Annotated in this window: 50 protein-coding genes and 3 tRNA genes (1 of these 53 running past the window's edge); 10 read left to right on the top strand and 43 right to left on the bottom strand. The window is 57.4% G+C overall.

The window, feature by feature from the left end; genetic code table 11:
• On the top strand, window positions 1-232 hold the final stretch of the coding sequence (gene lplT / locus KHU33_RS09385) for a lysophospholipid transporter LplT (RefSeq protein WP_211462576.1). 1,031 nt of this gene lie to the left of the window's left edge; the window shows 232 of its 1,263 coding nt (coding positions 1,032-1,263); its start codon lies off the left edge, out of view; it ends in the stop codon at window positions 230-232.
• Window positions 233-258: 26 nt separating this feature from the next.
• On the opposite strand, the gene KHU33_RS09380 is transcribed toward lplT, so the two are convergent.
• The 4 genes from KHU33_RS09380 to tsaB are packed head-to-tail and all read right to left on the bottom strand — an operon-like array spanning window position 259 to window position 3,323.
• Window positions 259-1,251, bottom strand: a complete 993-nt coding sequence (locus tag KHU33_RS09380; RefSeq protein WP_211462575.1) for a DUF1853 family protein — start codon at window positions 1,249-1,251, stop codon at window positions 259-261.
• Entirely contained in the window at window positions 1,232-2,134 is a 903-nt protein-coding gene (locus tag KHU33_RS09375; RefSeq protein WP_211462574.1) for a uracil-DNA glycosylase, read from the bottom strand. The genes KHU33_RS09380 and KHU33_RS09375 overlap by 20 nt, the downstream gene beginning before the upstream one ends.
• Window positions 2,131-2,616, bottom strand: a complete 486-nt coding sequence (gene rimI / locus KHU33_RS09370; RefSeq protein ID WP_211462573.1) for a ribosomal protein S18-alanine N-acetyltransferase — start codon at window positions 2,614-2,616, stop codon at window positions 2,131-2,133. The genes KHU33_RS09375 and rimI overlap by 4 nt, the downstream gene beginning before the upstream one ends.
• A complete protein-coding gene (tsaB, locus tag KHU33_RS09365; protein ID WP_211462583.1) occupies window positions 2,613-3,323 on the bottom strand; it encodes a tRNA (adenosine(37)-N6)-threonylcarbamoyltransferase complex dimerization subunit type 1 TsaB in 711 nt (236 codons plus the stop codon). Before tsaB ends, rimI begins: the two co-directional genes overlap by 4 nt.
• 143 nt (window positions 3,324-3,466) lie before the next feature.
• Between tsaB and KHU33_RS09360 the strand changes: the two genes are divergently transcribed.
• Entirely contained in the window at window positions 3,467-3,889 is a 423-nt protein-coding gene (locus KHU33_RS09360) for a thioredoxin family protein (protein WP_211462572.1), read from the top strand.
• A 112-nt stretch (window positions 3,890-4,001) separates the two neighbouring features.
• On the opposite strand, the gene KHU33_RS09355 is transcribed toward KHU33_RS09360, so the two are convergent.
• Genes KHU33_RS09355 through KHU33_RS09345 form a run of 3 tightly spaced genes read right to left on the bottom strand, consistent with a single transcriptional unit; the run spans window position 4,002 to window position 6,100 of the window.
• Window positions 4,002-4,916 carry a LysR family transcriptional regulator gene (locus KHU33_RS09355; protein ID WP_211462571.1) on the bottom strand — a complete coding sequence of 305 codons (915 nt, stop codon included), beginning with the start codon at window positions 4,914-4,916 and terminating at the stop codon, window positions 4,002-4,004.
• A gap of 46 nt (window positions 4,917-4,962) precedes the next feature.
• A complete protein-coding gene (locus KHU33_RS09350) occupies window positions 4,963-5,301 on the bottom strand; it encodes a hypothetical protein (RefSeq protein ID WP_211462570.1) in 339 nt (112 codons plus the stop codon).
• Window positions 5,302-5,350: 49 nt separating this feature from the next.
• On the bottom strand, window positions 5,351-6,100 hold the full coding sequence (locus tag KHU33_RS09345) for an ABC transporter ATP-binding protein (RefSeq protein ID WP_211462569.1): 750 nt from the start codon (window positions 6,098-6,100) through the stop codon (window positions 5,351-5,353).
• Between KHU33_RS09345 and KHU33_RS09340 the strand changes: the two genes are divergently transcribed.
• Window positions 6,099-6,815 (top strand): arylesterase, encoded by a 717-nt coding sequence (locus KHU33_RS09340; protein WP_211462568.1) that lies wholly within the window; start codon window positions 6,099-6,101, stop codon window positions 6,813-6,815. The two genes, KHU33_RS09345 and KHU33_RS09340, sit on opposite strands and share 2 nt — an antisense overlap.
• Window positions 6,816-7,008: 193 nt before the next feature.
• Here the strand turns inward: KHU33_RS09340 and KHU33_RS09335 are convergent, their stop codons facing one another.
• The 4 genes from KHU33_RS09335 to KHU33_RS09320 all read right to left on the bottom strand — a co-directional run bounded on the left by KHU33_RS09335 (window position 7,009) and on the right by KHU33_RS09320 (window position 9,920).
• Entirely contained in the window at window positions 7,009-8,940 is a 1,932-nt protein-coding gene (locus tag KHU33_RS09335; protein ID WP_211462567.1) for a SurA N-terminal domain-containing protein, read from the bottom strand.
• Between the two features lie 388 nt (window positions 8,941-9,328).
• A tRNA-Asp gene (locus tag KHU33_RS09330) sits at window positions 9,329-9,405 on the bottom strand.
• A 66-nt stretch (window positions 9,406-9,471) separates the two neighbouring features.
• A tRNA-Val gene (locus tag KHU33_RS09325) sits at window positions 9,472-9,547 on the bottom strand.
• Window positions 9,548-9,647: 100 nt separating this feature from the next.
• On the bottom strand, window positions 9,648-9,920 hold the full coding sequence (locus KHU33_RS09320) for an HU family DNA-binding protein (RefSeq protein WP_211462566.1): 273 nt from the start codon (window positions 9,918-9,920) through the stop codon (window positions 9,648-9,650).
• 31 nt (window positions 9,921-9,951) lie between these two features.
• Between KHU33_RS09320 and KHU33_RS09315 the strand changes: the two genes are divergently transcribed.
• Window positions 9,952-10,098 (top strand): hypothetical protein, encoded by a 147-nt coding sequence (locus KHU33_RS09315; RefSeq protein ID WP_211462565.1) that lies wholly within the window; start codon window positions 9,952-9,954, stop codon window positions 10,096-10,098.
• Window positions 10,099-10,212: 114 nt separating this feature from the next.
• On the opposite strand, the gene lon is transcribed toward KHU33_RS09315, so the two are convergent.
• The 8 genes from lon to KHU33_RS09275 form a co-directional block, all read right to left on the bottom strand.
• A complete protein-coding gene (lon, locus tag KHU33_RS09310; RefSeq protein ID WP_211462564.1) occupies window positions 10,213-12,624 on the bottom strand; it encodes an endopeptidase La in 2,412 nt (803 codons plus the stop codon).
• A 310-nt stretch (window positions 12,625-12,934) separates the two neighbouring features.
• The gene (clpX, locus tag KHU33_RS09305; RefSeq protein WP_211462563.1) at window positions 12,935-14,203 is read right to left on the bottom strand and encodes an ATP-dependent Clp protease ATP-binding subunit ClpX; all 1,269 of its coding nucleotides are present in this window, start codon (window positions 14,201-14,203) and stop codon (window positions 12,935-12,937) included.
• Window positions 14,204-14,352: 149 nt separating this feature from the next.
• Window positions 14,353-14,979: an ATP-dependent Clp endopeptidase proteolytic subunit ClpP gene (clpP, locus tag KHU33_RS09300; protein ID WP_329956037.1), complete on the bottom strand. Its 627-nt coding sequence runs from the start codon at window positions 14,977-14,979 to the stop codon at window positions 14,353-14,355.
• 95 nt (window positions 14,980-15,074) lie between these two features.
• Window positions 15,075-16,427 (bottom strand): trigger factor, encoded by a 1,353-nt coding sequence (gene tig / locus KHU33_RS09295; protein ID WP_211462562.1) that lies wholly within the window; start codon window positions 16,425-16,427, stop codon window positions 15,075-15,077.
• Window positions 16,428-16,619: 192 nt separating this feature from the next.
• Window positions 16,620-17,111, bottom strand: a complete 492-nt coding sequence (locus KHU33_RS09290) for a CreA family protein (protein WP_211462561.1) — start codon at window positions 17,109-17,111, stop codon at window positions 16,620-16,622.
• A gap of 154 nt (window positions 17,112-17,265) precedes the next feature.
• Window positions 17,266-17,352 (bottom strand) — tRNA-Leu (locus KHU33_RS09285).
• Between the two features lie 137 nt (window positions 17,353-17,489).
• Window positions 17,490-20,600 carry an efflux RND transporter permease subunit gene (locus KHU33_RS09280; protein ID WP_211462560.1) on the bottom strand — a complete coding sequence of 1,037 codons (3,111 nt, stop codon included), beginning with the start codon at window positions 20,598-20,600 and terminating at the stop codon, window positions 17,490-17,492.
• Window positions 20,597-21,793 (bottom strand): efflux RND transporter periplasmic adaptor subunit, encoded by a 1,197-nt coding sequence (locus KHU33_RS09275; protein WP_211462559.1) that lies wholly within the window; start codon window positions 21,791-21,793, stop codon window positions 20,597-20,599. Before KHU33_RS09275 ends, KHU33_RS09280 begins: the two co-directional genes overlap by 4 nt.
• Before the next feature lie 233 nt (window positions 21,794-22,026).
• Between KHU33_RS09275 and hpnC the strand changes: the two genes are divergently transcribed.
• The 4 genes from hpnC (at window position 22,027) to KHU33_RS09255 (ending at window position 26,459) form a co-directional block, all read left to right on the top strand.
• Window positions 22,027-22,839 carry a squalene synthase HpnC gene (hpnC, locus tag KHU33_RS09270; RefSeq protein WP_211462558.1) on the top strand — a complete coding sequence of 271 codons (813 nt, stop codon included), beginning with the start codon at window positions 22,027-22,029 and terminating at the stop codon, window positions 22,837-22,839.
• Between the two features lie 139 nt (window positions 22,840-22,978).
• Window positions 22,979-23,812 carry a presqualene diphosphate synthase HpnD gene (hpnD, locus tag KHU33_RS09265; RefSeq protein ID WP_211462557.1) on the top strand — a complete coding sequence of 278 codons (834 nt, stop codon included), beginning with the start codon at window positions 22,979-22,981 and terminating at the stop codon, window positions 23,810-23,812.
• Window positions 23,813-23,859: 47 nt separating this feature from the next.
• Window positions 23,860-25,206 carry a hydroxysqualene dehydroxylase HpnE gene (hpnE, locus tag KHU33_RS09260; RefSeq protein WP_230414152.1) on the top strand — a complete coding sequence of 449 codons (1,347 nt, stop codon included), beginning with the start codon at window positions 23,860-23,862 and terminating at the stop codon, window positions 25,204-25,206.
• Between the two features lie 122 nt (window positions 25,207-25,328).
• Entirely contained in the window at window positions 25,329-26,459 is a 1,131-nt protein-coding gene (locus KHU33_RS09255) for an alpha-hydroxy acid oxidase (RefSeq protein WP_211462555.1), read from the top strand.
• Window positions 26,460-26,589: 130 nt separating this feature from the next.
• Here the strand turns inward: KHU33_RS09255 and KHU33_RS09250 are convergent, their stop codons facing one another.
• The 5 genes from KHU33_RS09250 to KHU33_RS09230 all read right to left on the bottom strand — a co-directional run bounded on the left by KHU33_RS09250 (window position 26,590) and on the right by KHU33_RS09230 (window position 30,945).
• The gene (locus tag KHU33_RS09250; RefSeq protein ID WP_211462554.1) at window positions 26,590-27,276 is read right to left on the bottom strand and encodes an ankyrin repeat domain-containing protein; all 687 of its coding nucleotides are present in this window, start codon (window positions 27,274-27,276) and stop codon (window positions 26,590-26,592) included.
• Window positions 27,269-28,063 (bottom strand): TatD family hydrolase, encoded by a 795-nt coding sequence (locus KHU33_RS09245; protein ID WP_211462553.1) that lies wholly within the window; start codon window positions 28,061-28,063, stop codon window positions 27,269-27,271. The genes KHU33_RS09250 and KHU33_RS09245 overlap by 8 nt, the downstream gene beginning before the upstream one ends.
• 92 nt (window positions 28,064-28,155) lie before the next feature.
• Window positions 28,156-28,890, bottom strand: a complete 735-nt coding sequence (rph, locus tag KHU33_RS09240; protein ID WP_230414151.1) for a ribonuclease PH — start codon at window positions 28,888-28,890, stop codon at window positions 28,156-28,158.
• A 9-nt stretch (window positions 28,891-28,899) separates the two neighbouring features.
• Complete coding sequence (locus KHU33_RS09235) at window positions 28,900-29,814, bottom strand: PP2C family protein-serine/threonine phosphatase (RefSeq protein WP_211462552.1); 915 nt, start codon at window positions 29,812-29,814, stop codon at window positions 28,900-28,902.
• Between the two features lie 114 nt (window positions 29,815-29,928).
• Window positions 29,929-30,945 (bottom strand): serine/threonine protein kinase, encoded by a 1,017-nt coding sequence (locus KHU33_RS09230; protein ID WP_211441590.1) that lies wholly within the window; start codon window positions 30,943-30,945, stop codon window positions 29,929-29,931.
• Window positions 30,946-31,056: 111 nt separating this feature from the next.
• Between KHU33_RS09230 and KHU33_RS09225 the strand changes: the two genes are divergently transcribed.
• Window positions 31,057-31,956 carry a YicC/YloC family endoribonuclease gene (locus tag KHU33_RS09225; protein ID WP_211462580.1) on the top strand — a complete coding sequence of 300 codons (900 nt, stop codon included), beginning with the start codon at window positions 31,057-31,059 and terminating at the stop codon, window positions 31,954-31,956.
• Between the two features lie 103 nt (window positions 31,957-32,059).
• Here the strand turns inward: KHU33_RS09225 and KHU33_RS09220 are convergent, their stop codons facing one another.
• The 9 genes from KHU33_RS09220 to KHU33_RS09180 all read right to left on the bottom strand — a co-directional run bounded on the left by KHU33_RS09220 (window position 32,060) and on the right by KHU33_RS09180 (window position 43,050).
• Window positions 32,060-34,153: a 3-hydroxyacyl-CoA dehydrogenase NAD-binding domain-containing protein gene (locus KHU33_RS09220; protein WP_211462579.1), complete on the bottom strand. Its 2,094-nt coding sequence runs from the start codon at window positions 34,151-34,153 to the stop codon at window positions 32,060-32,062.
• 65 nt (window positions 34,154-34,218) lie between these two features.
• Window positions 34,219-35,421: an acyl-CoA dehydrogenase gene (locus KHU33_RS09215; RefSeq protein WP_211462551.1), complete on the bottom strand. Its 1,203-nt coding sequence runs from the start codon at window positions 35,419-35,421 to the stop codon at window positions 34,219-34,221.
• Between the two features lie 95 nt (window positions 35,422-35,516).
• Window positions 35,517-36,221, bottom strand: a complete 705-nt coding sequence (locus KHU33_RS09210) for an ABC transporter ATP-binding protein (protein WP_211462550.1) — start codon at window positions 36,219-36,221, stop codon at window positions 35,517-35,519.
• Complete coding sequence (locus tag KHU33_RS09205) at window positions 36,214-36,927, bottom strand: ABC transporter ATP-binding protein (protein WP_211462549.1); 714 nt, start codon at window positions 36,925-36,927, stop codon at window positions 36,214-36,216. The genes KHU33_RS09210 and KHU33_RS09205 overlap by 8 nt, the downstream gene beginning before the upstream one ends.
• Complete coding sequence (locus KHU33_RS09200) at window positions 36,914-37,888, bottom strand: branched-chain amino acid ABC transporter permease (RefSeq protein ID WP_211462548.1); 975 nt, start codon at window positions 37,886-37,888, stop codon at window positions 36,914-36,916. Before KHU33_RS09200 ends, KHU33_RS09205 begins: the two co-directional genes overlap by 14 nt.
• Entirely contained in the window at window positions 37,885-38,757 is an 873-nt protein-coding gene (locus KHU33_RS09195; protein ID WP_211462547.1) for a branched-chain amino acid ABC transporter permease, read from the bottom strand. The genes KHU33_RS09200 and KHU33_RS09195 overlap by 4 nt, the downstream gene beginning before the upstream one ends.
• Before the next feature lie 81 nt (window positions 38,758-38,838).
• Window positions 38,839-40,002, bottom strand: a complete 1,164-nt coding sequence (locus KHU33_RS09190) for an ABC transporter substrate-binding protein (protein WP_211462546.1) — start codon at window positions 40,000-40,002, stop codon at window positions 38,839-38,841.
• Between the two features lie 83 nt (window positions 40,003-40,085).
• Window positions 40,086-41,279: a CaiB/BaiF CoA transferase family protein gene (locus KHU33_RS09185; protein ID WP_211462545.1), complete on the bottom strand. Its 1,194-nt coding sequence runs from the start codon at window positions 41,277-41,279 to the stop codon at window positions 40,086-40,088.
• Window positions 41,280-41,310: 31 nt separating this feature from the next.
• The gene (locus tag KHU33_RS09180; RefSeq protein WP_211462544.1) at window positions 41,311-43,050 is read right to left on the bottom strand and encodes an acyl-CoA dehydrogenase family protein; all 1,740 of its coding nucleotides are present in this window, start codon (window positions 43,048-43,050) and stop codon (window positions 41,311-41,313) included.
• A 124-nt stretch (window positions 43,051-43,174) separates the two neighbouring features.
• On the opposite strand from KHU33_RS09180, the gene KHU33_RS09175 reads away from it, so the two are divergent.
• Window positions 43,175-44,062 carry a LysR substrate-binding domain-containing protein gene (locus KHU33_RS09175; RefSeq protein WP_211462543.1) on the top strand — a complete coding sequence of 296 codons (888 nt, stop codon included), beginning with the start codon at window positions 43,175-43,177 and terminating at the stop codon, window positions 44,060-44,062.
• A gap of 32 nt (window positions 44,063-44,094) precedes the next feature.
• On the opposite strand, the gene KHU33_RS09170 is transcribed toward KHU33_RS09175, so the two are convergent.
• The 10 genes from KHU33_RS09170 to KHU33_RS09125 all read right to left on the bottom strand — a co-directional run.
• Window positions 44,095-44,703: a hypothetical protein gene (locus KHU33_RS09170; RefSeq protein WP_211462542.1), complete on the bottom strand. Its 609-nt coding sequence runs from the start codon at window positions 44,701-44,703 to the stop codon at window positions 44,095-44,097.
• A 60-nt stretch (window positions 44,704-44,763) separates the two neighbouring features.
• A complete protein-coding gene (locus KHU33_RS09165) occupies window positions 44,764-45,828 on the bottom strand; it encodes a type VI secretion system protein TssA (protein WP_211462541.1) in 1,065 nt (354 codons plus the stop codon).
• Window positions 45,815-46,891: a type VI secretion system baseplate subunit TssG gene (gene tssG / locus KHU33_RS09160; protein WP_211462540.1), complete on the bottom strand. Its 1,077-nt coding sequence runs from the start codon at window positions 46,889-46,891 to the stop codon at window positions 45,815-45,817. Before tssG ends, KHU33_RS09165 begins: the two co-directional genes overlap by 14 nt.
• Before the next feature lie 5 nt (window positions 46,892-46,896).
• On the bottom strand, window positions 46,897-48,774 hold the full coding sequence (gene tssF, locus KHU33_RS09155; RefSeq protein ID WP_211462539.1) for a type VI secretion system baseplate subunit TssF: 1,878 nt from the start codon (window positions 48,772-48,774) through the stop codon (window positions 46,897-46,899).
• A 59-nt stretch (window positions 48,775-48,833) separates the two neighbouring features.
• On the bottom strand, window positions 48,834-49,391 hold the full coding sequence (tssE, locus tag KHU33_RS09150; protein ID WP_211462538.1) for a type VI secretion system baseplate subunit TssE: 558 nt from the start codon (window positions 49,389-49,391) through the stop codon (window positions 48,834-48,836).
• Window positions 49,379-50,434, bottom strand: a complete 1,056-nt coding sequence (locus KHU33_RS09145) for a TagK domain-containing protein (protein WP_211462537.1) — start codon at window positions 50,432-50,434, stop codon at window positions 49,379-49,381. Before KHU33_RS09145 ends, tssE begins: the two co-directional genes overlap by 13 nt.
• Window positions 50,435-50,512: 78 nt before the next feature.
• Window positions 50,513-51,292, bottom strand: a complete 780-nt coding sequence (tagF, locus tag KHU33_RS09140; RefSeq protein WP_211462536.1) for a type VI secretion system-associated protein TagF — start codon at window positions 51,290-51,292, stop codon at window positions 50,513-50,515.
• Window positions 51,289-55,392, bottom strand: coding sequence for a type VI secretion system membrane subunit TssM (gene tssM / locus KHU33_RS09135; protein ID WP_211462535.1), 4,104 nt, complete (start codon window positions 55,390-55,392; stop codon window positions 51,289-51,291). The genes tagF and tssM overlap by 4 nt, the downstream gene beginning before the upstream one ends.
• A gap of 15 nt (window positions 55,393-55,407) precedes the next feature.
• Window positions 55,408-56,826, bottom strand: coding sequence for a type VI secretion system protein TssL, long form (tssL, locus tag KHU33_RS09130; RefSeq protein ID WP_211462534.1), 1,419 nt, complete (start codon window positions 56,824-56,826; stop codon window positions 55,408-55,410).
• Window positions 56,827-56,965: 139 nt separating this feature from the next.
• Window positions 56,966-57,671: DUF6396 domain-containing protein (locus tag KHU33_RS09125; RefSeq protein ID WP_230414149.1), on the bottom strand; the 706-nt coding region annotated here is incomplete at its 5' end.

The raw sequence follows: 57,671 nt of genomic DNA, 5'->3' as shown, positions 1-57,671 counted from the left end.
GCTGATGAGCGCGGGCCATTCGATCGCAGTGCAGAATTTCAATGAGAACCTGTCGGTGCTGACCATGCTGGTGCTGTATGCGCTGATGATCAAAATCGATCTCGACGTGAATATCGTGATCTTCCTGTTTAGCCTGTTTGTCGCCGGCATCATGCTCATCATCATGCGCAAGCATGCGTCCAATCAGCGGGAACATGATTCGCTGGCTTTGATTGGCGAAATCAAGCATTAGAGCAATCAAAGAAGTCTACGCGGCCTTTACCCCATCTTGTCCACACCCAGATGGCGCTGGGCTGCCGCCCGCGCCGCCCAGTCCTCCGGCACCACAAAACCTCTGCGGGTTTCCAGTCCGTAGCCGCCGTCGGGCCGCAACGTTGCCAGCAATACCGGCGAGGCGTCGCTGGCGAAATGCTGTGACAGCGCCAAGCGCGCATCTGCCGCGCTGAGCGCATGTTCAAGCGCTATTTTTGCCGGCGCCAGCCAGCGCTGGCGCGGCAATACTTGATACATGGCTGACGGTTCCAGTTGCAACGCTGACAGGCTGCACCAATAGCCGCAGCAGGCGTTGGCGGATACGCCAAGGACAGCGGGCCGGCGCAAATGATCATCCGGATAAAACAACCAGCCTTTCACCAGCGCCTGGACAGATGCGAGCGGCTCGCTTAGATGAACCTGGGCCGCAGGATGCTGCGACAAAGCCAGCTGGCGCTGCAAAATCTTTTGCATTTTTGCTCCCAGCGAATCTGCTAGATTAGGGCCGAGAAAATCATCCGCTTGCAAGCTTTCACCGCTAGTCTCAAGCAAATAGAATTTGGTCGCGAACTCCCAGTGGACCAGGCCGCCGTTGAGGCGCAACAAGAAATCGAATTCGCCTATGGTGTCATTCTTGCTGGCCCGGACTTGCACGCTATGCGCCACCAGCATTTGCCGCTGCTCAAAGTAAAACGCCAGCAGTTTTTCTGCATACAACCCCAGACGCGTCGATGGCAAGCTGCCGATATAGCGATGCAATGCCTGTAGTTTTTCCGGCGTCTGCTGCAGTTCGGTCAGCCATGCCCCTAGATCGGCATCAACATAGCTGGCGATCTTTCCTTGCCATTGATGCGCCTTTGGATCAAGCAAATCCGGTGCATCCAGCAACCAAGCCAACGCCCTGACATGGGGATCGAGCAAATGACTCCAGCGCCGGTGAAACTGTTCCTGGCAAGCGCCAACAGGCGCTGCCAAAGAATCACTGACCGACGCTGGCATAGGTGCTCATGGCCAGGCATAGATCGCTCCAGACCTTGCCCTTGTCGGCCAGCTGGCGCAGCAGATAGGCTGGATGGTAGGTCACCACCAAAGGGCGGTCGGCGTAGCGATGCACACTGCCGCGCAGCTTCGAAACCGGCGTTGCCGGATCGAGCCCAAGCAGGGACAGGGCCGCAGTCTTGCCCAGCGCGACCAGGATGGTTGGCTGGATCAATTCGATCTGGCGCTGCAGATATGGCAGGCAAGCCGCTACTTCGTCAGCCGCAGGCGGACGGTCACGCCCTGTGCCGTCGGTGGGCCGGCATTTGACGATATTGGCGATGTAAGCGTTTTCGCCGCGCTTCAAGCCCATCGCCAGCAGAATATTGTCGAGCAATTTACCGGCCGGGCCGACGAACGGCTCGCCCTGGATATCCTCGTTGCGTCCCGGACCTTCGCCGATAAACAGCCATTTGGCCTTGCTGTCGCCGACGCCGAACACGGTATTTTTACGTCCGTGGCAAAGTCCGCAAGCAGTACATCCGGCTACGGCTTTTTGCAGTTGCTGCCAATCCATAGCAGCTGGTGAATTCGCTGCGGGAACATTCACTACAGCTGAAGACATGGGCTCATCGTCATCGCTCCAGGCCGAAACAGCAGCCTTACTCACCGGCGCATCATGCGCTTGAGATAGCGCTGCTTTGTCAACATGCTGCTCCTGTTGCGGCACCTCTACTGGCGTCGCGGGAATTTCCGCTGCCGGTACCGGAGGGAGCGTCTGCTCCAGCACACTACCTGTTTCGATCAGTTCAGCGTCGCCGGCCACGCCGCCATCGCGCCTCAGCCACAGCGGTCCAAGGCCGATCTCGTCAAGAAAAACGCTGCGCCTGCTTACCTCGCTCATAAGGGCAACCTCATCACGATGGCCTCTTCGCGCTTGTCGCCAGCCGCCGGATAATAATCGCGGCGGCGGCCGATCTCGACAAAACCGTAAAGCTGGTAAATTGCAATCGCGCGCGTATTCGATGGCCGCACTTCCAGCAAAACCGATTGCATCTGCTGCTGATGCGCCAGGATGCACACTTTATCGAGCAGCATTTTGCCGATGCCGCGCCCTTGCATATCGGCGTGCACGCTGATATTCAACAGATGCGCCTCATCCAATGCCGGCATCATGAAAAAATAGCCCAGCAGGACCTGCGCCGCATCGCGCAATACCCAGCATTGATAACCGCTCTGGATCGAATCGACAAAATTGCCATGGGTCCAGGGATGGGAATACACACTCTTTTCGATCGCCAGCACCTCATCCAGATCTTCGATACGCATCGCGGCAAACGACAGCGGCCGCAGCAAATCGGGCGTTGGCTGTACATGCGCGCTCATGGCTTCACCTTAGCGGCACGCTCGGCAGTGGTGAGCGCCACCTTGTTACGTAAATACAAGGGTTGTGCTTCCACCGCACTCAAGCCACGGCCATGGCTCTGAACCAGCGCAACGCTGCCCAGCTGGGCGATCTGTCGTGCATTCGGCATCACCGCCGGCAAGCCGCCGGCGGCGAACGACGCCGCCACAAACGCTCCCGGATACGCCGCCAACCCATTGCCGCAGGCTTGCAGCACCCCAGTCTCTGTGGACAGGGGCGATACCTCCGACGGCGCCGACAAAGTCGGCTCGACGATCACCTGCCATTGATTATCGGCAAACCGATATTGGGCCCAGTAAACCTCGCCCATGCGTGCATCCAGCACCGCCAGCACTTCGCCGGCGCCGTTGAGGTCGCGGCAGGCTTGGGCCATGGCGGCCAGCGTCACCACTGGCAACACCGGCAGATCGGCGCCGAACGCCAGCCCTTGGACGATGCCGCAAGCTGTGCGTACGCCGGTGAACGAGCCCGGACCAACGCCGAAAGCCAGCGCATCGCATTGCGCCAGGCTGATCCCGGCCTCGGCGAGCAAGCTTTGCACCATCGGCAGGATGGCAAGAGAATGGGTCTGGACGCCCGCTGATTCGCGGGCAATCATATGGCCGTCGCGCAATAGGGCGGCGGAGGCCAGTTCGGTAGATGTTTCGATGGCAAGAATGGTCTGCATGGGCCGTATTTTACCGCGCCGGACGTTGCTTCGGCTGCACTCTGCACGATTGACGCGGGCAAGATCGGCGCCAAATACCCTGAGCGGCCCCAAACTGTTGGTATTCATGCGGCATCCTGCGCACTCACTGTAAAATATCGAGCATGCTGATCCTGACTCTCAATAACGACAACCATCACGAACTTGCTACCACTCTGGCCGACGATGGCTGGGTAGTGGCTTGCCTGTGCGCCGCCTGGTGCGGTAGTTGCCGGGAATATTTCACGAGTTTCACGGCGCTGGCGCAACGCCACCCGCAAGTGCAATTCGCCTGGATCGACATCGAAGACCAGGCCGAGCTGATCGGCGACCTTGACGTCGACGATTTCCCTACCCTGCTGATACAGCGCGGCAACGTAGTGGCATTTCTAGGTCCGGTCGAAATGGATCTGCGCCTTGCCGAAAGAATCCTGCTGGCGCAAATGAGCAAAAGCGCTGAAGAACTACGGCTTGAAGCCCAAAGCAGCGCCGAGCGTCGCCATTGGCAGCTGGAGGGTAATTTATTGCGGCGCCTGACGGATATTTAATCGATCCTTTTGTTTTTCTTTGCAATTTGAACGTTTTTGTCTGATCAATTGAGGACAGAGTAATTCGCCGCAAGATTAAGCTAGGCGCCTCTTAAACTCTGTCCCGCAATGATTATGACGCCAGCCAGGGATCGCAATCCGGATGCGGAAATTGCGCCATCATGAAATCGACAAAACTACGCACCTTGGCCGACAACAGGCGCCGGCTGGGATACACCAGCCGCACCGCCACTTTGTTGATCTGATAATCAGGCAGCACCCGCACTACGCGCCCTGCCACCATATCGTCGCCCAGCGTATACGAAGTGCGCATGCCGATCCCCATCCCAGCCAGCAGGCAATGCCGCAGCAAATCGGTATTGTTCGACATCACTTTGCTGATGATCGGAATAATCGAGGTGCCTTGATCCGACTGGAAAGTCCAGTGATGGCGCAAATGTTCCAGAGAAAAATTCAGGCAGGAATGCTGCGCCAGATCCTCCGGCGCCTGCGGCACGCCATGTTCGGCGATATAGGCCGGCGAGGCGCACAGCAATACTTCGGCGATGCCCAGTTGACGCGCCACCATGCTGGCGTCGAATTTCTGGTTGACCGAGAAAACGCCGACATCGAAACCTTCTTCGATCAGATCGACGGTGCGATCCGACAAGGTCACATCCAGTTGGACATCGGGATACTGTTTTGAATACAACGGCAGCAAGCGCGCCAACTGAGTCTGGCCAAAACCTATCTGCGAATAGATGTGCAAAGTGCCGGCCGGATTGGTCGACAGCACGGAAGCGGCGGCTTCCGCCTCGTCGATCTCATCCAGAATCTGCCGCACCCGCTCCAGATAAGCCTGGCCCGGTTCGGTCAAAGCCATGCGGCGCGTCGACCGATGCAGCAGGCGGATCCCGAGATGGTTTTCCAGATCGGCGACCAGCCGCGTGACTACCGCATTCGACATATCCAATACTTGAGCGGCGGCGACAAAACTGCCCTGCTCCACCACTTTCGCAAAAACCCGCATCGACTGCAAGCGATCCATATTCTTTTGTCCTATTTCATGCGCCGCGCGGCATAACTACTGCCTGTCATTTATTTAACAAGGCCACCAAAGCAACCACCAAGGCCAGCACGGCGACCCCAAGCGCAGATCCGCACAGCAAGTTGGTAAGCCGCAATCTGGCGTCGACCTGCTGCATCTCCTGCTCCAGCATTGGCAGCGCGGTTTTGAATTGCTCGGCGAGCGCCTTGATATCGCCGATATTTTGCAGCGATGCAGTCTGCAGTTCGCTTACCTGCTGCTGCAGAATCTGAATCTGGCTCACTTCCGTATTTCCTTTGCGGCGGGTAAACACCGGCACCGTAGCCGAAATAATATCGCCGACATACGGCAGGACTGCCTTTGTTACCGAAAGCCAAGTCGGCATGTACTATCCTCCAAATTTCTCTCCCTACGTTTCGACAACTGTTTCCGGCTTATTGAAATATCTGGACATCCGCAGCGGTGGTATCGCCCGGCCGCAACAAACGGCCGGCGGCGATGGTGATGGTCTGGCGGCACTGCATGGCGATCGACGTATCGTGGGTCACCAGAATCAGGGTTGAGCCGCGCTCCTGATTCAAATCAAACATCAGCTGGATCACCGCATCGCCGGTAGCGGCATCGAGGCTGCCGGTGGGCTCGTCGGCGAACAACAGCGGCGGCTCGGTGACGAAAGCGCGCGCCAATGCCACCCGCTGTTGTTCGCCGCCGGACAAATATTTCGGATAGTGCTGCAAACGCGTCGCCAGGCCGACTCGCTCCAGCTTGGCTTGCGCCTTCTCCCTGGCATCTTTATCGCCGCGCAATTCAAGCGGCAGCATGACGTTTTCCAGCGCGCTCAAATGACTGAGCAACTGGAAAGACTGGAACACGAAACCGAGTTTCTCTTTGCGCAAGCCTGCGCGGCCGTCTTCATCCAGGGCAAAAATATCGCTGCCATCGATATGCACGGTGCCGGAGGATGGCGTATCCAATCCGGCCAGCAAGCCGAGCAAGGTCGATTTGCCGGAGCCGGAGGCGCCGACAATCGCCAGCGTAGTCCCGCCCTGGACGTTAAAATTGATATCATCAAGAATCACCAATTCGCCGCTGGCGTCGGCAACACGCTTGGTCAAATGCTGGACATCGATGGCCGGCGCTTTGGACTTTAGCATTTCAGAAATAACGGAAGAGGACTGAGGCATGCAGATTATCGGCTCCGGGTTGAGGAATGGTTTTCAGAATTTGATCGACGGCTCATGCGGCAAGATCGGCAGCAAGATCCGCAGCAAGATCGTCGGCAGCTTGCGGCTGACTACCCTGCTGCTTGGCCTGCTTGGTCTAGTATGGACGAACAGTGCCTATTCTGCATCAAAATCAATACTGGTGTTAGGCGACAGTCTTTCGGCAGAGTACGGTCTGGCGCGCGGCAGCGGCTGGGTTGCCTTGCTGCAGCAACGTCTCAAGTCGGAGAATCTTGACAGCAGCATCACCAACGCCAGCATCAGCGGCGAAACCAGCAGCGGCGGCAAGACGCGTTTGCCGGCATTGCTGCAACAGCGGCCGGATATTGTCATCATCGAGCTTGGCGCTAACGACGCGCTGCGCGGCTTGCAACTAAGCGCCACCGAAAACAATCTGCGGGCAATGATCAGCGCCGCTCAACAAGCCAAGGCGAAAGTCCTGCTGGTTGGCATGCGGATTCCGCCGAACTACGGACGCGACTACACCGAAAAATTCTTTTCGCTGTATGCGACGCTGGCAAAACAAACCAAGGTGCAGCTGGTTCCTTTCCTGCTCGCTGGCGTAGCGGACAAACCGGAACTGTTTCAAGCGGATCGGATTCACCCGGTTGCTCAGGCCCACCCGATCATGTTGAACAATGTCTGGTCAGGTTTAAAGCCGCTTCTGGTTAAGTAGCATCTGATACAGTATTTTCAAACATTCGTTCCCAAAATGGGTCGTTTTCCAGAAAAATCGCGGTTACTTATGAGATTTTTCCTACAAATGCGCATGTCGATATAAAAAATGCCCATCCCGCTTACGCAGGATGGGCATTTCTCAATGCGATTGGATTAAATCGGCTCTGTTTCAGTTCCGCCTCAATTCTGCTTCAATTCTGTTTATCGTCGCCGTCAGCCGGTGTAACCGCCAGTGGCTTCAGAACCTTGACCTTGGCTTTCTGTTTCAGCACATCCACATAAGCCTGCATTTCCTGTTGCGCCAGGACGTTGGTGATCTGCTGCTGCTCGGCGACGCGCCGTGCCGGATCCTGCGCCGCCGGCTGGTTGACCTTGGCAATGCGGTATAGCGCATAACCCTGCTGCGGCAACACCACGCCGACATAGGCTGGCAATTTATTGACATTGGCCTTCATCACCGCTTCGAACGCCGCCGGATTGACGCCCTGACTCTTAACGCGCGACACGGTCTGCACTGCGCCGAAACCGCTAGCGCTATCTTGCGCTTTCAAGGCAGCCAGTTTTTCTTCGCCGGCCTTCTTCGCCAATGCAGCTTCTTCGGCACGCGTGACCTTGTCGCGGATAATCGCCTGAACTTCTTCAAACGAGCGTTTCGTGACTGGCTTGTATTCGACTACATGACCGGCGATAAACGTATTCGGCGCAATTTCAACCGCTTCGGTATTGTGCTTGTTCTTCAAGGACTCATTCGAATACAGCGCCGTCAGGAATTTCTGGTTATTGTAGGGAACGGTAGGCGCCGCAGCCGGATTCGGCTGGCGGCCGAGATTCGCAGCGGATTGAATTTGCAGATGCAGCTTGTCCGCTACCGGCTTCAAGCTATCGGCCTGCTCATACACCGTGTTGCTGAAGGTTTCCGCCAGCTCGGTGAATTTACGCGCCGCCAATTGTTTCTTGATTTCCGCTGCGATATCCGCCTTGACTTCATCCAGCGGTTTGACCTGCGCCGCTTTGACGCCGGTCAGTTCGATAATGTGATAACCGAAATCCGATTGCACCAGATCGCTGATCTCGCCTTGCTTCAACTTGTTTGCAGCATCTTCGAAAGGCTTGACCATCATGCCGCTGCCGAAATAACCGAGATCGCCGCCCAATTCCGCTGATGCGGTATCTTGCGAATTGGCCTTGGCCACCTTGGCAAAATCAGCCGGGTTCTTGCGCACTTCTGCCAGCAAACTCTCGGCCTTGGATTTTGCCGCAGCCTGTTCCGCAGCCGGTGCATCTTTTTTCACCGCAATCAGGATATGGCTGGCGCGGCGTTGTTCCGCCGTTGTGTAGCGGCTCAGGTTCTGATCGTAATAGGATTTGATATCAGCATCGCTGACCGTCACCTGCGCGGCGGCCGCGGCACTGTCGAGCAGCACATAGTCTGCCTTGATTTGCTCTGGAATCTCGAATTCCTTGGCGTTCTTGGCGTAATAGTCCTGCAGCATGGCGTCAGTGACTTTCACTTGCGCGGCATAGTCGGCAGTCTTGAGCAGCAATTCTTGCACGTCACGTTCCTGATCGTTGATATCAGACAGACGCGTGGCGACTGTTTTAGGCGCAAACGCAGTGGTTTGGACCGCGCCATTCAATTGCTGCATCGCCATGTCCTGACGCAGGCGCGCCTCGTACATAGTCGGCGTCATGCCTTGTGCGGCCAGTAATGCCTTGTATCTTTCATTGTCGAACTTGCCGTCCGCGCCTAGCAATTCAGGCACGCCCATGATGGTTTGGCGCAAGCTTTGATCGGATACCGAGAGATGTTCGCTGCTAACGGTGGCAAGCAACACGCGCTGCGAAATCAGGTTATCCAACACGCCTTGCTTGGCTGCCGGCGTCTCCACCATCTTCGGGTCGAAACGATCGCCAAATGCCTGGCGCATGCGATCCATTTGCTGGCGCAAAGCGGCATCCCATTCCTGCTGAGTGATCGGCTGGCCGGCGACTTTCGCCACCGTATTGGCGCTGTCGCCAAAACTGCTATAGCTTTGCAGCCCGACTAGAGCAAAAGAAGGAATGATCAAGAGCAGCAGCAAGAACTGCATCAAGCGCTGATGGGTACGGACAAATTCAAACATGGTCGGCCGATCAAGAACAGATTGCTAATAAAAATAGGCAGCAATACAAATCAGTAAGACATATGAAAAAGGGCGAACTTTCGTTCGCCCTTTTTGTATTCTGGCGTAATAGATGGAATAGCTGAAAATGCCAAACCATCAAAAAAATATCACAATAAAATCAGAAACTTAGCAGCGGCATAAACAAAAGCAGCAGGAAAATTGCCAGTCACTCTGTCAGTACAGCGAAACAATGGTTGATTTTAGCAGTGTTTTCACACTTGTCACAGCCATAAGCCGCAAAAATCCCATGAAAGGTAATTTCATTATCAGAGCGATATTCCCGCAAGCGGAAATATAAATTAATTCTTCAAATAAAAACGCCCGCTTGCGCGGGCATTTTGTATTCTGGCGGAGTGGACGGGACTCGAACCCGCGACCCCCGGCGTGACAGGCCGGTATTCTAACCAACTGAACTACCACTCCTAAAACTGCTGGCAAATTTTATAAAACAAATTCGCACTTAACTCGCACCTTTTTGCCTGACTGCGTTGGTGGGTGCTGAGAGGCTCGAACTCCCGACCTACGCCTTGTAAGGGCGCCGCTCTACCAACTGAGCTAAGCACCCTCTCATATCGGATTTATTCAGGATTCACGGAAAACATCTGAAATAAAACACGACAGTTTAGCCAGTCAAACTTTGGCGTTTGTCACCACGCCAAAAGAAGCTAGTTTACAGCATCTTTCAACGCTTTGCCAGGCTTAAATTTAGGAACTTTAGCTGCCTTGATTTTAATTGCCTCTCCGGTACGCGGATTACGGCCGGTACGCGCTGCGCGTTTTCCGACCGAGAACGTGCCAAAGCCGACCAAGGTAACGGAACCGTTCTTTTTCAAAGTGATTTTAACTGCGGCGATCACGGCATCCAATGCGCGTGTCGACGCGGCCTTAGAAATGTCTGCCGACTTGGCGATGTGATCGATTAACTCGGTTTTGTTCACTGAAGCCCCCTCATTTGAATTGGAATTCGAGATGATTTATGTTCCTGCATTTTTTTTGAAAATCATCGCAGATGGACTGCAGAAAAAATCTGCAGCTGGTATTAAACAAGCCGCAAAGCCTTGTGTCAAGCGCTTTCCCGGTGATACAGGGAGGTTTAACCTGATTTTACAAACTTGATCTATTCAACATTCAATGCATGCGCACGCAAAAAAAAAGCGCCCTTGCGAGCGCTTTTTAAAGAACAAAAATTACGGCTGTGAATTCAACAGCTGTTTTGAACAGGCAGCGGGCTTAGTGCTTGACCACGCTGGGATCCGTCTTCTCGCTGCTCTTGGCGACGGTCGCATCCAGCATCGCTTCCTCGTCGGTCAAGGCCACCGGCTGCCGCTCCAGAGCGACCTCCAGCACCTTGTCTATCCAGCGCACCGGCACGATTTCCAGCTTGTTCTTGACGTTGTCCGGGATCTCGGCCAAGTCCTTCACATTCTGCTCTGGAATCAACACCGTCTTGATGCCGCCGCGATGCGCCGCCAACAGCTTTTCTTTCAAGCCGCCGATCGGCAAGACTTCGCCGCGCAAGGTGATTTCACCAGTCATGGCGACATCAGCCCGCACCGGAATCCCGGTAAAGATCGAAACCAATGCAGTGGTCATCCCGACACCCGCCGACGGTCCGTCTTTCGGCGTCGCACCTTCAGGTACGTGAATATGGATATCGCTCTTCTCGAAGGCCTCGCTCTTGATACCCAATTTCGTGGCGCGGCTACGCATGACAGTGCGCGCCGCCTCGATCGATTCCTTCATCACGTCGCCCAAGGTGCCGGTACGGATGATCGCACCCTTGCCCGGCATCTTGACGGCTTCGATGGTCAGCAATTCGCCACCCACTTCAGTCCATGCCAAGCCGACCACCTGGCCGATTTGATTCTCTTTCTCGGCAACGCCATAGTCGAAGCGCCGGACACCGAGGAATTTATCGATGTTCTTGGAGGTGACCGTGACCTTCTTCTCTTGCTTCTTCAGCAGCAGCAACTTCACTACCTTGCGGCAAATCTTCGAGATTTCCCGTTCCAGCGAACGCACCCCGGCTTCACGCGTGTAGTAACGAATGATGTCGCGAATCGCGCCTTCAGCGAGGCTGATTTCTTCGACCTTCAAACCATTGTTCTTGATTTGCTTAGGCAGCAGATAACGCAGCGCGATATTGGTCTTTTCATCTTCGGTGTAGCCGGACAGACGAATCACTTCCATCCGGTCCAGCAGTGCCGGCGGAATGTTGAAGGAATTCGAGGTCGCCACGAACATCACATCCGACAAGTCGAAATCGACTTCGATGTAGTGGTCCGAGAATGTATGGTTCTGTTCAGGATCCAGCACTTCCAGCAAAGCCGAAGACGGATCGCCACGGAAATCCATACCGAGCTTATCGATCTCATCCAGCAGGAACAGCGGATTGCGCACGCCGACCTTGGCCAGGCTTTGCAATATCTTGCCTGGCATGGAGCCGATGTAAGTGCGGCGATGACCGCGAATCTCGGCTTCGTCGCGCACGCCGCCCAAAGCCATCCGCACGAATTTACGATTGGTGGCGCGAGCGATCGATTGTCCCAGCGAGGTTTTACCCACGCCTGGGGGACCGACGAAACACAGGATCGGCGCTTTCAGCTTGTCGACGCGCTGTTGCACGGCAAGGTATTCCAGGATGCGTTCTTTAACCTTATCAAGGCCGTAGTGATCGCCTTCCAGCACTTTTTCCGCGTTGCCCAATTCGTTGTTGACCTTGGATTTTTTCTTCCATGGCAGGCCGACCAGCGTATCGATGTAGTTGCGCACCACGGTGGCTTCAGCCGACATCGGCGACATCAGTTTCAGTTTCTTCAGCTCGCTCTGCGCCTTTTCCAGCGCTTCCTTAGGCATCTTGGCGGACAGCACCTTCTTTTCCAGCTCTTCCAGATCAGCGCCTTCTTCGCCTTCGCCCAATTCTTTCTGGATCGCCTTGACCTGTTCGTTCAGATAGTATTCGCGCTGCGATTTTTCCATCTGCCGTTTGACCCGGCCGCGAATGCGCTTCTCAACTTGCAGGATATCCAGCTCACCTTCGAGCTGACCCAGCAGGTGCTCGTAACGCTTGGCGATATTGAAGATCTCCAGGATGACCTGCTTTTGCTCAAGCTTCAGCGGCAAGTGAGCGGCAATGGTATCGGCCAGGCGGCCGGCGTCATCGATGCCGGACAGCGAAGTCAGGATCTCCGGCGGGATTTTCTTGTTCAGTTTGACGTACTGGTCGAATTGCTGAACGATGGCGCGACGCATCGCTTCCACCTCGGCTTCGTCGCCCAGCTCCGATTCAACCGGCGTCAGATCGGCAACAAAGTGCGTATCGAGTTCGCTGATGTGGTGAATACGTGCACGTTGCGCGCCCTCCACCAGCACCTTGACGGTGCCATCGGGCAGTTTCAACATTTGCAAGATATTGGCGACGCAGCCGATTTCATAAATATCGTCCGGCGACGGTTCGTCCTTGGCGGCGGCCTTCTGGGCGGCGAGCATGATGCTCTTGCCCTGCTCCATCGCAGCTTCAAGAGCCTTGATCGATTTTGGGCGACCGACGAACAATGGAATCACCATATGCGGGAATACCACCACATCCCGTAACGGCAAGAGAGGCAACTGAGTTTGTTCAGTAAATGTAGAAGTCGTCATGGTGAGCCCTATCAAAAAAACTTATTAATGATGTTGGCACGAGTGGCCGAAACTCAAGCCCCGGTTTCAACAATAAATCACCACTTCTATTTGCGTGTGCAATGGCCAATAAAAAAGCCACACGCGAAGTTAACTTCGGGTGGCTTTGCGATTGAAGCCAAATTGTATGTTTTGGCAAATTGTACTACTTTTGGGTCAAAAACCTGCTTAAACCCCTGTTTTTTACATGGCTTTACAAATTTCCCGACTTCAACTTGCCAGAGGAAATCCGGAGCACGGCATGGGCAAGTCTTTTACCCACGCGTTACCGCTATTTCGCGCCGGACACCTTAGGCTGGTCATGGTAAATCAACAATGGCTTTGCGCCGCTGTTGACAGTGTTTTCATCGACCACGACCTTGGCCACGTTTTGCTGGCTTGGCAAATCGTACATTACGTCGAGCAATACATGCTCCAGGATAGAACGCAGGCCACGAGCGCCGGTTTTACGCGCCAAAGCACGTTTGGCGATAGCTTGCAGCGCCGCAGGCCGGATTTCCAGCTCAGCCCCCTCCATCTGCAGCAATTTGGAATACTGCTTGACCAGGGCGTTCTTAGGCGCGATCAGGATCTCGATCAGCGCTTCCTCGTTCAGTTCAGCCAGCGTCGCAATCACCGGCAAGCGGCCGACCAATTCCGGAATCAAACCGAAGCGCGTCAGATCCTCAGGTTCGGCGTCCAGCAGCACTTCGCTGGAGGTGCGCTGGCTTTGGCTCTTCACATTTGCCGAAAAGCCAATGCCGCTCTTTTCCGAACGCTCGGAAATGATCTTGGCCAGGCCATCGAAAGCGCCGCCGCAGATGAACAGGATATTGGTGGTGTCGATCTGCACGAAATCCTGGTTCGGATGCTTGCGCCCGCCTTGCGGCGGCACTGAAGCCATGGTGCCTTCGATCAGCTTCAGCAAAGCCTGCTGCACGCCCTCGCCCGAGACATCGCGGGTAATCGACGGGTTATCGGATTTGCGTGAAATCTTGTCGATTTCATCGATATACACGATGCCCCGTTGCGCCTTCTCGACTTCGTAATTGCAATTCTGCAGCAATTTCTGAATGATGTTCTCGACGTCCTCGCCGACATAACCGGCTTCGGTCAAGGTGGTGGCGTCGGCAATCACGAAAGGCACATTCAACATGCGCGCCAGGGTCTGCGCCAGCAAGGTCTTGCCGGAGCCGGTTGGACCGACCAGCAAAATATTACTCTTTGCCAGTTCGATGTCGTCCTTCTTGCCGAGATGCTTGAGGCGTTTGTAATGGTTGTACACCGCCACCGACAAGATCCGCTTGGCAGGTTCCTGACCGATCACGTACTGATCGAGCAGTTCGCAAATCTCTTGCGGGATCGGCAGTTCCGATTTTTGACCATCCAGCGTTTCGACGTTCGAAGCTTCATCGGTAATGATGTCATTACAGAGATCGATGCATTCATCGCAGATGAATACCGATGGCCCGGCGATGAGTTTTTTCACTTCATGCTGACTTTTGCCGCAGAAGGAACAATAAAGCAGTTTTTCGCCGCTGGAAGATTTTTTATCAGACATAAAGGCAGAGTTTAAGTAAAACTATAGAGAGGGACCGCCGCATTGATTTTATATTACCCGCGAAATCCAGATTCGTCACGCTCGGACGATTTTTGAAAAGCAAAACGCCCGAACCTTTGGGGCCGGGCGTTTTATCCATCACTTAATAATCAAGCGCGTGTCGCCAGGACTTTATCGATCAGGCCATATTCCACGGCTGCATCTGCAGACATGAAATTATCCCGATCCGTATCCTTGCCGATCTGGTCAATGCTTCTGCCGGTCTGGTCAGCCAGAATACCGTTCAGGCGCTCGCGTAAATACAGAATTTCACGTGCCTGGATTTCGATATCCGAAGCCTGTCCTTGAGCGCCGCCCAAAGGCTGGTGAATCATGATGCGCGAGTTCGGCAGCGAAAAGCGCTTGCCCTTGGCGCCGGCAGCCAGCAAGAAAGCCCCCATGGACGCCGCCATGCCGGTACACAAGGTAGAAACGTCCGGCTTGATGAACTGCATCGTATCGTAAATCGCCATGCCGGCAGACACCGAACCGCCAGGAGAATTGATGTACAAGGAAATATCCTTGTCAGGATTTTCGCTTTCCAGAAACAGCAATTGCGCCACGATCAGGTTGGCGGTCTGGTCGTTGACCGGACCCACCAGGAAAATCACGCGTTCGCGCAGCAAACGCGAATAGATATCATAGGAACGCTCACCGCGGCCACTCTGCTCAATCACGATAGGCACCATGCCGAGCATGTCAGTATCCAGTGCCGAATTACGATTAAAGCCTGTCATATTTTTCCTCATGGAGAGCGCTCAAAACTTAATCATTCACCGAACCGGTCCAGGCACACGCCTGGACCCGAGGTATAGCTTAAACCGCAGCCTGATTAAGCCTGTTGCCCGTTGTTGCTCATCAATTCATCGAATGCGACCGATTTTTCAGTCACTTTCGATTTGCCCAGCACGTAGTTAACGACGTTTTCTTCCAAAACAAGGGCTTCGACCTCTGCCAGACGGCGACGATCGCTGAAATAATATTTCAGGACTTGTTGCGGGTCTTCGTAGCTTTGCGCAAAGTCTTCAACCTGGGCCTTGACTTGCTCCGGGGTTGCCTGCAGTTTGTTTTCCTTGACCACTTCGGCCAGGATCAGACCCAGACGCACGCGACGCTCAGCCTGGGCTGTGAACAGCTCTGGCGGGAACGGCATGTCGTTGACTTTCATGCCACGCTGCGCCATGTCCTGGCGGGTCATTTCAACCAGACGCTCGACGTCTTGCTCGACCAGCGCTTTCGGCACTTCCAGATCGCTGACCTTGATCAGCGCATCCATCACGCTGTCTTTGTTCTTGGCCTTGACGCGGGAACCGACTTCACGTTCCAGATTGAGCTTGATGTCAGCGCGCATTTTTGTCAGGTCGCCGTCTTCGATGCCCAGGGTTTTTGCAAACTCGGCATCGACTTCCGGCAGATGCGCCCATTCCAGCTTCTTCAGCGTGATGGTGAATTCTGCAGTCTTGCCGGCGACGTCCTTGCCGTGATAATCCGCCGGGAAAGCCAGTTCGAAGGTCTTGGCTTCGCCGACTTTCAAGCCGATAGTCGCGTTCTCGAACTCAGGCAGCATGCGGCCTTCGCCCAGTACGTAAGCGTAGTCGTCGGCTTTGCCGCCCTGGAATTCAACGCCGTCGATCTTGCCGACGAAATCGACAGTGACGCGGTCGCCGTTCTTGGCGGTCAGATCGCTGCCGCCATCGCCGTGCGCGCCTTGCTCGCCCTTGACGTGGTAATGCACGCGTTGCTTGCGCAGGATATCGATGGTTTTATCGATTTCAGCGTCGCTGACTTCAGCCTTGGTTTTTTCGACTTCAACGCTGGTCAGATCGCCGATCTTGACTTCAGGATAGATCTCGAAAGTAGCGTCAAACGCCAGCGTGCCTTCAGCCACGCCTTCGCTGGTCTTTGGCTCGATCTTCGGGTAACCGGCAACGCGCAGATTGTTTTCGTTGGCAGCGGTGTTGAAGGCATTGCCGACTTTGTCGTTCAACACTTCGGTTTCGACCTGGTAGCCATATTGTGCAGCGACCATCTTCATCGGCACTTTACCTGGGCGGAAGCCAGGCGCTTTAGCGGTGCGAGCGCGAACCTTCAGGCGCTTCTCGACTTCGGTTTGCACTTCGCTCAGAGCGATGGTGAGGGTAAGGCGGCGTTCAAGTTTATCCAGAGTTTCGACTGCAGTTGCCATGTGGATCGTCCAAAAATTAAAAATTCCGTGGTGCGACTAGGGTAAATGTGGAGCAAAACAGCAAAATATTGCCATTTTCACCCCAACCCCGTCGCGCTAAAGTCCGATATTCTATACGTAAAACAGCCGGTTGCGCCAAAACGCGTCACTCCGCTTCCGTAATAAAGCCGCAATAAAGTTGCAACAAGCCGCTTATTTGAGCGGAATCGGGCTGCTGGCCGGCACCGGCACCGCCGTCACACTGTTTTGCGGGCTGCCGTCGACCAATTTATCCGAATAGGTCAGATATACCAATGTATTCCGCTTGGGATCAACCAGCCGCACAATGTGCAGGCGTTTGAACAGTACCGACATGCGTTCGGTAAATACATCTTCCTGCAACGGCAGCTTGGCGCTGAATTGCACCGTGGCGGCGACCTGGCGACAGGCAATCGACGCTTCAGCCCTATCCTCTGCCAGACCTACCGTGCCCTTGACGCCACCGGTACGCGCACGCGAGACGTAACAAGTGACACCCTGTACCTTGGGATCATCGTAAGCCTCGACCACCACCCGGTCATTACGCCCGACCCAACGGAATGCGGTACTCACCTCACCCACTTGTTCCGATGCCGCTTGCACAACGCCGCTAGTGATTGCTGCAAAACCAAATAATCCGATCAACGCCAAGGATTTTGTACGCATATTTATTCCAGGAAAGAAATTACGATTGTATGCCGAACAATCCGTCCGCCACCTGTATGTTGTCGCCCGCAAAAATTGCAGACGTAAAAAAACCCTCATCAGAGGGTTCTTCCATGCCCAGCATGCGCCTATTAAAACTTAATACCGACACAGCTGGTGCGACCGAGAGGACTCGAACCTCCACAAGATTGCTCTCGACAGGACCTAAACCTGTTGCGTCTACCAATTTCGCCACGGTCGCATTTCCTACAACTTCCAACAAATACAGTGCAATCTTGCTCAGCAAGATTGGACAGCCCGCTATTCTACTGCAAGCCATCCGATATGGCGAGAGGCCAACTCAATTTCACGCCATATTTCTGCGCATCTAATCGTGCCTCAACCGCGCTCGTCCGATTGCGGCCTTTTAACCCTGAACCAGGCCGCATACAACGCCGGTAAAAACAGCAGCGTCAAGCCGGTCGCAACAATCAAACCACCCATGATCGCCACCGCCATCGGCCCCCAGAATACCGAATGCGACAAGGGAATCATGGCCAGCACCGCCGCTGCTGCGGTCAGCATGATCGGCCGGCAGCGCCGCACCGCTGATTCGACAATCGCGTCCCAGGGCGCCACGCCATTGGCAATATCGTGTTCGATCTGGTCGATCAGGATCACCGAGTTGCGGATGATCATGCCAAACAACGCAATCACCCCCAGTTGGGCGACAAAGCCGAACGGCCGATGCAACAACAGCAGCGCCGCTGCGGCGCCGGCGATGCCCAGAGGCCCGGTCAGGAACACCAGCAGCGAACGCGAGAAACTATGCAATTGCAGCATCAGCAAAGTAAAGATAATGAAAATCACCAACGGCACGTTGGCAGCAATCGAAGCTTGCGCCTTGCCGCTGTCATGGGCGGCGCCGGCGACATCGACAATATAGCCAGGCGGCAGTTGCGCTCTGATCTTGTCGAGCTGCGGATTGATCTGCTCGGTGACGGTCGGCCCCTGCACGCCATCGATCACATCGGCTTGCACCGTAATCGCCCAATTGCGCCATTCGCGCCACACCACGCCCGGCTCCCACACCAGTTTGACCGTGGCGATTTGCGACAGCGGCACCGACTTGCCGCTGGCCGTCGGCACATTGGCCTGGTTCAAGGCGTCGATGGTGGCCCGTTCGTCCAGCGGCTGGCGCACCATGATGTCGATCAAACGATCATGCTCGCGATATTGGCCGATGGTGGTGCCGGTCAGCAGAGTGTTGACGGTCTGCATCACGGTTTGCGAGCCGATGCCCAGGGTGCGCAACTTGTCCTGATCCAGATCTACCCGCAGCACTTTGACCGATTCGTTCCAGTTGTCGTTGAGGCCGATAATATTCGGATTGCCGCTCATCACCCCCTTGACCTGGTCGGCAATCGTCCGGACCTTGGCGGCATCGGTGCCGCTGACGCGGAACTGCACCGCATACGGTACCGGCGGGCCGCTAGGCAGCAATTTGACGCGGCCTCGCACTTCCGGGAAGCCATGCTTGAATGCCTCGGTAATCCGCAGGCGCAAGGCGTCGCGCGCCGCCAGGTTCTTGGTCAGCAAGACCAGCTGCGCCACATTGGTCTGCGGCAGAATCTGGTCCAGCGGCAGATAAAAGCGCGGGCTGCCGCTGCCGACGTAAGTGGTCATGCTTTCCAGCTCGGGCGCAGCATGAATAAACGCTTCGAACTTCTTGGCCTGGGCCTCGGTGGCAGCAAACGACGAACCCTCCGGCAGCCACAGTTCGATCATCAGCTCAGGCCGGCTGGAATCCGGGAAAAACTGTTCTTCGATGAATTTGAAACCGAACACACCCAAGGCAAACACCATCATGGTCAAGGCGATGGTGGTCTTGCGCCATTCTACGCACCAGTGGACGGCGCGCCTGACGCGCGTATAAAACGGCGTGTTGAACAATTCGTGGTGACCGTCGGCGCCAGCCGCCGGCTTCACCTTCAACAGCAGATAGCCGATGTACGGCGTGAACAGCACTGCCACCAGCCAGGAAATCAGCAAGGCCAGGGCATTCACCGAAAACATGGAAAAGGTGTATTCGCCGGCGGCCGATTTGGCCAGGCCGATCGGCAAGAAACCGGCGGCGGTGATCAGGGTTCCGGTCAGCATCGGCATCGCGGTAGAGGTGTAGGCAAAGGTCGCCGCTTCCAGCCGCGACAAGCCCTCTTCCATCTTGCGCACCATCATTTCCACCGCGATGATGGCGTCGTCGACCAACAGGCCCAGTGCGATGATCAGCGCCCCCAGCGAAATCTTGTGCAAATCGATGCTGAAGATATTCATGAACAGGAAAGTCACCGCCAGCACCAGCGGAATCGTCAAGGCCACCACCAGCCCGGGCCGGACGTCGATGCGGTACGGCTTGGTATGAAAGCCCAGCGACAGGAAACTCACCGCCAGCACGATCAAGACCGCTTCCATCAGGGTTTTCAAAAATTCATTGACGGATTCGGCGACGATTTTCGGCTGGTTCGATACTCGCTCCAGATCGATCCCGACCGGCAGCTTGGCCCTGATCTGGGCAGTGATCTGCTGCATGTCCTTGCCCAGCGCAATAATGTCGCCGCCCTTCACCATCGAAACCCCGAGCCCGATCACTTCCTTGCTGTTAAAGCGCATCTTGGTCTGCGGCGGATCCTGGTATTCGCGCTTGATGCTGGCGAAATCGCCTAATCTGAAAGTAGTGTTATTGGCCCGCAATTGCAGGTTTTCCAGATCCTTGGGAGACGCCAGCGCACCGGTTACGCGGATTTGCAGATTGTCGGTGGCGGTCGCCAGCACGCCGGTCGACTGCAGGGCGTTTTGCGCGCTCAGCTGGTTGACGATGTCTTGTACCGTAATCCCCAGCTGCGAGAATTTTTTTTGCGAAAATTCGATGAATATCTTTTCATCCTGGACCCCGAACAAATCCACCTTGGCGACCGACGGCAAGGTCAGCAATTGCTGGCGCACGAAATCGGCATAGTCCTTGACATCGGCATAATCGAAGCCGTCGCCGGAGACCGCGAAAATCGAGCCGTAGGTTTCGCCGAATTCATCATTGAAGAACGGCCCCAGCACGCCTTGCGGCAAGGTCAGCTTGATGTCGTTGATCTTCTTGCGCACCTGGTACCAGGCATCCACGGTTTCCTTGGGCGTGGCCGATTCCTGCAGTTGCAGGATGATCAGCGTTTCGCCCGGCTTGGAATAGCTGCGGATGGTGTCGACGTGCGGGGTTTCCTGCAGTTTCTTTTCCAGCTTGTCGGTGACCTGATCCGCCATTTGCAAGGCGGTGGCGCCCGGCCATTGGGCCGACACCACCATCGCGCGGAAAGTAAACGGCGGATCTTCATCCTGGCCCAGGCTGCCATAACTGAGGATGCCGCCGATCACCAGCACCACCATCAGATAACGCGTCAGCGGTATGTGTTCCAGCGCCCAGCGCGATAGATTGAAGCCCGTCTTTTTTTCATCGCTCATCGGGCCGCTCCGCTCGCGGTGGCGGCAGCTGCATTAGACGCCAGGGGCGGACTGGCTGCGGATTTATTGGCAGGCAGGCTGCCCTCCGGCGCATTCAGGATGGTGACTTTTTGTCCCGGCTTCAACTGGTTGACGCCGGCGGTAACCACCTGCTGGCCGCCGCGCAATGCGCCTTGAATCCATACTTCGTTGCCGTGCTGGCCGGTAATTTGCACCGCTACCTGGCGCACCACGCCGCCGTCGACCACCCATACCGCGCTATGCTCCTGCACTCGCAACAGCGCGGTGAGCGGCACCTTGAGCGCGTCGTCGCTGGTTTTACTGGTGAAACTGGCATACGCCGTCATGCCCAGCTTGACGTTGGGCGTATCGTCCGGGATGGCAATCTTGATGGCGTAGGTGCGCGTCACCGGATCGGCGATCGGCGATACTTCGCGCACCGTGCCGTGAATCACTTGCTTGGGATCAGCCCATAAGCGCACCTGCACGTCGCCGCTGCGGCGCAATGCATCGACTTGATTTTCGGGCGCGCCGACCACCACTTCCTTGGCGCCCTGGCGCGCCACGCTGATCACCGGCGTGCCTGCCGCAACCACTTGCCCTGCTTCGGCATTGATGGCGATGACCACGCCATCCACATCCGATTCCAGGGTGGCGTAAGCGGTCTGGTTCGATTGCCCCTTGAATGCGGCTTCAGCCTGATCGTAAGTAGCTTGCGCGGCCTTGAACGCGGTATCTTTGGCGTCCAGCACCGCCTGGCTGACGAAATTCTTGTCACGCAGCTCCTGATAACGTTTCAAGTCGGCCTTGGCGGTATCGCGGTTGCTGGCCGCCGAGGTGACTGCCGCCACCGCCTGCGCTTGCGCCAGTTGCAAATCCTTCGGATCCAGCCGCATCAGCACTTGGCCGCGCTTGACGACGGTACCGACATCGACCTGGCGCGCAATGATCTTGCCCCCCACCCGGAAACCAAGCTGCGATTCATAACGGGCTTGCACGGCGCCGGGAAACTCGGAAGTGACATCGGCGTTGGCTGGATTCAACACCACTACCCGCACCGGGCGGATATCTTCGACCTTTTCGGCGGGCTTGGAACAGGCAGCCAGTAATAACGTGCAAATAAGCAACAAACCGGGAGCACGCATGAGCGCTTGGGTAGCTGCGGCCGGACGCGGATTTATCTGGGTCAACACGGTTTTTCCTTTACTATTCTGGGCTGCCGCTGGTATACAGACCACCGTTCGGCATGGCGTAGCGGCAATACCCTGCCGCTGCTCCTTACAATTAATAACTTTTAAGTCAGTTATTATAATTGCGCCGGATTAAGTTTGCCCAAAGCTTTTTTACATCTGACGACAAGAAACAAAACAATGTTTTTTTGATAAAAATTTCCTCTTTTTCCTGCGGTCCTGATGCCACTGCCCTAATGTCAATTAACCATTACGAAAATTTCCCAGTCGCATCCCTGCTCCTGCCGGCCAATTTGCGTCCCGCGGTCAGGGCGATTTACGCATTTGCCCGCAGTGCCGACGATATCGCCGACGAAGGCGACGCCAGCGCCGACCAACGTTTGCGCCAACTGCACGCATATGAAACAGCATTAGACAGAATAGAACATAGGCAAGCCGCTGAAAGCATCTTGTTTGAAACGCTGGAACAAGTGATTGTCGAATACCGCTTGCCGCTGACGCCGTTCCGAGACTTGCTGTCCGCCTTCAAGCAAGACGTAGTCACCACCCGCTACAGCCAGTTTGCCGACCTGCTCGATTATTGCCGGCGCTCGGCCAATCCGGTCGGCGCCCTGATGCTGCACCTGTATGGCGCGGCGACCGAACAAAACCTGCATGATTCCGACGCCATCTGCTCGGCGCTGCAGCTGATCAATTTCTGGCAAGACGTGGCGATCGACTGGGACAAAGCCAGAATTTATCTGCCGCTGGAAGACTTGCAGCGCTTCGGCGTGTCGCAGGCGCAGCTTGCCGGCGGCACGGTGGATCACGCCTGGCGCCGCCTGATGCAGTTCGAGGTGCAGCGCGCGCGCAGCATGATGACCGGCGCCCAGGGGCTGGCGCTGAGGCTGCCAGGCCGGATCGGCTGGGAATTGCGGCTGGTGATACAGGGCGGCTTGCGCATCACGGAAATGCTGGAAGCGGTGGACTACGATATGTTCCGCCAGCGTCCGAAACTGGGCAAAGCCGACTGGCTGCTGCTGCTCTGGCGCGCCTGGCGTATGAAATAAGGTGATGGGCAGAGATGAAAATACTAAAAATCAACAAACAAGCTGCATTTCTTACGTATACTTCGGGGCAAATAGTTTTTAGCCGCCTTCAAAGCTGTCCGCAGCTGTTAGCGCCGCCGTTACCGTTCCCATAATATCCATGTCTCCAGACGATTACTGCCAGCAAAAAGCCGCCCAGAGCGGCTCCAGTTTTTATTACAGTTTCTTGTTCCTGCCGGCCGAGCGGCGGTGCGCCATCACTGCGCTGTACGCCTTCTGCCGCGAAGTGGACGATACGGTCGACGAATGTACCGATGAAAGCGTGGCGCGCAGCAAGCTGATGTGGTGGCGCAAGGAAATCGCCGCCATGCTGGCCGGCAATCCGTCCCATCCGGTGACCCAGGCCCTGCAGCCGCATTTGCAGCCTTACGGTCTGGACGGCAAACACCTGCAAGCGATTATCGACGGCATGGAAATGGATCTGAACCAGACCCGCTACCTGGATTACCCGGGCCTGAAGCAATATTGCTGGCATGTGGCCGGCGTGGTCGGCATCCTGTCGGCCAGCATCTTCGGCGTGACCCAGGCGCAGACCTTGCAGTTTGCCGAAAAGCTCGGCCTCGCATTCCAGCTCACCAACATCATCCGCGACGTCGGCGAGGATGGCCGCAAGGGCCGCATCTACCTGCCGGTCAACGAACTGCAGCAGTTCAACGTCACCGCCGCCGATATCCTGAATGCGCGCCATAGCGAGAATTTTGTCAATCTGATGCGCTTCCAGGTGGCGCGTGCGCAGCAGGCCTACGATGACGCCTTTGCCCTGCTGCCCAAACAAGACCGGCGCGCCCAGCGGCCCGGCCTGATGATGGCAGCCATCTACCGGGCCTTGCTGAACGAGATCGAGCACGACGGTTTCCATGTATTGAATCAACGTATTTCGCTCACGCCCATCCGTAAATTATGGCTGGCATGGAAGACCTATGTGCGCGGCTGAAGTCAGTCCTTCGGCGATGCCATCGCCCTTCTTTTTGTTCATCTGAGATGGCCAAAGAAGCGCAACAAATCGCGGTGATCGGCGCCGGCTGGGCCGGTTGCACCGCCGCCGTCGAACTGACGCAGGCCGGTTACCAGGTAACCTTGTTTGAAGCCAGCCGGCAGCTCGGCGGCCGAGCCCGGCGCGTCAACATCAAAGAGACCGTCCTGGACAACGGCCAGCACATCCTGCTGGGCGCCTACCGCCAGACTCTGCAGATGATGCGCAAGGTCGGCATCGATCCGGCCAGCGCCATGCTGCGCCTGCCTTTGCAAATGTGCTATCCGGCCGCTAGCGGCGGCATGACTTTTGCGACGCCGCACCTCCCGGCGCCTTTGCACTTGCTGGTGGCGTTGTGGCGTGCGCGCGGCCTGGATCGCCAGGACAAACTGGCGCTGGCGCGCTTTTCGTCGGCGGCGCGCTGGATGGGCTGGCAACTGCATGACGATTGCAGCGTCAGCACGTTGCTGGAACGTTTCGACCAGACCGAGCGGCTGATCCGGCTGATGTGGCGTCCGCTCTGCATCGCTGCACTGAATACCCGGCCGGAGCAGGCTTCGGCGCAGGTTTTCCTGGCAGTGCTGCGCGACAGCCTTGGCGCCCGCAGAAGCGCGTCAGACATGCTGCTGCCAAGGGTGGACCTGAGCAGCCTGTTTCCGCAACGAGCCGCCGCATTCATCGAAGAACGCGGCGGCAATGTCGAGTCCGGCAGCAGCATCAAGCAAGTGCACCGCCACGGCGAACAATGGCGATTGCAGAGCAGCGGCGCCAGCCTGGATTTTGACGCCGTGGTGATCGCCACGCCGCCGGAAGCCGCGGCTACGCTACTGGCCGACAGCGCCGATGCGGCGTTGCTGACAACCTTGCGCAGCTTCGAATACGAGCCGATTACTACCTGCTTCCTGCAATATGCGAGCAGCACGCGCCTGCCGCGGCCGTTCTTCGCCTTGGTCGACGATCCGGAAAACGCTGGCGGCACGGCGGCCTGGGGCCAGTTCGTATTCGATCGCGGCCAGCTCGATCCGGCCCAGGCCGGCTTGCTAGCGGTTGTCATCAGCGCTTCGTCCGGAGCCATACAGGCGGGCCATGACGCGTTAGTGAAAGCGGTTGCCGCCCAGTTGGCCGCAGTCTTCCGACAACCCCAATTGGCGGCGCCGACCTGGACCCAGGTCATTTCAGAAAAACGCGCCACCTTCGCCTGCACCCCGGGCCTGGCGCGGCCGGCCAACAACACCGGCCTGGACAAATTGCTGCTGGCCGGCGACTACACCGCCAGCGACTATCCGGCAACGCTAGAGTCGGCGGTGCGCAGCGGCAAGCAGGCGGCGCAAGAGCTGCTGGCTCAAATCCGCTGATTTACTGATCCGCAAGAGATCATTTTGCTTGAAAATGCTTCACGCCAGACATTAATAGATTTCCTCTATGCCGGCGTTGTTTTCATCTAATATAGTGCCGTTCCTGCAACCAAGAGAATCCTATGCCCGTCATCACCTGCGTTGAAGACTTGCGCCTGCTGGCCAAGAAACGTGTGCCCAAAGCGTTTTACGATTACGCCGACAGCGGCTCGTATACCGAATCGACCTACCGCGCCAACAGCAGCGACCTGGCCGCCATGCATCTGCGCCAGCGGGTGGCCATCAACGTCGATCAGCGCTCGACCCGCAGCACCATGATCGGCCACGATGTGACGATGCCGGTGGCGATTGCTCCGACCGGCCTGACCGGCATGCAATGGGCCAACGGCGAAATGCTGGGCGCCATCGCCGCTGAAAAATTCGGCATCCCGTTCACACTGTCGACCATGAGCATCTGCTCTATCGAAGATGTGGCCAGCGTCACCAGCAAGCCGTTCTGGTTTCAGTTGTACGTGATGCGCGACCGCGGTTTTATCAAATCGCTGATCGAGCGCGCCAAGGCGGCCAAATGTTCGGCGCTGGTGCTGACGCTGGATTTGCAGATCCTCGGCCAGCGCCATAAGGATCTGAAAAACGGCATGTCGGTGCCGCCAAAGATGACCTTGGCGAACATACTCGATTTGGCGACCAAGCCCGGCTGGGCGCTGCGCGCGCTGGGCGGCCGCAAGTCGTTCGGCAACCTGGCCGGCCACGTCAAGGGCGCCGAAGGCGTGATTACGTTGAGCAAGTGGACCGCCAGCCAGTTCGATCCGACGCTATGCTGGGACGACATCGCCTGGATCAAGGAGCAATGGGGCGGCAAGCTGATCCTGAAAGGCATTCTGGATGTCGAAGACGCCAAGATCGCCGCCACTACCGGCGCCGATGCCATCGTCGTCAGCAATCACGGCGGGCGGCAACTGGATGGTGCGGTATCGTCGATCTCGGCATTGCCGGCAATTGTCGATGCGGTGGGCGATCAGATTGAAGTCTGGTTCGACGGCGGCATCCGCAGCGGCCAGGACGTGCTGAAAGCGGTGGCCCTGGGCGCCAAGGGCACCATGATCGGCCGTGCTTTCCTGTACAGCCTGGGGGCAATGGGAGAAGCCGGTGTCACCAAGATGCTGCAAATCCTGCAGCAGGAACTAGATGTCAGCATGGCGCTGACCGGCACTAAAGATATCAAAGATGTGGGGCCGCACATCCTCACTTAAGGGCAGCTCGAATAACCTTGTTACGTCATTGGCGACCCCGTCATTCCCGCGAACGCGGGAATCCATTTTAAATCAGTAACCTGGATCCCCGCGTTCGCGGGGATGACGGAGTTTTTAGAGGTGCCTTAAGTTAAAGTTTCCCGGCTTGCTTGAGGCGATGCGTCAAGCCCTCGGCAATGTCGTCGTGATCGAATTTCTTGGCGAGGTCGATGGCGGTCATGCCGGCATCGTTTTTCAAGGTGACATCGGCGCCGCTATCGAGCAGCAGTTTGACGGTATAGATTTTGCCGGCGCGCGCAGCCATCATGATCGGCGTCGTCTGATTGGGTGAACCGGCGTCGATGTAGGCCGAGGCATCCAGCAGCATCTGCACAATCTCATCGTTGCCGATCGCGGCGGCGTAGTGCAGTGCTGTCCAGCCGGTGTTGTTAGGTTCGGCCTCCTTGTCCAGCAAGGCTTTGACTGCCGCTACGTTGCCCTTGTAGGAGGCAATCATCAATGCTGTGTCGCCGTTGCGCGCGCGCAGGTTGAGATCGATGCCGCGCGCATTGAGCAAGAGGTTAAAGACTTTCTTCGAATCCTCGCGCAAAGCCATCATCAGAGCGGTTTCACCACGTTGCTTTTGCGCTACCAGATTCGGATCGACGCCCGCCGCCAGCAGTGCCTTCATGCGGCGTTCGTCATCCAACTGTGCTGCCTTGGCCATGTCGTCAGCATTGCTGGCATGACTCATCGACGGCAAGCAAGCCAGCGCCAGCAGCAACAAAAATGCTGAAAACCGCGAATGACCATTCATGCGATCAAATAAATTAAGCATGCGTCTGATCCTTTGCCAGTTTGAACAAATTGAAAAAATTATCGGTGGTTTGCTGCGCCACCTCGGCCGCCGGCACACCCTTCAGATTGGCCAGGAACTCACCGACATGCATGACCCAACCCGGCTCGTTCATTTTGCCGCGATGCGGCACCGGCGCCAGATATGGAGAATCGGTTTCGATCAAGGCGCTGCTCAAGGGCACAGCCAATGCCACGGCCTGCAATTCCTTGGCGCTCTTGAAGGTGACGATGCCGGAAAACGAAATATAAAAACCCATCGCCATCGCCGCTTCGGCCACCTCCAGCGATTCGGTAAAACAGTGCATTACACCGCCGGCGCCGCCGGCATCGGTGCCGGCGCCCTCTTCCTGCATGATGCGGATGGTGTCTGCCGATGCGGCGCGGGTATGAATGATCAAAGGCTTGCCGGTTGCGCGGGACGCCCGGATGTGGCGACGAAAACGCTCGCGCTGCCATTCCAGGTCGCCCTGCAGGCGATAATAATCGAGGCCGGTTTCACCGATGGCGATGATTTTCGGGTGATCGGAAAGGCGAATCAGATCGTCGACGCTGGGTTCCGGCGTGTCTTCATAATCGGGATGCACGCCGACCGAAGCATAGATATGCGGGTAGGTTTTGGCCAGCTCCAGCACTTGCGGGAAGTCCGGCAGGTCGACCGATACGCACAGCGCATGGGTAACCTGGTTTTGCGCCATCTTGGCGAGCACCTCCGGCATCCTTGCAGAAAGCTCGGGGAAATTGATATGGCAATGGGAATCGATATACATAGACCGGATTATATCGCTTGCGCGCGCACATCATTGATGACGTATGCGCGCAGCAGCTATTTCAGTCTCTGAATTTTGCCAACAGCGGGAGGTTACTCAGCCAGACCCAAGGCTTGCTTTTGCAACTGGATCAGCTCGCCGATCCCGCCCTGCGCCAGATCCAGCAAGCTATTCAAGGTAGGACGATCAAAGGCGACACCTTCCGCCGTGCCCTGCACCTCAATGAAATGACCGGTATCGGCCATCACCACGTTCATATCCGTATCGCAGCCGGAATCCTCGACATAATCCAGATCCAGCACCGGCGTGCCCTGATAAACACCAACTGAGATCGCCGCCACAAAGTGTTTCAGAGGAATCGCCGCGATCGCCTTGCGTTCCAGCAGTTGTACAAATGCATCGTAAGCCGCCACCATGGCGCCTGTAATTGCAGCGGTACGGGTGCCGCCGTCAGCCTGGATCACGTCGCAATCAAGATGCAAGGTGCGTTCGCCGAAGGCCTCCAGATCGAACGCCGCCCGCAGTGAACGGCCGATCAGACGCTGGATTTCCTGGGTGCGTCCGGATTGCTTGCCGCGTGCCGCTTCGCGGTCCATGCGGGTATTGGTGGAGCGCGGCAACATGCCGTATTCGGCCGTCAGCCAGCCTTGTCCTTTGCCCTTCAAAAAGCCTGGGACTTTTTCTTCCAGGCTGGCGGTACAAATAACTTTAGTATCGCCGAATTCGACCAGCACCGAACCTTCGGCGTGCTTGGTGTAATTGCGGGTCAGGCGCACCGTGCGCAAGGCGTCGGCGGCACGTCCGCTAGGACGGGTAATGGGTAGCATGTCAATTCCTTAGATGTTCTTTTCAATAGCGCCACGGATTTCCGCGATCGCCTGTTCGATATCGGCGTCGCTGAAGCCGTCTGGCGCATCTGTCGCGCCTAGTCGCGGCGCCTGGATGGTGGTAGTCAGACTGCCGATCGGCAGCGTATGGGTCACGATCGAACTGGATGGATCGTCGATGTTCGGGTCGCTGCCCCAGGCCATTGCCAAAGCGGTAATATTATCGCTGGTTTTACCGGCAATCCCAAGCGCGTTATTCACCAGCTCCGGCACTGCCCGCACGATGGTGCTGGTTTGCAGGCGTTGCGCCAGTACATGATCGGGCAACATCGACCACAGCCCGTCCGAGCACAACAGCATGACATCGCCCGCCTGCAGGCTGACACGGCGCGACAGTTCGACGATGGGCATATTGGTCGCGCCAAGGCAGTTGAACAGCTTGTTGCGATCTGGATGAGTAGCGCGCTCGGAAGGATCAGCCTTGCCCTGCGCAATCAGGCTCTCGATGCGCGAGTGATCACGGGTACGCGCCAGGATCTGGCCGTTGCGCATCCAGTACAAACGCGAATCGCCGCAATGCGCCCAGAACGCGCTGTTGTGCTGGATCAGGCAGGCCACCACCGTGGTGCGCGGCGTTTCCGAGAGCTTATGTACTTCCCGGTAACGGTGGATTTCCATGTGTGCAGCGTAGAAGGCGTCTTCCAGGAACCGCTCCGGCTTCTTGATGTACGGCTGGGCGTTCTTCTGGAACAAGGAGCCGATGGTCTGCATCGCTATATTGGCAGCGATCTCACCGTGCAGGTGGCCGCCCATGCCGTCGGTCAGCAACAGCAGCAAGGCGTCACGCGTGAAGCTATAACCCATCCGGTCCTGGTTGACCTTGCGGCCACCGATATGGCTCTCTTGATAAACAGAAAATCGCATGACTATGTATGACTTTTACTAAAAATACAACTCAAACCTGGCGCAATGAAGCGGCGTTATTACGTACTTATGCGCGTGCTTATGTGCGTGCTCATTTGTTGTGTGGTTATGCGCCTATTGCGTGTTTTCCTGGATCGTCGTGTCAGGATTGCTTTCGGCTTTCCGGCGAAACTGGATGTGCGTGAAAAACACGCTGCGTATCTTGCGCGTCACCATATCGCGCACGCTCACCTCTTCTTCCTGTACCGGCTCCATCAAGGCGCGCTGTACTGCGAACACACTTTGCGGCCGTTGCAACGGATCGATCATCAGGCACCAGCGCACCACCTGGATCAACTCTGGCGAATACAGGCCTTCCAGCTTGCGGAAATGCCCTTCCATCTTATCGTTGACCTTACGCTGGTCCACCGGTTGCGGCGGCGCACCCACCATGCAGGCGAAAATCGAGGCGCCGATGCTGTAGATGTCAGTCCACGGGCCCAGGTTGCCATTCCGTTCATATAACTCGGCCGGGGCGAAACCTGGCGTGTACATCGGATATAGCTTGGGCGAATCGGAGCGCAGAGTCTGCCTGGCAGCGCCGAAATCCAGCAAAATCGGCGTGCCGTCAGCGCGCAAATAGATATTTGCCGGCTTCAAGTCCAGATGCAGCAATTTGTGGGTGTGCACCTCGCGCAAGCCGTTCATCACATGACGGAACATCTTGCGGATGAATTTTTCCGATACCAGCGGCTTTTCTCCCTTGTCGCGACGGCGCAGGATGTGCTCCTGCAGCGAGCGCCCGGATTCGTAAGCCATCACCATGTACACCGTTTCATTAGCACGGAAAAAATTGATGACGCTGACAACATTCGGATGGGCGATGCGCGCCAAAGCGCGGCCTTCTTCGAAAAAGCATTTAAGCCCGATCCTGAAGGTCGGCAGGTTTTCCGGCGAAATTGCCGGCGCCAGTTCGCCCCATTGGCGTAATGCCAACGAGCTTGGCAGATATTCTTTGATGGCGACTGCGTTGCCATCCTCGTCATATGCCAGATAGACAATACTGAACCCGCCGGAAGCAATCTTCTTTACAATGCGGTATCCAGCAATTTTTAGCCCATCAGGCAACGGTGCGTTGTTTTGCGCGGCCATGCGATCCTACCCTGTTAATTAGTGTTAAGGATTGTCTTGATAAATCGCTGACTTGTAAAGAAAAACCCTTGCAACCCAGAAACAAAGGACAGCATTTTGACTATCTGCAGCATGACAGGTTACGCCGTTAACAACCGTGAAACGGCAGCGGGCACGATTACCATCGAAATCAAGAGCGTCAATTCGCGCTTTCTCGACCTCCAATTCCGCATCAATGACGACTTGCGCTCGCTCGAACCGGCGCTGCGCGAAGCCATTATCGGCCGCGTTGCGCGCGGCAAAGTCGAATGCCGCCTGAGTTTCGGGCGCAAGACTGCCGGCGGTGCATCGCAAGCCCTGAATATGCCGCTGCTGGCTTCCCTGGCCGATATGCAAAGCGCGGTGCGCCAGCAATTCATCGAGGCGCCGCCGCTCACCGTCAATGAATTGCTGCGCTGGCCGGGCGTGATTGAAGAAGCGGTGATCAGCCAGGACACGCTGCAAGCCGACGTCCAGGCCACCATGAGCGCAACCCTGGAGGCGTTTGTCGATTCGCGCGCACGCGAGGGCGCGGCGCTGCAAGCCACCTTGATCGCCCGTATCGACGCCATGGAAGCCATCGTGCAAAGGATTACGCCGCTGGTGCCGCAGGTGGTTGCGCAATTCCAGCAAAAAGCCATAGAGCGCATGCAGGAAGCGCTCGGCCTGGCGCAACAGGATGCAAACAACAGCAATTCCAGCCTGTCGCGTGAAGAGGCGCTGGACCGGATTCGCCAGGAAGTCACGCTGTACGGCATCCGCATCGATATTGCTGAAGAATTATCGAGACTGGCGGCTCATTTGGGCGAAACCCGCCACATCTTGAAAAAAGGCGGCCAGGTCGGCAAGCGCCTCGATTTCATGATGCAGGAACTGAATCGTGAAGCGAATACGGTCGGCTCCAAAGCTGCGATCAAGGAACTGGCTGACGCCTCCATGGAATTGAAGCTGCTGATCGACCAGATGCGCGAACAGGTGCAAAATTTGGAGTAGGGTTTCAGGGGCTTCCGATATCCATGGCAGACACAACGTCAGTCATGCGCATTCCTTCGTAGTCGAATTATTTTTCGTCCGCAGCTTGCCATGCCGGCGCCGTTCAGACACCATGAAAATTCTTGCCGGTCATTGCCAGCCGCTCCAGCAGCGGCGCCGGCTCCCAATATTCGCCGTGGCGCCGATGGTATTCGCAGATCCTGGCGTAGACCTTGTCCAGCCCCACCGTATCGGCATAAAACAAGGGGCCGCCGCGATAGGCCGGGAAACCGTAGCCGTTGACGTAGACCGTGTCGATATCGGAAGCGCGCTGAGCGATCCCTTGTTCCAGGATGCGCGCACCTTCATTGATCAGCGCATAAATGGTGCGCTCGACGATTTCCTCCTGCGACAATGAGCGCCGTTGAATCTGCGCTTCTTGCGCGCAACGCTCGATCAAGGCCTCGATCTCGGGATCGGGAATCGGCGTGCGGCTGCCGGCTTCGTAACGATAGAAGCCGGCGCCGGTTTTCTGGCCAAAACGGCCCATGTCGCAAATGCGGTCGGCCACCTGCGAATAGCGCAGATGCGCAGGCCTGGTTGGCGCCAGCCGCAAGCGCGCGGCGCGGGCGATATCGAGGCCAGCCATGTCGGCCATTGCCAGCGGCCCCATCGCCATGCCGAAGTTGTACAGTGCCCGGTCGACCTGCTGCACGCTGGCGCCCTCCTCCAGCAGGAATTGCGCCTCGCGCGCATAAGGGGTCAGCATGCGATTGCCGACAAAGCCCTCGCAAACGCCGACCAGTACGCCGATCTTGCCGATCGTCTTAGCCAGTTGCATGGCGCCGGCAACGACGTCGGCGGCGGTGGCTGCACCACGCACCACTTCCAGCAGGCGCATGACGTTGGCCGGACTGAAGAAATGCAGGCCGATCACATCCTGCGGCCGCGAGGTGCCGGCGGCGATCTCGTTGAGATCAAGCCGCGAAGTATTGCTGGCCATGATCGCGCCCGGCTTGCATACCTGATCGAGCTGCTGGAACACTTCTTTCTTGACCACCATATCTTCGAATACCGCCTCGATCACCAGGTCGGCGTCGTGCAAATCCTGATAATCCAAGGTGGTGGAGATGATGCTGAGCCGGCTTTCCAAGGCTTCCTGGGAGAGCTTGCCTTTGGCCACCGTTGCCGCGTAATTCTTGCGGATCAGCGCCAGCCCGCGCTCAAGCGCCTCCCGCCGCGCTTCCATCAATATCACCGGCATGCCGGCATTGGCAAAACACATGGTGATGCCGGCGCCCATCGTACCGGCGCCGATCACGCCAACTTGGGTGATCGGGCGGCGGGCCTGAGACGATGGCAGATCGACAATTTTGGCCGCTTCGCGCTCGGCGAAAAACAGATGGCGCAACGCCTTCGATTCGCTACCGTTGAGCAAGGCGGTAAACTGTTGATGCTCAAATTTCAGCCCTTCTTCAAACGGCAAATCGAGCGCCGCCTCGACGCAGGAGATGCACGCCAACGGCGCCGGGAAACCGCGCTTTTGCTTGCTCGCCTGCTCGCGCGCCGCAGTGAACACCATTTGCCGATCTGCCAATGCTATAGGCCGCTGCGCCGCAACCGGATGCGCCCCGCCGGTAACGACCACGCGTCTGGCGTAGGCCACCGCTGCGGCCAGAAAATCGCCTTCGATCAAGACATCCGCCATGCCAAGCCTGACCGCGTCCAGCGCGGCGACCGGATCGCCGCCGACGATTATCCGCAGCGCCGCATCAACCCCGATCAGGCGCGGCAGCCGTTGCGTGCCGCCGCAGCCCGGCAGCAACCCCAGCTTGACCTCGGGCAGCGCCAACTTTGCCTGCGGCGAGACCAGCCGATAATGGCAAGCCAGCGCCAGCTCGAAGCCGCCGCCGTAGGCGATGCCATCGATTGCCGCCACCACCGGCTTCGGCGATGCCTCGATGCGTTCAACCAGCGCCTGCAAGGAAGGCGTCGCGCTGGCTGCCGGAGTATTGAATTGGCGTAGATCGGCGCCGCCGCAGAAAATCTTGCCGGCGCCAGTCAGGACGATGGCTTTGACTGCGGCATCGGCCAGCGCCGCTTCGAGGCCGGCCATTACCGTTGGGCGCACCTGATGCGACAAGCCATTGACCGGCGGATTATCCAGGCGGATGACAGCGACGTCGCTGTCGCCCCCTTGATTGGCAGATGCAAGCATGTTCATGGGACTCCATCAATAAAATATACGGCGCACAGATCGTGCTTCAATAGCGGCCGACAACTTTACTGAAACGCCTGGATGCCAGTCTGCGCCCGGCCCAGGATCAGCGCATGAATGTCATGCGTTCCTTCGTAAGTATTGACCACCTCCAGGTTCACCATATGGCGGATCACGCCGAACTCGTCGGAGATGCCGTTACCGCCCAGCATATCGCGCGCTACACGCGCGATGTCGAGCGACTTGCCGCAGGAATTGCGCTTCATCATCGAGGTGATTTCGACCGCAGCCGTGCCTTCATCCTTCATCCGGCCCAGGCGCAGGCAGCCTTGCAAACCGAAAGCGATCTCAGTCTGCATGTCGGCCAGCTTTTTCTGCACCAGCTGGTTGGCAGCCAGCGGCCGTCCGAACTGCTTGCGATCAAGCACATACCGGCGCGCAATATGCCAGCAGGCCTCGGCTGCTCCCAGCGCGCCCCAGGCAATGCCGTAGCGTGCCGAATTCAGGCAAGTGAACGGCCCTTTCAGGCCGCGCACCTCGGGAAAGGCGTTTTCTTCGGGACAGAACACCTCATCCATGACGATCTCGCCGGTAATCGATGCGCGCAGCCCGACCTTGCCGTGGATGGCCGGAGCCGACAGGCCCTTCATGCCTTTTTCCAGGATAAAGCCGCGGATCTGGCCCTCGTCGTCCTTGGCCCACACCACGAACACATCGGCGATCGGCGAGTTCGAAATCCACATCTTGCTGCCAGAAATGCTGAAACCGCCCGCCACTTTCCTGGCGCGCGTCACCATCGAGCCGGGATCAGAGCCATGATTGGCTTCGGTCAGGCCGAAGCAGCCGATCCACTCGCCGGTCGCCAGCCTGGGCAGAAACTTCAGGCGTTGTTGCTCGCTGCCGAATTCATAGATCGGCACCATCACCAGCGACGACTGCACGCTCATCATCGAGCGATAGCCGGAATCGACCCGCTCCACTTCACGCGCAATCAGGCCGTAGCTGACATAGTTCAAGCCGGGGCCGCCGTACTGTTCGGGAATGGTCGGTCCTAACAGGCCGAGCGCGCCCATTTCGCGGAAAATCGCCGGATCGGTCTGTTCCTGGCGGAACGCTTCCAGCACGCGCGGCTGCAGCCTGTCCTGGCAGTAGGCTGCAGCGGCGTCGCGCACCATGCGTTCTTCATCCGTCAGCTGCTGATCGAGCAGCAGCGGATCTTCCCAGCAGAACTGGGCTTTGGCGGGTGTTGCGGTAGCGCTCGAATTCATGGCAAGTCCTTTAATAGATAGGTGGATATTTGGGTATTGGGCAGGTAACTGCATAGGCGTTGAATATGCGGCGCAGCTGCGCCACGCGGTGGCCACTACTCTCGGGCAAAGTACAAATCGTGCAAAGCATCCAGCTCAACCTCGGCCGCCGCCTTCGACAACAGCACCTTGCCGCCCTGCATCAGGTAGACATGATCGGCGATGCCGACCGCCTGGTGCGTGTTCTGCTCCACCAGGACGATGGTCCTGCCCTCATCCTTCAGGCGCTGCAGGATCTCAAACAAGTCTTGCACCACCACCGGCGCCAGTCCGAGCGAAGGCTCATCGATCAGGATCAGCTGCGGCTCCGACATCAGGCCGCGCCCCATCGCCAGCATCTGCGCCTCGCCGCCCGACATCGAGCCGGCCAGCTGGCGGCGCCGTTCGCGCAGGCGCGGGAACATGTCGTAGGCAAGTTCCAGGTTGGCCTTGGCGCGCGCCCGATGCTGCCGCGAGAACGCGCCCATCAGCAGGTTTTCCTCCACCGTCATGTCCCTGAAGATCATGCGTCCTTCGGGAATCAGGCTGATCCCGCGCTCGCTCATTTCCCAGGTCTTGGCGCCGCCCAGCGCTTGCCCCTGGAACAGGATGCCGCCCTGCGCCACCGGCACCAGGCCCATGATCGCTCGCAGCAGCGTGGTCTTGCCGGCGCCGTTGGGGCCGATGATGGTGGTCAGCTTGCCCTGCGGGATGCTCAGCGAGACATCCCACAAGATATTGATCGCGCCGTAACCGGCGCGCAGGTTGCGGACTTCAAGCATGCTGTTCACCTGTATAGCTTTTGATTACTTGTGGATCGCTGAACACCTGCTCCGGCGTACCGTCCGCGATCAGTTCGCCGAAATTCAGCACGCATACGCGGCTGCACAGTTTGCTGATGGTTTCGATATCGTGTTCGATGATCAGGATGCCGATCCCGAATTTCTTGTGCAGCGCGGTCAGCATCTGCATGAAGCGGCGCTTGCCGTTGGTCTCAAGGCCGGCCAGCACCTCGTCAAGCAACAGCAGCTTGGGTGCGATGGCGAGCGCTTTGGCCACTTCCAGCGCCTTGAGTTCACTCAGCGCCAATTCGGTGGCGGCATTGCACCCGGCCTTGTCGGCCAGTCCCAGGAAATCGAGGATTTCATCGACCTTGCCGGGAACCACCTTGCCGGTGCCGAAACGTTGCGCCACCAGCAGGTTTTCGCGCACGGTCAGTTCGTGCATCGGCTGCGGAATCTGGAAGGAGCGGCCGATGCCCAAGCGCGCCCGGGCATGCAGCGAGGTTTTCAGCACATTGACCGAATCGAATATGATCTGCCCGCCGCTGGGCTTGACCAGGCCGGAAATTGCATTGAACAAGGTGGTCTTGCCGGCCCCGTTCGGCCCCACCAGGCCGACCACTTCGTGGCTCGCAATCTCCATGCTGACGCGGTTGACGGCAGTCAGCCCGCCGAAGCGGATAGTGACGTCTTCAAGCCTTAACATGGGTTTTCCTCTTGAATTTTTGAGCAAGCAAGGGCACCAGGCCGGACGGACTGAAAATGATCATCGCCACCAGCAATACGCCGAGAATCATCTGATGTCCGGAGGGAAGCAAATTCTTGAGTATCAACTGATCGATCAGGTAGACCGCAACCGCTCCTACCAGCGGCCCGAAGATAGTCCGGTAGCCGCCGAAGATCGCGGCAATGATCGGGATCACGGTCCAGCTCGATCCGAACGCGTAGTCGGGCTCAAGAAAATTGATGTAATGGACATTGAAGGCGCCGATCATGCCGGTCATGAACGCCGAGACGAGCAGCATCAGCGCCTTGAGCAAGCTGCTGTTGACGCCCACCACCCGGGTTGCATCCTCCGACTCGTGCATAGCCTTGAGCGCGAGGCCGTAATAGCTTTTTTGAATCAGGTAATACACCCAGACGAAAGCGGCCACCAGGGTCAGAATCATCAAATAGCCGCCAACCTTGCTACCCAAATCGACACCCGGCAGCGTCGGCAGCGCAGGGATCCCGGACAAACCGCCGGCGCCGCCGGTGAGGTCTCGAAACTCGGTCGCCAGGATACGGAAAATCTGCGCATAGGCTAAGATCGACAGCGCAAAATACGGTCCTTTCAGGCGCAAGGCCGGCAGCATCGCCAACGATGCCAACGCAGCCCCGACACCGCCCAGCAGCATCGCCGGCAACACCGGCAGTCCGCACCGAAGCGTCAGCAAGGCCGACACATAAGAGCCGACGCCGAAGAACGCCGCCTGGCCGAAGCTGACCATACCGCCCAGATTGCCGAGCAGCGCCCAGGCCAGCGCAATCCCGCCTATCGTCAGCGACGCTACCAACAGGCTCATCAGGTAGAGGTTGCTGCCAAACAGCAGCGGCACCAGCACATACATCACCAGCGCGAGAATCAGGTACAGGTAAGGTATGGAGCGTGATTTCAGCGGCTTCATCCACGCCTCCGGTTAAGACCGAACAAGCCATTCGGCATGACGAACAGCACCAGCAGGAATAGCAGCATGCCGGTCAGCTCCTGCAATGCAGAGCTATACAAGGTGACGGTCAGGGACTCCACCACGCCCAGCAGGACAGCGCCGACCAGCACACCGGGGATCGAACCGGCGCCGGCCAGTACGGTGATGATGAAAGCCTTGACCGTGAGCGAATTGCCGAGGGCTGGCTGGATCACGCTAGAACTGTAAAGCGCGACCCCGGCGAAGGTCGCAAGTACGCCAGATACCATAAACGAAATCAGCTCGGTCCATTGCGGATTGACGCCCATCAGCCTGGCCGCATCGCGATTGCTCGCCACTGCGCGCACCGCCCGCCCGTACCAGCTCCGGGCCAGCCACCACCAGCCGCCCAGCATCAAGACCAGACTCACGGCAAAGAACACCAGTTCGCTGTTCATGCTGTAGAGAGAACCGAGCACCAGCGGTTGCTGGAACCAGGTGTTGGCGGTCGAATGGATATCCGATTTCCAGATCAGCAAAATCGCGTTGGTCAAGACGATGCCGATACCGTAGGTCAGCAGCAAGGAATTGAGCTCGCGATCCCTCTTGATCTTGCTCACCAGGAAATAGACGATGGCCGATGTGCTGCACACCACCAGCAGCGCCAGCGGAATCGCCAGCACCGGGTTGATTTTCAGCCATGACTCGCTCATGTAGGCAATATAGGCTGCCAGCAGCACCAGCTCGCCGTGCGCCAGGTTGATGATTTTCATGGTGCCGAAGACCAGCGCCAGGCCCAGCGCAATCAGCGCGTACGAGCCGCCGGTCAGCAGGCCGGAAAACAGGGATTGCAGGATTAATTCAGACATATGATTCGCCTCGATGAAACTGCCAATGCATGAAGAAGGAAAGCATGCCTGCGCGGCCGGGAGCCGCGACAGGCTATGGCGTTACCACGGCACGCCGGGATATTTCATCTGTCCGGTGGCGAATTCCTTGGGCCAGACGATAACGATTTTTCCGCCCTGGTGCTGGCCGATATGCTGGATGAAATTCGGGTTATCGCCTTTGGCGTCGAATTGCAAGCGGCCTATCAAGGTTTCGCGGTCGGTCTTGCGCATTTCCTCCGCCAGCCCGCCCTGCTTCAGCGTGCCTTTGTCGGCAGCGCGCGCGATGGCTTCGAACAACGCCATCGCCTGCACGAAACCGTATTCGTTCAAGTAGTCCGGATTTTTGCCATACAGCGTCTTGAAAGTCTGCTCGAATTGCTTGCCCTCGGCGCTATTGAACTCGGCCGGGTAAGGCAATATCTCGGTGCCGGAAACGTTAGGCACCAGATCCGGAAAGTCGGTCGCCATCTTGGCGTTCGCAATTTGCCAGACGCCGACCAAGGCCTTGAGCTTTGGCTTCAACACCTTGGCTGCGCGCAGGATGCCAACGTAATCGTTTTCGTAACCCAGCATGTTGATCGCATCCGGCCTGTCCTGCAGTTTGATCTTGTTGATGATCGGCTTGAAATCGGTGATGGCCGGATCGAAAGGATGCAGGGTGACTTTCACTCCCTTGGCCATCATGATCTTGTTGACGTCGTTGGCAAGTTCGTTGGTCGATTTTTTGGTCGAATAGATGATCGATAACGATTTGATGCCCATATCGGAAAACATGCCGGTCATGGCGCGGACATAGCCGCTGGTATTGTTGATGCGGAAGAATTTCTTGTAGCCTTGGGAAATGAATTCCTCGCTGGTGCCGCCGGAGGTGATGTAGACCAGCCCCGCTTTGTTGGCCGCAGTGGAAGCCGGAGCGACCAGATCGGAGGTGGCGCCGCCGGTAATGCCGACCACGTTTTGCGAGGCCAGTTGTTCGACCGCAGCAATCGCCTTGGCCGGCGCCGATTCATCGTCGATCGTGACCAGCTTGATCTTGTGCTTGGACTGTTGTTTGTTGAACGCCTCGACTGCGGTCAGCATGCCTTCATGCATGCCGCTGCCGCCGCGCGCATTGACGCCGCTAAGCGAGATGACAGAACCGACCTTGATTTCCTCGGCACATGCGGCATTGGCGCCCGCACCAAACGCCAGCGCGATAGCGAACGTTGTTATCTGTATTTTCATTGCTGTCTCCTTATTTTATTTTGGCGAGTCGATCTTTCTATGAAGATCTTGGCGACATCCGCGATATTGCCTGCATTGCCTGGCTAGGCAGCTTTTATCACACCGTCCTTCAACAACACATCCAGCTCGCCCGGCTGGATGCCAAGCTCACTCAGTACCTCGATAGTCTGGGCGCCGAATCCCGGCGGCGCGGCCCGGTAGGATGCCGGCGTGCGCTGCAGTTTCACCGGTGCGCCGGCACCCTGATAGTCGCCGATCTTCACCAGCATCTGCCGATGTATCGTGTGCGGATGCGCCACCACTTCATCGACGCCGAGCACCGGCCCGCACGGCACGCCGCCGCGGATCAGGCGTTCGGCCACCGGCTTGCACTCGTGCTCGGCCAGCAAGCCTTCCAGCGCGGCCTTCAACTCCGAGCGATGATCGCAGCGCGCGCCATTGGTGGCAAAGCGGCTGTCGGTGGCCAGACCGGGCTGCCCCAATTGCTCGCACAGCTTGGCAAACTGGCCATCGTTGCCAACCGCCAGGTAGATCGGCGTGGTCTTGGTGGCATAGGTGTCGTACGGAGCGATGTTCGGATGGGCATTGCCGCTGCGCAGCGGCGTCTTCTCAGACAGGAAATAATTAGCCAGATGCGGGTGCAGCAACGAGACGCCGGAATCGTACAGCGCAGCCTCGACGAACTGGCCCTGGCCGCTGCGTTGCCGCTCCTGCAACGCCAGCAGGATGCCGATCACCGCATTCAGGCCGGTCACCATGTCCACCACCGGCAACCCGACCCGCAACGGCTCGCCGCCGTTTTCGCCATTGACGCTCATGATGCCGGCCATGGCCTGGATCACTGCATCGTAACCGGGCAGCCCGCCCAGCGGGCCATCCGCGCCGAAGCCGGAAATGCGGCAATGGACCAGCCTCGGAAAGCGCTTGGATAAGGTTTCCTGGTAGCCCAGTCCCCATTTCTCCAGAGTGCCGGTCTTGAAATTCTCGACCAGCACATCGGCATCGGCCAGCAACTGCAGCAGCAGTTCGCGCCCGGCCGGCTGGGTCAGGTCGACCACGATGCCGCGCTTGTTGCGGTTGATGCCCAGATAATAGGAAGCGGTGCCATCCTGGAACGGCGGCCCCCAGCCCCTGGTTTCATCCCCTTGCGGCGGCTCGACCTTGATCACGTCGGCGCCATGATCGCCCAGTATCTGGGCGCAAAACGGCCCGCCCAGGACACGGCTCAAATCGATCACCTTCAAGCCTGCCAACGCACCGCCCGCTATCTGTTCCATGTTCACCGATCCGTTCATGTATCAACCCGGCTTAGGCCGGCAACAAAATCATGGCGGCTGCCAGCGGCAGCGCCTGTTCGGCCAGCAAAGCCTGCCATACCGGCTGTTGCCGGGCATCGCTGGCGACTGTCAGTGGATTGACCGGCAACAGGCGATGCTTCAACAGCAGATGGGCAAACGCCAGGCGCCGCGCATCGCTGCCGCTTTGCGCTGCTTCCCAGGCAAAGAAGATCGCGGTGGCAATATGGTAAAGGGCGCTGGCGGCGCGTCGCACGTCGACGTCATCCGGCGCCGCGGCAACCGTTGCCACCAACGCCGCCACGCTATCCAGCGTGCGTGTCAGCAGCTCAGCCGATGGCGCCGGAATACCTGGCGCCTGCAACAGTTTGCGTAAATAAGCGTGCAGGCAGTCGAGCGTGTTGTCGCGCTTGATCGAGCGCAGCACGTCCAGCGCTACGATGTTGCTGGTGCCTTCCCAGATCGATCCCAGATGGGCGTCGCGCACCAGCCGCGGGTCCGACCATTCCTCGATATAGCCGCAACCGCCGCGCACTTCCATGGCGTCGCCGGTGACCTTGCGGGCATCGCGGCATGCGCGGAACTTGATCAGCGGCGTCAGGATGCGCACCAGTTTCTGCGCGTCCTGGTCGCCGCCGTCGGCACGCTCCATGCAGCTGGCGGTTTGCATGAACATGGAACGCGCCTGTTCAGCCGGCAACATCATTTTCAACAATTGCCGCTGCATCAGCGGCATCTCGATCAACTGCTTGCCGAACGCCTTGCGATTGCGAGCGATGAACAAGGCCTCGCCAACCGCACGCCGCATCAGGCCGGCAGCGCGCACGCCATTCGACAGACGCGACATGTTGATCATGTCCGCCATGTGATTAAAACCGCGTCCCAGCTCGCCCACCAGATAGGCGGTAGCGCCTTCCAGCTGGATTTCACCGCTGGCCATCGAGCGGCTGCCCATCTTGTCCTTCAGGCGGATGATGCGGTAGCTGTTGCGGCTGCCGTCAAGCAGGGTTTTCGGCAGCAGGAACAATCCCAGCCCCTTGATCCCGTCCGGCGCACCTTCCGGCCGCGCCAGCACCATCGCCAGGCCGGCGTCCGGATTAGAGCAGAACCATTTGTCGCCGCTCAGCTTCCAGTCGTCGCCGGCGCGATAGGCGCGGGTCGACACTTGAGACACATCAGAACCGGCGCCCTGTTCGGTCATGAACATGGCGCCCTGGTACAGTTCGTCGAAATCGAGTGAGGTGAGCTGCGGCAGGAAGCGCGCCACCAGCTCAGGATTGCCGAATTTGCGCAAGGTACTGGTGAGGGAATCGGTCATGCTGACCGGGCAGCAGAGCCCGAATTCGGCCTGCACGAACAGGAAAGTCAGCGCATATTTCGCCAGCGGCGGGAACGGCGCGGGCCAGTCCAGCACGCCGCCGCGATGAGTCATCGCCGCCAGGCCGAGCTCCGAATAGGCCACCCGCTCAAGTTCGACATACGCCGGGTGCTTATTGATTTTCTGGACATTCTGCCCGGCCCGCGTCCGGTGCTGCAGAGTCGGCGGGTTCTTGTCGGCAGACAGTGCCAGCTCGTCGAGCTGACCGCCGGCTTGGGCTCCGAGCCGGCGCAGGTGCGGCTCAAGATGTTGACGGACGTCTGCCGGCAGATAGATTCGCAGCAGATCCGCCAGCGCCGTATCGGCCACATAAAGATTAGTGCCGCGGCTGTCCGGAATCGCCGGCAATGCAGCTGCTTGGGATGTTTCAGGCATCTCGGTCTCCTCTAGTTATGCTTCATTATTGAAGGACCGACGATTTAAATAAAATACATATTTCGCATTGTTCGATATGGAAAATGTATGATGGAAGCGTTGCCCGGCTTCGAGGATGCCTGTCATGGATTTACGTCAGCTACGCTATTTTGTTGCGGTGGCAGAGGAATTGCATTTTGGGCGTGCCGCCGAAAAATTGCATATTTCCCAACCACCGTTGAGTTTAAGCATTCAACAACTGGAAAAAAATCTGGGCCTGCTGTTGCTGACCCGCACCAACAAGACAGTTGCCCTGACCAGCGCCGGTGCGGTCCTGTATAACGAAGCGCGCACATTGCTGAAACATGCGGCGGATATGGAAGAACTGGCAACCCGCGTCGGCCAGGGCATCGAAGGGCGCCTGAAAGTCGGCTTCGTCGGCGCCATGCTGTTTCGCGGCCTGCCGGAAGCGATCAGCGCATTCCAAACAGACAATCCGCATGTCGATGTCGTCTTGCGCGAAATGAATACGACGGAACAGATCGAGGCGGTACGGCGCGAGCAGATCGATATCGGTTTCATTCACTCCGGGCACTTGCCGGCCGAAATCCAATCCAGGCAGCTGCTGGAAGAACCGTTTGTCTGTTGCTTGCCTGCCAACCATCGCTACAGCAAAAGAAGCAGCATCGATCTGCAGGATTTGGCGGACGAACCGTTCGTGCTGTTTCCGCGTTCGGTGTCGCCGCATTACCACGACCGCATCGTCGCCTTGTGCATCAACGCCGGATTCAGTCCGCACATCAGGCACGAGGTAAGGCACTGGCTGACGATCGTCAGTCTGGTAGGAAAGAACATGGGCATCGCATTGGTGCCGCTCTCGATGCAAAAATCCACTCTTACCCATGTCGTTTATATACCGTTAACCGAGAGCACGATTCGATCCGAATCATTGTGCATCTGGCGCGACAAGGAAATTTCCCCGTCTCTCAAGCAATTTATCGAGGCTGTCGAGTTTCCCGCCGTTGCATTTTGAATTCAGGATTTGCGCATATTCTGAGAGGTGGCTTACAAACTGCGAAACGTCGGTTTCTTCGGTGTCGGCATTATCCGTTTTCGCGGCTTTTCAGCCGTGGGCAACTCGGGAGGCATTGCATCAAGTTCTTCGTCCGTGAGTTCGCGCGTTGGCTCTTCCTCAATTTGGACAGGCTCGTGCGGCACGATCGGCGCACGCGGCAACTCGGGAGGACGAACTGCGATCGCTGTAGAGGCTGACGCCGGCCCTGGAATCAGGGATGACGAATTTGGCGGAGTCGCCACAGATTGCGGCCGTTGCGGCGATGCGAGGGAATGCGGCAACCGGCGTTCAGTCAAAGGCAAGGACGCAGATTTCCCCGTTTGTTTAGCCAGCGCCTGCAGAACCATCTGCAGTTCAGACGCATGGCGTTCCTCATTCTGGGCGGCAAGCCGTTCTTGCTCGGCTTGCGACTGCAACAGTGGCGCGAGGGCCGCTTGCAGCCGCTTTTCAAGTTTAGCCTCAAGCTTGGCCTCAAGCCTGCCCTCGAACTTGGCCTCGATCCATGCGCGCTCCAACCACCAAGCCAGCATTGCACCAGCAGCGGCACCAAGCAAGCCAGCAGAAAAACAGGTCAGAATAAGGGGAAGATTTCCGTTCATGCGCAGTTCCGGTTGAGTTTTTTTCAGCTTCCCACAGTGGGATTAGATGTCGACGCCTTGTCAATTACCCGCAGTGTGTTCCTGATCCCACCGTTCCAGAAGTTCCAGCGGGATGCACTGCACGACTTCTGCAAATCTCTTACCCACCAATTTTTCCGCTTGCCGCAACAGCACCGCAACCGGGCTGCTAGGCTCGGCCTGTTCAAACCACGTTCGCGCTTCTATCATCGCTTGCAATGCGGCGTCACGGCCTTGCGTCCAATCGGCAGGCTGCATGAATTCACCTGGCGACAATGAGAAACAGGGCCGTTCGGCAGAACCGGCCTGCGGGACGTCAGCGGCATCCGCTGCACAGGCCAATACCTTAGGCGCGCGCTCCGATGAGGACTGGACTGCCGGCGACAGTTCCTTCCTGATGAATGCGCCAACCAGCCCTGTCAATGCGCTCAAGTCCGGCGCCAGGCCGCCCAATTTATCTGTGACCCAAGCTTGCAGGCGCACACTCAGTTGAGCTGCCTCGGCCAACGCCCTCGCACTACTGTCGTTGCTGCGATGCAAATCGTTGATTTGCTGCAGTACCGATGCCACTGACAGCGCATCGACCGGTCTTGGAATGGCAAACGCACGTTCCACGTCACGTACCTGCAAACGCATGGCGCTGTTTTTGGTCAAGGTGATTTCACGGATATCGCTCAGCATTCCCTCCGGATCGATCAACGTCGCGAGGGCATTGGCACGTACTGTCAAGTCAAACTCGCCCTCGATGATTGCTTGCGGATGAATCGTATCCGGATATTGCTCCAGCATTGCCAGCAGCAGGGCCAACCCTTCGCGCAATCCCGCCGCTTGCGCGATATGCGTGCGACAGCGCAACAGCAGCACCAGGATATTGATATCGCGGCTACGCAGCAGCACGCGACGGCAGTCGCGCTCGATCTCGCTCCAATTGGGCGCCTCGGCGGCGCCGATGAAATCACCATACTGAGCGTCTCCCTTAGGCGCAGCCTTGGCCATCAGCATCACATATTCGGGGTCGTATTCAAGATTGGGGCCGCACGGCTCGCTTGCGGACAGTGGCGGCATGCCATCAAATGGTGCCAGCATCTGTTCTTTAAGATTCATCATTTTTCTGCCTAATGTTCAGGTTCGGGTGCACATACTGCTCAGGTTCAAAAATCATCCCGGTAACAGCCTCTTCCGTACTGCCGTCTCCCAGCCAGGTAGACCAGCCGAGTCGTTCTTCGGCGCCGATACGAGCGCCGGGCGCTGCTTTCGATTTGACGATTAGCTCAACATCCCACACATACTCAAAACCGACGAAGGCGCGTACCCACTCGACTAATATCGGCAGATCCCGGCCGTTTGGCGTGAATCGTAAATACTGAGACAAGCTCAAGGGGCCAATAACAATACGAAACTTGTGCTGCCGGTCCGGCACCATCTCGCCGGCCAATGCGCCCTCACCCATCACGGCCGCCACCGACGCCACACCCAGGCGGGTATGCTCTTCCGGCGCCACACTGATCCAGTGCAGCATATGTTCACCAATCCGCACCGGCACGCCAAAATAATGCGCGAGCGTTGCCGCTAACCCGTCAGGGTTCCGCGACTCCCTCACCAGATGCGCAGAAGCAGCCATGCGCGCATGGGACGGCAACGGCGAAAAGCCGATATCAACCGGATCATTGCCGGCCAGACGGCCGACGTAGCGAGAAAATCCCTCGTCGTCGGCACGATCAAGTCCGGCGGCAGACTGCGATTGCGCCCATGCCCGGTACTGATGCGTCATCGCCCGATGATGAAAAATATCCAGGAATTTCACCAGCGTCGCATCGTGCCGGTTGTCCAACCGGTCTTTGGCAATTTCGGTAAAGTGGATCGGCAGCGGCCCGTTGGGCCCCAGCATGCCCAGACTGAATAAACTGATATGCGCGCCGGTATGCTTGAGCTCCACATGCGCAATCTCACGCGATGCAAAAGTCAATGTAGGCTGCTGACCAAGACGAAACGGTTCTTCCGAGGGTCGCACGGCCTTGCCGACAGACGGCATGGTAGCGGCATGCCGTGCCGCCAGATAGCGCAGCAGTGTCGTAAAACTGTGTTGCCAGGGATACGCTTGCGCCGCAATCAAGCGATACTGCAGCGCGGTTTCACCGCCGGCAGCAGCACCGTCCTTTCGAACCGGCATATCCATCAAACCACTCCCCGGCCACCCATGCGCACCGGCCAACGCGCCACCATGCCGCGTTGCATCGAATGCAGTTCGGTTTGGGTAAAGACATTGATCGACACGTGCCGGGATAGCCAATGTTCCAGGATCAGGCCGAACAGATAGGGGCTGGTTCCGGAAAAGCCGGTTTCATCCACCGTCATACGGCATGCTACGCCGCGGCCATAGACCAGCGGGCCATTGCCGGGCAGGCGGCGCGTGACGGGCTCGATGTCGGAGCCGATCAGGCTCTGCACTTGCCGCATCTGTGCCGAGTCGCCGCCGACCACGAACGGCCGCAGCAGATCGCGCAACGCCTGGCCACCCTCGCGCCCGGCCATGTTCGCCAGCGGCAGATAATTGAATCCCAGTTGACGGATCAAGCGCCATGCATGCTCGCGTTCCGCGAACGGCGCTTGCGGCGTGCTCGGCGGCCGAATCAGGCCGACACCGGCGACCGGAATCGAATCGGCAACACTCAAGTCGGATACGCCGTTGCGCGGCACCACTCCCGGCAAATCGCGATTGCTGACCAAAGCCTGCACCGACAGATAGCGAATATGCTCGCTATACGGCGCGTCGTTCTGATCGACCAGCGACAGAAAGACCTCGGTGCCGGTATAAGGCGTGCGCGTGCCATACTTGCGCGCGGCGTGTGAAGCCAGCCTGCGTTCGCGCCGCAGCGAAAAATAGCGTCCGAAATTACCTTCGTCCTGGTTCAAGGTCTGGAACATCGGCCGGAACTTCATCGGCGCCGACGTATCCGTCATCTGTCCGTGAATCTCGCCTACCGAAAACACTTCGTAATCCATCGGTCTGGCACGGTCCGGCACCAGATGAAATTCCGACTGCGCAGTATTGATCTCGACCCGATCGGTGCGATGCGGGAATAAATTGATCACCGGCGTGCAATGCAAGGCAAACTGCTTGGCGTCGACATTGCCGACCAGCGCACCGGGTGGCTTCGACAACAACACAATAATCTCGACTTCCCGCGCATCGATGCGCGCCATGCCGGGCGCCAGTTGCGTCAGCGCAAAGAAATAAAAGCGGCTCGGGCAAGCAAAATATTCATGCAACAGATTGTTGCCATGAAACGTGTTCCATGCCAGCGGCAGCAAGCCCTGGTCTGGAGCCAGTCCTTCATGCACCAACGCATCACGCGTGACTACATGCGGCCGCAGCGCATCGCCCGGGATATTGATGAAGGTCGCAACCGCCGCAGTGTGCAGCAACTCAAACAAATGCGAAGCTATTCCCTCATCACCGCACAGATAGATCGGCAAGCGATCCAAGCCCTGCAAGGCGGAGAAATTCATCTCGCCGGTAATCCGCAACTTCAAGCGCAGTGCGCCCTGCACCTGCACATGTGCAGGCAGATGACGATCCAGTCGCGGAATATCCGGCGGCGCAGCCGTCAATTTTGCCTCTGCAATCCCGATCGGCCACAACACCACGTCCTGACTGCTGCGAAACTCGCACGCAGTCTGTTCGCCGTGTGGAATTTTAGCTTTGAATGCAGTCTGCCGCGGTACCCGGAAGCCCTTGCTGAAATCCCCCTCCTGCGCGCTAGGATGCAACTGCGCCACCGCCATCGACGGCGTCGGACAGATGTAATTCGGATATATCACCTCCAGCAGGCGCTGCGTGAAGCGCGGGAACTCGGCGTCGAGCTTGATCTGGGTACGCGCCGACATGAACGAAAATGCTTCGATCAGACGTTCTACATACGGATCGGCCACCTCGGTGCCATGCATGCCGAGACGCTTGGCGATTTTCGGATGCTGCTGGGCAAACTCGCCCGCCATCTCACGCATATAGACAAGTTCACGGTTGTAATAATCAAGTAAGAGTGGATCCATGCTGGTCTTTTAAAAAATTTCAACTGCACGTCTGGCTGACGTACGAATGGCCTGAACGATCACCGCGCCCGCGTAGAAACAATCGACATCCGGTTGGTTTCCAGATCGACTGCGCTCTGCACCATAAACGCCATCGGATACGGATCCATGCGAATCTGGCCGCGAATTTCAAACAGCAACACATTGTAGTGATTGGAACTCCCGTCTTTCATCAATGGCGTCACCTGCAACGAAGCAGGTATCAGACGCGGCTCGAAATCGGCAATGGCGCGGCGAATCAAGCTTTCGATATTGGCCCATTTGCCTTCCGACAGATAACCGCCGGCCAGCGCCGGCAGCCCGAAATTGACGGTGGACGCTGCCGCTTCCGGATGGCGCTTACGATCGATCAAGTCTTCCATATTTCCGGTATTTAACAAATACGCCAGATCACGTTGCACAATCTCGCGCATTTGCTGACGCGACACCGTGTACTCTCCAGGCGCCTCGACATTTCTCAATGGCGCATCGTCGCGCAGCCGGTCAAATAGTGTCGGCAATAAATGGGCGTAGGGCCGCGTCTTGCTTTCACTCTTGGGCTCCGTCGGTAGAACTTTGTGCCGGCTTACTCGTTGCATGACTTTTCTCCGTCGCTATTGCCTCTGTTATCGCTCACCGCCAGTGAATAATGGCTATCCGGGCTGATCGCGTGATGTTCGCGTCGGGTCAATGCGGGTGGCCGCGCGCGACGGCTGGCAGGCAAAATGTCGCCGGCAAAAAAATGCAAGACATCGTCCTGACTGGTTCCTGGCAGACCGAGGAAAACTTCCTCCGTCCCGAAATGGAGCAACACCTGATCCATTTCCAGTCGGCCCGATACAATATCTTCAAGCGTATCGTGCTCTTTCGTTTTAGCGGCAAGCTGCTCCGGCGTCTCGACTGTCGACACCACGACTGCAGCGTGAATTTCTGCCATGCGTTGTGCATGCAGCGAGGCTGGATCGACAATTGTCCGGATATATTCTTTAGCCAGCTGATTCATCACATCGTCAGCTCGCATGGCGCTGCGCTGGCTGCCCGCATGGCCGGGAGCAACCTCGTCAAAGGCATCGGCGGTGATCGGCAAACCGTGTGCCGGCAATTCAAGCGCACGGATGATGTCAAACGGGTCGGCGTTGCCATTCCATTGGGCGCAGCCGTCACTATCGGCCAAATCGACCAGCGCAAAAGGCGGCGTATCGGCATTGTCCGCCGGGGTAGACTGATCTGCGATTGCGCTGGATCGGCATTGCCGATTCAATTCAATTTGACCAACTTGCGCAATCGATGCGGAAACCGTCCCCATGCCAGGCGGGCCCGCTACTTCCAGGCGTAACATGCCAAGCTCGATATGATCACCGACATGCAGCATCACTGCCTGGCCGCAGGCCAACGGCACGTCATTGACAGCGCAAGCCCAAGTCCGGCTCCCGTGTTGCAACCACCACGCCGCGGCTGGCCCCAAAGACTGCCAGCGGACGCTGCATTGAGCATAGACCAAGCAGGAAAATTCGGCCTCTGGCAACACATCACGGAATCTGGCCGCGTCAAGCAAACCATCCTCGATGAACGTGACGGTAGCGTCGCGGGCTGTGTGAACGCCGTATTGTTGAACCACACGCAAACATAAATCGTGCTTCATGCTTTCTCTCATTTCATCTTGCCCGCGCCGGCATTGTCGTCAGTGCTGTCATGACCCATCAATTCCAAGCCGTTCATATCAGGGTCGCAGACTGGTGGTTGCGGCGACAAATCTGCCCTTCAGATCTTGCTGCCAGAATGCCGCTTGCGGCGTTGCATTCATGGCGGAGCGCGTCAGACGCTGCGGCCAATCTGCCCACGGCAGGTAACGCACGCCATCCAGGTCACGCACCGGATCTTCGGCGTCAGATGCTGCGGCCACCGCTTGCGCGTGTCGAGCATCGAATCTCATGCTTGAACGCCCTGCTATCTGCCGCCAGTCAGGACGCATGGTTTGCCACGCATGGTCGATTTGCATCATCAATACCTGTAAATGGTCTATCGGCGGTTGGCCGTCGACAGCCATATTGCATTGCGCCTTATCGGCACGCACTGTGTTCGCCAGCGCTCGGGCGACCGCAAACAGCCAATCGCACGGTTGTTCCGCGTGGCGGGAAAAATACTCCCGGATCCAACGCGGCGCAGCGGTTTGCATCATCACCAGCGGATACTGACGCCCGACCTTATCGGATGACGCCATCCACACACCAATGACATATTGTTTGACGGCAAACGGCAGGCTTCCCGGCGGCAGCACAAAGCACCACGGCAGCTCGGCATGGCCCACCTCGGGTCGCTCCAGCGCCTGCTCCGACTCTGCCTGCGAACGCAACTGCGCAGCAATCCATGCCTGCAGCGCCTCTCCCTGATTGTGCTTGAGCTGATGCCGGATAAAATCGCCCCGGCTTGGCAATTTTCCCCACAATGCCGGCGGACTGAGCAGCCCGTCCTGGAGAAATTGCGGCAACCATAAACTCATGAGCGGCTTCCCGGGCACGAAAATCCCTTGAACAAATCCGAGGTCAGCGGATTAGTCTGGCTGCCGCTATTCAACTCCAGCGCAAGCTTGCGCCCATCGAAATCAAACTTAGCCACCGATTTTCCGTTGGAGGCAGAATCAACCATCTTGGCGCGATCCAGCAAGCGGAACAATGCCCAAGCGCCGCTGGCGGCAATGGTCGATGTATCAGGACGGATGCGCGGAGTTGCCGTCAATTCGGCGGATACGCCGCCACGCGGACCGGGCCAATTGACCGTCATGGCGCGTATCGGGCCATGCGCATAACGCTGTACCTGTCCATCGATATCCATGATCAATTCGGTGATGGTAGGATCAATTTCAGACACTTTCATATCGACCTTCCAAGCCATTTTTTTACCGCCGGGATCTCTGAAGAACGCCTCACGGATTGCCTGCATCCGAAAGAACGCATCGGGATTCGGACCTTGCAGCGCCAGCAATTTGAGCAGCTCTCCAAGTAGCGTAGGACCGTTCGCGACGGCGCCCAGGCCGCCGTTCGGTGTCGCCGCGACGGCAGGCGCCATGCCGGTTGCCAGTGCCTCCGCCGGCGACATCGGATTGGCCATGGCCGAGCTTTTGTAGCGCCATGGCCGCACACTCATGTCGACGAACGGCGCCAATTGCTTCTGGAAAAAATCGTCGGCGGCGCCACCCGCGGCAAACACCCGGGTAAAGTCGTCAATCGAGACATCTTGCGTGCTGACCGCAAACGGATAACGGCCCTCTATGCCGCGCTTGCAGGCATCGCTGACCTGGTACGCCAGCATGTTGTTGATCCGGTCCACCTGCTGTTGCGCCTGTCCGCGCAGAATGGTGGCGGCGCCATCGGCAATTTTTTGGGTGCCGCTATCGGCCAGGGCGGTCAGAATAGACTTGAACGGCGCTGGCAGCTTGTCTCCTTCCAATTTCAATTTCATGCCGGCTTCGATGCTGCCGGGCGGCAGGCTGTTGGCGTTCAATGCAGCGTCCGCCACCACCAGCAAGGTGTAATACTCGTTGAGCAGACCTGCAATATTATCCAGGCCAGGCTTGCCGCCACTGCCTGCTTGCGCGGCTTGCGAGCGGCCGGCGTCGGCTTGCCCTGTGACGATCTCGCGCAGGGCCGCGAAGCGATTATCGACCAACTCCTTTTCTTGCTGTTCCTGCGGACTGATGCCGAGTACATCCCGGCCTTTTTTACTGAGTTGCTCAGTTGCCTTATCCAGAAAATTTTTATCCTCTTCGCTCTTAGCGTCCAATGGCCGCGACAAGGTGGTTTCACGCGCCGCCGCCCGCGCCAGACGGGACAATGGCGAGTCCGGTGCTGCAAAGGCACGCAGCACCGTCAAATCAAAGCTCAGATTACTGCCGGTGACAGTGCGAATATCGTCCAAAAATGCAGACCACTGCTGCGTATACTCTTCCAGATATTGGCGGCGGATATCCTGCGTCACAGCGTCATCCTCAAGCACTGAACTGGCGATGGCTTGAGTTTTTTTTTGAGCGAGGGCCAAATTGCGGTCTTGAGCGTGCCCCATCACCCACGCGTCGTCGATTTGCGCCTTGGCGACAAATTCCGGCAAACGCTTGCTGAACAGATCATGATAGCCGTCATAAGTAAACAAGCCAGGAATACCTCTATCAAGCGGCTGGCCCGATGCCCGGATAAACACCGTTCCGGCTTGCGGACCGACCGCGCGCGTCAACGCAAATTCCTGCGGCGCTTCCTGCGACATGTCGGCCTTGGCCCGTTCATATAAGCGCTGCGTCGATGGATTGCCATCCAAAAATTTGCGTGCGTCCAGAATCAAGGTTTCATTTTGAAGAAACGGCGAATGCACCACACGGCTACCTGAAAACAACTGGTTGACGTGACTGATCATCGACGCCCGGCCGCCAAAAATCGCGGCACTATCGGACGCCGCCCAATCGTTTTGAACCCAGGCCTTGACATCGGCGGCCTTGTACCGCGCCTTGTCGTGCAATTGCAGATAGACCCGCAAGGTGTCGTACGCCGTCTTGGTATCCTGGTTGCGTATCGCAGCCGCGAGCACCTCTTCCATGCGTTGCAGTATCTGCGGCAACAACAAGCTGTCTTGCAGCGAGGCATAGGTATTGTGCGCTGCCTCGGCCACCGGCGCAGCGCTATACAAGCCATAGCCGAATGCGCCCGATGGATCGCCCAGATCCAGACCGCGAAACAGTGGCAGTTCTTGTGCCGCCGTCAGCGTATCGGGTACGGCCAGCATTTTTTCCGGTCCTGAACTGGCAAACAGGCTGCTCACCCGGTGCTTCAGTTTAGCGGCCTTGTCATTGACGGCGCGCAAGTAATCGTGGTTGTTATTAAACGATACGATTACCGCACTGACGAACCACAGGAAGAGCACGATCGCCAGTACATGGCCGATCAGCCGCAACATGCGGAAGCGGAATTCCCAACGCAGATTCGGACGCACCAGATGTGCTTCCGGGATGATGACTTTGGTAAACAGATCGGAGAGAAAGTAGCTGCGGTTGCTTTTAGCTTGCCTCTCCCGCGAATCGGCCGCTGTCTGAATAATCGGCGCAACGCTTTCGATATCGCCTGCGCTGGAGCCTTCAGCTGGATTGACCGCACTGCTTGCCGTCGCAGACTTCTTGCCCATGATGGCCAGGAACAAGCGTTGCGGCAAGGTCAGCGGATTGGCCGGGAGCTTGATTTCGGTTTGTGCAGCACTGGTGAAATACATGCCTCGCAACGCATGATTCAATTCTGTGCTGTCGTAGCGCGAATTCTGGAACAGCGCATCGATAAGTTGCACTAATGGTTGCAGCAAACCCGAAAATTCTTGCGGCAGCGCAAACAAGGCATCACGCGCATCTTCATCGAATTCTTCCAGCAAACGTGCCGCGACGCCGTCTTCCAGACGTTTACCGAGTTTTTGCAATTCGGTCTGCAACTGGCTTTCCAAGGTGATGCTATCGCTTGCCCTGGCAGTCTTCCCAGAGCCGGCATACGGCAAGGTAAAACCCCATACTTGGGCTCGCCCCTCGGCGGTCAGCGACCGGAAGTATTGGTTAAACCCCTCCAGCAAGTCCATCTTGGTGACCATCACATAGACCGGGAAACGAATCCCTAATTCAGTGCGCAGTTCAGCCAGGCGCTCGCGCAATTGCCCGACATAGGCCAAGCGGTCAGAGGCATTCAGCATGATTACGTCACCGATATCGAGCGTCACAATCGCACCGTTAATCGGTGCTCTGGTGCGGTGCTTGCGCAACAACCCAAGAAAATCATGCCATTCTGCCTTGTCCTGTTCCGGCTTGATTTCATGATTGGTGTAACGCCCGGCAGTATCGATCACCACCGCCTCATTGGTGAACCACCAGTCACAATTCGCGGTACCCCCTTGGCCTGCCAGTATCAGTTGCTCTGATGCCGCACTCATCTGTGCCCCAAGTGGAAATTTCAAACCGGAATTCACCAAGGCGCTGGTTTTCCCCGTACCTGGCTTACCGATCACCATATACCAAGGCAAGTCATACAGATAGCGCTTGCCTTCGAGCAGGCGGCGAATACCGCCAACACCAGCACGCATCGATTTCAACTGCGTCAACGAACGCGCAACCACGCCCTGCATGGCTTTGATACCCTGCTGATCGATGGATTTGGATGTATCGCCGTCGGCTTTCTTACGAAACAACGACGCTCGGAAATCTTCACTGTCGCTGGCTCTATCCCACAACCGATAGCCCCAATACAGCGCATACATCAAAACGATTCCGCAGATAGCTGTAACCCGCACCAACACTGATGCTAGCGGTTGTGCTGCAGCGATAGCCAATAACGGCCCGCCATGCCAAATCAACAAGCATAGGGCGGCAATACCCGCCATATGCATCGGCACAAACCGTAACAAGGCGAGCAGGAATACCAGCAACATGACGATAACGGTGACCCGCATCGCCACCGTTTCGAGCGGACGCAGTCCGCCAAAAGCTAACAACGGGCCAACAAACCAGAGCACAACGCCCACCAGCAACATGGCGACCAGCGCCAACGTATAACGAAAAAAAGCGGAAGAGAAAAATTTTGACATAAAGGTATGCTCCGATCAGCGCGGTAAAGTTGCCGCGACTGCCGAGGCGGCAGAGGAAGACGAAAGTGTGGATGGCGTAGCGGCGGGTGCAACAGCAGCGACACCCGTAGCACCGTTGCCTTGTCCGACGATGATTTCAACCCGCCGGTTCTTGGCCCGATCAACCGCCGTAGCGTTAGCGGTTAACGGCTGGCTATCGCCTCGGCCAATAATCTCCAGGCGACCCGGCACTACACCGCTGACTTGCAGAACATCGGCAACCCTGGCTGCACGTTCTTCCGAAAGCGCCTGATTATTCGGGAACTTGCGTGTCTTGATAGGCTGATTGTCGGAATGGCCGATGACCTGTACCGTACCGGATACCTTGGCAATTTCACCTGCCACCTTATTGAGCAACGGCAGTATCTTCGGATTCACCGTCGCTTGCCCCGGGATAAACATATCGTCGCCCTTGAAGATCACAGCGCTATGCTTGGCATCTTCATCGACGGTGACCTGGCCGCTTGCGATTTCATCTCTCAGCAACTGCGCCAGTTTTAACGACGCCGGCGGCGGAACCGGAGGCGGCGTCATTTTACCGATCGCCACGATATTGGCCTCGACCTGATTCTGCTCTGCAACCAATTGATATTTGTACCAGGCAAACACAGCCAATAGCAGCAGCCCGAATACAGCCGTCGTCACCCAAACCGGAACACTGCGCAACAGTTTGAATTTGCCGGCGCCCTCGCCTTGCCAATGCGTCGATAGTTCACGCGAAACGGGTTCGCGGCCTGCCCGAAACAGTGAGTACAAGCGGTGTCGTATCGTTTCCAGCTGCTGACGGCCATTGTCAGCCACGATGTATTGCCCTTTAAATCCTAAACTAAGGATGTAATACAGCAGTTCCAGCAAATCGAGATGCTCTTCCGGCTGCGTTGCCAGACGGCCAACCAGCAAGAACACTTTTTTGCCGCCATCCGTATCGCCGTGAAATGTTTTAGCCAGCATGTCCGACGCCCAGGGACCGACGTCGCCTTTTCCCGCGCCGCCTCCCCATTTGGTGCTGCTGGCCGCTTCATCGAGCGCAGTGCAGATGCAGTAACTGGCAGTGGTCGCGTGTTCGCGCTTGATATCGGCTTTGGTGCACAACGTTTGAAAACTAATCACCTCACGCATCAATAATTGACGGAAAGCCTCCACCTGGACGCCATCTTCGAGCTGCATCTTGCGCATCTTGGCCAGCGTCAGCAACAGCGGCTTGGCTGCTTCGTACAAAGGATTATTGCTGCCTTTGACCTGCGCCAGACGGTTGAGAAAGTCCTCGGTCGTTTCAGTGGCGGCGTGGACGATAACGTCGATTTGCAGGTCATCCGGGACAATATCGTTCGCTGCCGGTTGAGGTGCATCTGCTATCGGCGGCGTCTTTGCCGGAAGCTCAGTTGCTACCGGCAAATTAGCCTCGTCCCCAAGTGGAGGAGGATTTTGTTTATTTGTGTCTAAAGAAGCTGGCATACAAAATATTCTCAAAAGTATTCGAAATAAAATATGACGAAATGAATGCGCTAAGCGGATTTCCTCCGACCTTATGACGTCATCCCAAAGACCGTCCCCCTGCTTCCACTAGCTGTCGCGTCGCCATATGACTGCCGACGTCCACCAGGCAATCTTTACCCGGCTCTGGAAGACGCCGTTCCCGCAGCACGGCAGTCTGCCGCCAACGCCAGTTCACCAGGGATTTCAATGGTTGCTCTGCCGCTATCGTCGGTTGCAGGAGGTGGCTATGTACGCGAGCGGCTAATGCTTGTGGCTCTGGCTGTTGCGGAATGTGGGCGCGGCCGGAAAGATTAGCCCCTGGCGTGGCTGCCGGCGGTGGCGGCGCAGGCATGACCGGCTTGGCGGCGTTGATCAGGGATTCGATCTTGCTGTCCCATTGGGGGAGTGTTGCGGGGGGCAGGGGCAGGATTTTATCCAGGTTGGGGAAACGCAGATCGGGGTTGTGGTAGAGCGCATCGCCTAAAGCACCGTAACGTTCGGAACGGGCGGTGTCGATGAAATTATTGGTAAGAGGGTCATCATGGTGGCGAAAACTGGAGGAAAGATAATTTGCGCACTTTTCGCACCCCATTTTGACGCCTTCATGCAGGACTCTAAGGGCGTGGCCATAGCCTTCATCAAGATTCTTGTCATCCCCGTCAATTGTCACACCAAGTGCATATGCCGCCTTGCCATAACCCTGCGCAAAAGCACATTCGAGCATTTTTAAACCTATTTTGCGATTCCCCCAAAACCCCTCATGA

Source organism: Collimonas silvisoli (assembly GCF_018305005.1).
GTDB classification, from domain to species: domain Bacteria; phylum Pseudomonadota; class Gammaproteobacteria; order Burkholderiales; family Burkholderiaceae_D; genus Collimonas; species Collimonas silvisoli.
Note: the sequence above shows the minus strand (reverse complement) of the source record. Positions and strands in the feature narration are given on the sequence as shown.

Excerpts from the sequence above, each read along its gene's own strand:
- KHU33_RS09380 (WP_211462575.1), bottom strand. The coding sequence starts at position 1,251 with ATGCCAGCGTCGGTCAGTGATTCTTTGGCAGCGCCTGTTGGCGCTTGC.
- KHU33_RS09375 (WP_211462574.1), bottom strand. The coding sequence starts at position 2,134 with ATGAGCGAGGTAAGCAGGCGCAGCGTTTTTCTTGACGAGATCGGCCTT.
- rimI (WP_211462573.1), bottom strand. The coding sequence starts at position 2,616 with ATGAGCGCGCATGTACAGCCAACGCCCGATTTGCTGCGGCCGCTGTCG.
- tsaB (WP_211462583.1), bottom strand. The coding sequence starts at position 3,323 with ATGCAGACCATTCTTGCCATCGAAACATCTACCGAACTGGCCTCCGCC.
- KHU33_RS09360 (WP_211462572.1), top strand. The coding sequence starts at position 3,467 with ATGCTGATCCTGACTCTCAATAACGACAACCATCACGAACTTGCTACC.
- KHU33_RS09355 (WP_211462571.1), bottom strand. The coding sequence starts at position 4,916 with ATGGATCGCTTGCAGTCGATGCGGGTTTTTGCGAAAGTGGTGGAGCAG.
- KHU33_RS09350 (WP_211462570.1), bottom strand. The coding sequence starts at position 5,301 with ATGCCGACTTGGCTTTCGGTAACAAAGGCAGTCCTGCCGTATGTCGGC.
- KHU33_RS09340 (WP_211462568.1), top strand. The coding sequence starts at position 6,099 with ATGCAGATTATCGGCTCCGGGTTGAGGAATGGTTTTCAGAATTTGATC.
- KHU33_RS09345 (WP_211462569.1), bottom strand. The coding sequence starts at position 6,100 with ATGCCTCAGTCCTCTTCCGTTATTTCTGAAATGCTAAAGTCCAAAGCG.
- KHU33_RS09335 (WP_211462567.1), bottom strand. The coding sequence starts at position 8,940 with ATGTTTGAATTTGTCCGTACCCATCAGCGCTTGATGCAGTTCTTGCTG.
- KHU33_RS09315 (WP_211462565.1), top strand. The coding sequence starts at position 9,952 with ATGATTTATGTTCCTGCATTTTTTTTGAAAATCATCGCAGATGGACTG.
- lon (WP_211462564.1), bottom strand. The coding sequence starts at position 12,624 with ATGACGACTTCTACATTTACTGAACAAACTCAGTTGCCTCTCTTGCCG.
- clpX (WP_211462563.1), bottom strand. The coding sequence starts at position 14,203 with ATGTCTGATAAAAAATCTTCCAGCGGCGAAAAACTGCTTTATTGTTCC.
- clpP (WP_329956037.1), bottom strand. The coding sequence starts at position 14,979 with ATGACAGGCTTTAATCGTAATTCGGCACTGGATACTGACATGCTCGGC.
- tig (WP_211462562.1), bottom strand. The coding sequence starts at position 16,427 with ATGGCAACTGCAGTCGAAACTCTGGATAAACTTGAACGCCGCCTTACC.
- KHU33_RS09290 (WP_211462561.1), bottom strand. The coding sequence starts at position 17,111 with ATGCGTACAAAATCCTTGGCGTTGATCGGATTATTTGGTTTTGCAGCA.
- KHU33_RS09280 (WP_211462560.1), bottom strand. The coding sequence starts at position 20,600 with ATGAGCGATGAAAAAAAGACGGGCTTCAATCTATCGCGCTGGGCGCTG.
- hpnC (WP_211462558.1), top strand. The coding sequence starts at position 22,027 with ATGTCAATTAACCATTACGAAAATTTCCCAGTCGCATCCCTGCTCCTG.
- hpnD (WP_211462557.1), top strand. The coding sequence starts at position 22,979 with ATGTCTCCAGACGATTACTGCCAGCAAAAAGCCGCCCAGAGCGGCTCC.
- hpnE (WP_230414152.1), top strand. The coding sequence starts at position 23,860 with ATGGCCAAAGAAGCGCAACAAATCGCGGTGATCGGCGCCGGCTGGGCC.
- KHU33_RS09255 (WP_211462555.1), top strand. The coding sequence starts at position 25,329 with ATGCCCGTCATCACCTGCGTTGAAGACTTGCGCCTGCTGGCCAAGAAA.
- KHU33_RS09250 (WP_211462554.1), bottom strand. The coding sequence starts at position 27,276 with ATGCTTAATTTATTTGATCGCATGAATGGTCATTCGCGGTTTTCAGCA.
- KHU33_RS09245 (WP_211462553.1), bottom strand. The coding sequence starts at position 28,063 with ATGTATATCGATTCCCATTGCCATATCAATTTCCCCGAGCTTTCTGCA.
- rph (WP_230414151.1), bottom strand. The coding sequence starts at position 28,890 with ATGCTACCCATTACCCGTCCTAGCGGACGTGCCGCCGACGCCTTGCGC.
- KHU33_RS09235 (WP_211462552.1), bottom strand. The coding sequence starts at position 29,814 with ATGCGATTTTCTGTTTATCAAGAGAGCCATATCGGTGGCCGCAAGGTC.
- KHU33_RS09230 (WP_211441590.1), bottom strand. The coding sequence starts at position 30,945 with ATGGCCGCGCAAAACAACGCACCGTTGCCTGATGGGCTAAAAATTGCT.
- KHU33_RS09225 (WP_211462580.1), top strand. The coding sequence starts at position 31,057 with ATGACAGGTTACGCCGTTAACAACCGTGAAACGGCAGCGGGCACGATT.
- KHU33_RS09220 (WP_211462579.1), bottom strand. The coding sequence starts at position 34,153 with ATGCTTGCATCTGCCAATCAAGGGGGCGACAGCGACGTCGCTGTCATC.
- KHU33_RS09215 (WP_211462551.1), bottom strand. The coding sequence starts at position 35,421 with ATGAATTCGAGCGCTACCGCAACACCCGCCAAAGCCCAGTTCTGCTGG.
- KHU33_RS09210 (WP_211462550.1), bottom strand. The coding sequence starts at position 36,221 with ATGCTTGAAGTCCGCAACCTGCGCGCCGGTTACGGCGCGATCAATATC.
- KHU33_RS09205 (WP_211462549.1), bottom strand. The coding sequence starts at position 36,927 with ATGTTAAGGCTTGAAGACGTCACTATCCGCTTCGGCGGGCTGACTGCC.
- KHU33_RS09200 (WP_211462548.1), bottom strand. The coding sequence starts at position 37,888 with ATGAAGCCGCTGAAATCACGCTCCATACCTTACCTGTACCTGATTCTC.
- KHU33_RS09195 (WP_211462547.1), bottom strand. The coding sequence starts at position 38,757 with ATGTCTGAATTAATCCTGCAATCCCTGTTTTCCGGCCTGCTGACCGGC.
- KHU33_RS09190 (WP_211462546.1), bottom strand. The coding sequence starts at position 40,002 with ATGAAAATACAGATAACAACGTTCGCTATCGCGCTGGCGTTTGGTGCG.
- KHU33_RS09185 (WP_211462545.1), bottom strand. The coding sequence starts at position 41,279 with ATGGAACAGATAGCGGGCGGTGCGTTGGCAGGCTTGAAGGTGATCGAT.
- KHU33_RS09180 (WP_211462544.1), bottom strand. The coding sequence starts at position 43,050 with ATGCCTGAAACATCCCAAGCAGCTGCATTGCCGGCGATTCCGGACAGC.
- KHU33_RS09175 (WP_211462543.1), top strand. The coding sequence starts at position 43,175 with ATGGATTTACGTCAGCTACGCTATTTTGTTGCGGTGGCAGAGGAATTG.
- KHU33_RS09170 (WP_211462542.1), bottom strand. The coding sequence starts at position 44,703 with ATGAACGGAAATCTTCCCCTTATTCTGACCTGTTTTTCTGCTGGCTTG.
- KHU33_RS09165 (WP_211462541.1), bottom strand. The coding sequence starts at position 45,828 with ATGATGAATCTTAAAGAACAGATGCTGGCACCATTTGATGGCATGCCG.
- tssG (WP_211462540.1), bottom strand. The coding sequence starts at position 46,891 with ATGCCGGTTCGAAAGGACGGTGCTGCTGCCGGCGGTGAAACCGCGCTG.
- tssF (WP_211462539.1), bottom strand. The coding sequence starts at position 48,774 with ATGGATCCACTCTTACTTGATTATTACAACCGTGAACTTGTCTATATG.
- tssE (WP_211462538.1), bottom strand. The coding sequence starts at position 49,391 with ATGCAACGAGTAAGCCGGCACAAAGTTCTACCGACGGAGCCCAAGAGT.
- KHU33_RS09145 (WP_211462537.1), bottom strand. The coding sequence starts at position 50,434 with ATGAAGCACGATTTATGTTTGCGTGTGGTTCAACAATACGGCGTTCAC.
- tagF (WP_211462536.1), bottom strand. The coding sequence starts at position 51,292 with ATGAGTTTATGGTTGCCGCAATTTCTCCAGGACGGGCTGCTCAGTCCG.
- tssM (WP_211462535.1), bottom strand. The coding sequence starts at position 55,392 with ATGTCAAAATTTTTCTCTTCCGCTTTTTTTCGTTATACGTTGGCGCTG.